At 40.8% G+C, this 57,671-nt stretch carries 56 protein-coding genes and 2 other annotated features (2 of these 58 only partly in view); of the genes, 4 read left to right on the top strand and 52 right to left on the bottom strand.

The features are described from left to right. From ruvA to nadB, 8 genes are all read right to left on the bottom strand, one after another. Positions 1 to 250: the beginning of a Holliday junction branch migration protein RuvA gene (gene ruvA, locus L1999_RS22345; protein ID WP_235740565.1), read on the bottom strand. It extends 362 nt beyond the left edge of the window; 250 of the gene's 612 nt are visible here — the first part of the coding sequence; the start codon lies at positions 248 to 250; the stop codon falls past the left edge of the window. Positions 251 to 476: 226 nt separating this feature from the next. Next, on the bottom strand, positions 477 to 1,025 hold the full coding sequence (locus L1999_RS22350) for an intercompartmental signaling factor BofC (protein WP_235740566.1): 549 nt from the start codon (positions 1,023 to 1,025) through the stop codon (positions 477 to 479). A 242-nt stretch (positions 1,026 to 1,267) separates the two neighbouring features. Next, positions 1,268 to 1,954, bottom strand: coding sequence for a YhcN/YlaJ family sporulation lipoprotein (locus L1999_RS22355; RefSeq protein WP_235740567.1), 687 nt, complete (start codon positions 1,952 to 1,954; stop codon positions 1,268 to 1,270). Between the two features lie 87 nt (positions 1,955 to 2,041). Next, positions 2,042 to 3,031 carry an aminoglycoside phosphotransferase family protein gene (locus tag L1999_RS22360; RefSeq protein ID WP_235740568.1) on the bottom strand — a complete coding sequence of 330 codons (990 nt, stop codon included), beginning with the start codon at positions 3,029 to 3,031 and terminating at the stop codon, positions 2,042 to 2,044. Continuing rightward, positions 3,018 to 4,904, bottom strand: coding sequence for a SafA/ExsA family spore coat assembly protein (gene safA, locus L1999_RS22365; protein WP_235740569.1), 1,887 nt, complete (start codon positions 4,902 to 4,904; stop codon positions 3,018 to 3,020). The genes L1999_RS22360 and safA overlap by 14 nt, the downstream gene beginning before the upstream one ends. Before the next feature lie 319 nt (positions 4,905 to 5,223). Continuing rightward, positions 5,224 to 6,321: a quinolinate synthase NadA gene (nadA, locus tag L1999_RS22370; protein ID WP_235740570.1), complete on the bottom strand. Its 1,098-nt coding sequence runs from the start codon at positions 6,319 to 6,321 to the stop codon at positions 5,224 to 5,226. A 1-nt stretch (position 6,322) separates the two neighbouring features. Next, a complete protein-coding gene (gene nadC / locus L1999_RS22375; RefSeq protein WP_235740571.1) occupies positions 6,323 to 7,171 on the bottom strand; it encodes a carboxylating nicotinate-nucleotide diphosphorylase in 849 nt (282 codons plus the stop codon). After that, positions 7,140 to 8,717 carry an L-aspartate oxidase gene (gene nadB, locus L1999_RS22380; RefSeq protein WP_235740572.1) on the bottom strand — a complete coding sequence of 526 codons (1,578 nt, stop codon included), beginning with the start codon at positions 8,715 to 8,717 and terminating at the stop codon, positions 7,140 to 7,142. Before nadB ends, nadC begins: the two co-directional genes overlap by 32 nt. A 99-nt stretch (positions 8,718 to 8,816) precedes the next feature. On the opposite strand from nadB, the gene L1999_RS22385 reads away from it, so the two are divergent. Beyond that, positions 8,817 to 9,989 carry an IscS subfamily cysteine desulfurase gene (locus L1999_RS22385; protein WP_235740573.1) on the top strand — a complete coding sequence of 391 codons (1,173 nt, stop codon included), beginning with the start codon at positions 8,817 to 8,819 and terminating at the stop codon, positions 9,987 to 9,989. A gap of 30 nt (positions 9,990 to 10,019) precedes the next feature. Then, complete coding sequence (locus tag L1999_RS22390; protein WP_235740574.1) at positions 10,020 to 10,556, top strand: transcription repressor NadR; 537 nt, start codon at positions 10,020 to 10,022, stop codon at positions 10,554 to 10,556. 38 nt (positions 10,557 to 10,594) lie between these two features. Here L1999_RS22390 and pheA read toward each other — a convergent pair whose 3' ends face one another. The 33 genes from pheA to L1999_RS22555 form a co-directional block, all read right to left on the bottom strand. Then, positions 10,595 to 11,449 carry a prephenate dehydratase gene (gene pheA, locus L1999_RS22395; RefSeq protein WP_235740575.1) on the bottom strand — a complete coding sequence of 285 codons (855 nt, stop codon included), beginning with the start codon at positions 11,447 to 11,449 and terminating at the stop codon, positions 10,595 to 10,597. 69 nt (positions 11,450 to 11,518) lie between these two features. After that, positions 11,519 to 11,968, bottom strand: coding sequence for an ACT domain-containing protein (locus L1999_RS22400; RefSeq protein ID WP_235740576.1), 450 nt, complete (start codon positions 11,966 to 11,968; stop codon positions 11,519 to 11,521). Between the two features lie 29 nt (positions 11,969 to 11,997). Beyond that, the gene (gene obgE / locus L1999_RS22405) at positions 11,998 to 13,287 is read right to left on the bottom strand and encodes a GTPase ObgE (protein WP_235740577.1); all 1,290 of its coding nucleotides are present in this window, start codon (positions 13,285 to 13,287) and stop codon (positions 11,998 to 12,000) included. Between the two features lie 36 nt (positions 13,288 to 13,323). Next, positions 13,324 to 13,869 (bottom strand): Spo0B C-terminal domain-containing protein, encoded by a 546-nt coding sequence (locus tag L1999_RS22410; RefSeq protein WP_235740578.1) that lies wholly within the window; start codon positions 13,867 to 13,869, stop codon positions 13,324 to 13,326. 192 nt (positions 13,870 to 14,061) lie between these two features. Then, on the bottom strand, positions 14,062 to 14,358 hold the full coding sequence (rpmA, locus tag L1999_RS22415; RefSeq protein WP_098529850.1) for a 50S ribosomal protein L27: 297 nt from the start codon (positions 14,356 to 14,358) through the stop codon (positions 14,062 to 14,064). 1 nt (position 14,359) lies between these two features. Next, positions 14,360 to 14,704, bottom strand: coding sequence for a ribosomal-processing cysteine protease Prp (locus L1999_RS22420; RefSeq protein WP_235740579.1), 345 nt, complete (start codon positions 14,702 to 14,704; stop codon positions 14,360 to 14,362). A gap of 15 nt (positions 14,705 to 14,719) precedes the next feature. After that, entirely contained in the window at positions 14,720 to 15,028 is a 309-nt protein-coding gene (gene rplU / locus L1999_RS22425; protein ID WP_160721963.1) for a 50S ribosomal protein L21, read from the bottom strand. Positions 15,029 to 15,041: 13 nt separating this feature from the next. After that, positions 15,042 to 15,123 (bottom strand) — a sequence feature (ribosomal protein L21 leader region). Positions 15,124 to 15,197: 74 nt separating this feature from the next. Next, positions 15,198 to 16,655, bottom strand: coding sequence for an Rne/Rng family ribonuclease (locus tag L1999_RS22430; RefSeq protein WP_235740580.1), 1,458 nt, complete (start codon positions 16,653 to 16,655; stop codon positions 15,198 to 15,200). 85 nt (positions 16,656 to 16,740) lie between these two features. Continuing rightward, positions 16,741 to 17,610 carry a M50 family metallopeptidase gene (locus L1999_RS22435; protein ID WP_235740581.1) on the bottom strand — a complete coding sequence of 290 codons (870 nt, stop codon included), beginning with the start codon at positions 17,608 to 17,610 and terminating at the stop codon, positions 16,741 to 16,743. Further along, entirely contained in the window at positions 17,603 to 18,403 is an 801-nt protein-coding gene (locus L1999_RS22440) for a M23 family metallopeptidase (protein ID WP_235740582.1), read from the bottom strand. The genes L1999_RS22435 and L1999_RS22440 overlap by 8 nt, the downstream gene beginning before the upstream one ends. A gap of 101 nt (positions 18,404 to 18,504) precedes the next feature. Continuing rightward, positions 18,505 to 19,308: a septum site-determining protein MinD gene (gene minD, locus L1999_RS22445; RefSeq protein WP_235740583.1), complete on the bottom strand. Its 804-nt coding sequence runs from the start codon at positions 19,306 to 19,308 to the stop codon at positions 18,505 to 18,507. Continuing rightward, the gene (gene minC, locus L1999_RS22450) at positions 19,309 to 19,989 is read right to left on the bottom strand and encodes a septum site-determining protein MinC (protein WP_235740584.1); all 681 of its coding nucleotides are present in this window, start codon (positions 19,987 to 19,989) and stop codon (positions 19,309 to 19,311) included. It lies immediately after the preceding gene. A gap of 142 nt (positions 19,990 to 20,131) precedes the next feature. Next, positions 20,132 to 20,650, bottom strand: a complete 519-nt coding sequence (gene mreD, locus L1999_RS22455; RefSeq protein WP_235740585.1) for a rod shape-determining protein MreD — start codon at positions 20,648 to 20,650, stop codon at positions 20,132 to 20,134. Next, complete coding sequence (gene mreC, locus L1999_RS22460; protein ID WP_235740586.1) at positions 20,647 to 21,528, bottom strand: rod shape-determining protein MreC; 882 nt, start codon at positions 21,526 to 21,528, stop codon at positions 20,647 to 20,649. Before mreC ends, mreD begins: the two co-directional genes overlap by 4 nt. Before the next feature lie 59 nt (positions 21,529 to 21,587). Next, positions 21,588 to 22,610, bottom strand: coding sequence for a rod shape-determining protein (locus L1999_RS22465; protein ID WP_215043922.1), 1,023 nt, complete (start codon positions 22,608 to 22,610; stop codon positions 21,588 to 21,590). A gap of 163 nt (positions 22,611 to 22,773) precedes the next feature. Then, the gene (gene radC, locus L1999_RS22470; protein WP_430540052.1) at positions 22,774 to 23,445 is read right to left on the bottom strand and encodes a RadC family protein; all 672 of its coding nucleotides are present in this window, start codon (positions 23,443 to 23,445) and stop codon (positions 22,774 to 22,776) included. 50 nt (positions 23,446 to 23,495) lie between these two features. Next, positions 23,496 to 24,068: a Maf family protein gene (locus tag L1999_RS22475; protein WP_235740587.1), complete on the bottom strand. Its 573-nt coding sequence runs from the start codon at positions 24,066 to 24,068 to the stop codon at positions 23,496 to 23,498. Between the two features lie 217 nt (positions 24,069 to 24,285). After that, entirely contained in the window at positions 24,286 to 25,365 is a 1,080-nt protein-coding gene (locus L1999_RS22480) for a hypothetical protein (protein ID WP_235740588.1), read from the bottom strand. A 134-nt stretch (positions 25,366 to 25,499) separates the two neighbouring features. After that, on the bottom strand, positions 25,500 to 26,294 hold the full coding sequence (gene pilO, locus L1999_RS22485) for a type 4a pilus biogenesis protein PilO (protein WP_235740589.1): 795 nt from the start codon (positions 26,292 to 26,294) through the stop codon (positions 25,500 to 25,502). Next, complete coding sequence (locus tag L1999_RS22490; protein WP_235740590.1) at positions 26,291 to 27,130, bottom strand: PilN domain-containing protein; 840 nt, start codon at positions 27,128 to 27,130, stop codon at positions 26,291 to 26,293. Before L1999_RS22490 ends, pilO begins: the two co-directional genes overlap by 4 nt. After that, positions 27,127 to 28,125 (bottom strand): type IV pilus biogenesis protein PilM, encoded by a 999-nt coding sequence (pilM, locus tag L1999_RS22495; protein ID WP_235740591.1) that lies wholly within the window; start codon positions 28,123 to 28,125, stop codon positions 27,127 to 27,129. The genes L1999_RS22490 and pilM overlap by 4 nt, the downstream gene beginning before the upstream one ends. Before the next feature lie 27 nt (positions 28,126 to 28,152). Continuing rightward, the gene (locus L1999_RS22500; protein WP_235740592.1) at positions 28,153 to 28,896 is read right to left on the bottom strand and encodes a prepilin peptidase; all 744 of its coding nucleotides are present in this window, start codon (positions 28,894 to 28,896) and stop codon (positions 28,153 to 28,155) included. After that, complete coding sequence (locus L1999_RS29710; RefSeq protein WP_275677205.1) at positions 28,896 to 29,375, bottom strand: prepilin-type N-terminal cleavage/methylation domain-containing protein; 480 nt, start codon at positions 29,373 to 29,375, stop codon at positions 28,896 to 28,898. Before L1999_RS29710 ends, L1999_RS22500 begins: the two co-directional genes overlap by 1 nt. 154 nt (positions 29,376 to 29,529) lie before the next feature. Next, positions 29,530 to 30,735: a type II secretion system F family protein gene (locus tag L1999_RS22510; protein ID WP_235740593.1), complete on the bottom strand. Its 1,206-nt coding sequence runs from the start codon at positions 30,733 to 30,735 to the stop codon at positions 29,530 to 29,532. After that, positions 30,728 to 31,777, bottom strand: coding sequence for a type IV pilus twitching motility protein PilT (locus L1999_RS22515; protein WP_235740594.1), 1,050 nt, complete (start codon positions 31,775 to 31,777; stop codon positions 30,728 to 30,730). Before L1999_RS22515 ends, L1999_RS22510 begins: the two co-directional genes overlap by 8 nt. A gap of 10 nt (positions 31,778 to 31,787) precedes the next feature. Then, positions 31,788 to 33,479 (bottom strand): GspE/PulE family protein, encoded by a 1,692-nt coding sequence (locus L1999_RS22520; RefSeq protein ID WP_235740595.1) that lies wholly within the window; start codon positions 33,477 to 33,479, stop codon positions 31,788 to 31,790. Continuing rightward, positions 33,463 to 34,779 carry a G5 domain-containing protein gene (locus L1999_RS22525; RefSeq protein ID WP_235740596.1) on the bottom strand — a complete coding sequence of 439 codons (1,317 nt, stop codon included), beginning with the start codon at positions 34,777 to 34,779 and terminating at the stop codon, positions 33,463 to 33,465. The genes L1999_RS22520 and L1999_RS22525 overlap by 17 nt, the downstream gene beginning before the upstream one ends. A 22-nt stretch (positions 34,780 to 34,801) precedes the next feature. After that, positions 34,802 to 35,929, bottom strand: coding sequence for a hypothetical protein (locus L1999_RS22530; protein ID WP_235740597.1), 1,128 nt, complete (start codon positions 35,927 to 35,929; stop codon positions 34,802 to 34,804). A 227-nt stretch (positions 35,930 to 36,156) separates the two neighbouring features. After that, a complete protein-coding gene (locus L1999_RS22535; protein ID WP_235740598.1) occupies positions 36,157 to 37,548 on the bottom strand; it encodes a PilX N-terminal domain-containing pilus assembly protein in 1,392 nt (463 codons plus the stop codon). An 8-nt stretch (positions 37,549 to 37,556) separates the two neighbouring features. Continuing rightward, a complete protein-coding gene (locus tag L1999_RS22540; protein ID WP_235740599.1) occupies positions 37,557 to 38,024 on the bottom strand; it encodes a prepilin-type N-terminal cleavage/methylation domain-containing protein in 468 nt (155 codons plus the stop codon). Beyond that, positions 38,009 to 38,491 (bottom strand): prepilin-type N-terminal cleavage/methylation domain-containing protein, encoded by a 483-nt coding sequence (locus L1999_RS22545; RefSeq protein WP_235740600.1) that lies wholly within the window; start codon positions 38,489 to 38,491, stop codon positions 38,009 to 38,011. Before L1999_RS22545 ends, L1999_RS22540 begins: the two co-directional genes overlap by 16 nt. Before the next feature lie 167 nt (positions 38,492 to 38,658). Beyond that, positions 38,659 to 39,975, bottom strand: a complete 1,317-nt coding sequence (locus L1999_RS22550; protein ID WP_235740601.1) for a bifunctional folylpolyglutamate synthase/dihydrofolate synthase — start codon at positions 39,973 to 39,975, stop codon at positions 38,659 to 38,661. A gap of 64 nt (positions 39,976 to 40,039) precedes the next feature. Beyond that, positions 40,040 to 42,682, bottom strand: coding sequence for a valine--tRNA ligase (locus tag L1999_RS22555; protein WP_235740602.1), 2,643 nt, complete (start codon positions 42,680 to 42,682; stop codon positions 40,040 to 40,042). A gap of 208 nt (positions 42,683 to 42,890) precedes the next feature. Next, positions 42,891 to 43,123: a binding site (T-box leader), on the bottom strand. A 155-nt stretch (positions 43,124 to 43,278) separates the two neighbouring features. Between L1999_RS22555 and L1999_RS22560 the strand changes: the two genes are divergently transcribed. Continuing rightward, positions 43,279 to 43,473 carry a hypothetical protein gene (locus L1999_RS22560; RefSeq protein ID WP_235740603.1) on the top strand — a complete coding sequence of 65 codons (195 nt, stop codon included), beginning with the start codon at positions 43,279 to 43,281 and terminating at the stop codon, positions 43,471 to 43,473. Positions 43,474 to 43,490: 17 nt separating this feature from the next. On the opposite strand, the gene ysxE is transcribed toward L1999_RS22560, so the two are convergent. The 8 genes from ysxE to hemA all read right to left on the bottom strand — a co-directional run bounded on the left by ysxE (position 43,491) and on the right by hemA (position 52,425). After that, positions 43,491 to 44,531, bottom strand: a complete 1,041-nt coding sequence (gene ysxE / locus L1999_RS22565; RefSeq protein WP_235740604.1) for a spore coat protein YsxE — start codon at positions 44,529 to 44,531, stop codon at positions 43,491 to 43,493. Positions 44,532 to 44,627: 96 nt separating this feature from the next. Continuing rightward, complete coding sequence (spoVID, locus tag L1999_RS22570) at positions 44,628 to 45,761, bottom strand: stage VI sporulation protein D (protein ID WP_275677208.1); 1,134 nt, start codon at positions 45,759 to 45,761, stop codon at positions 44,628 to 44,630. Positions 45,762 to 45,958: 197 nt separating this feature from the next. Further along, on the bottom strand, positions 45,959 to 47,245 hold the full coding sequence (gene hemL, locus L1999_RS22575; protein WP_235740606.1) for a glutamate-1-semialdehyde 2,1-aminomutase: 1,287 nt from the start codon (positions 47,243 to 47,245) through the stop codon (positions 45,959 to 45,961). 24 nt (positions 47,246 to 47,269) lie between these two features. Further along, the gene (gene hemB / locus L1999_RS22580) at positions 47,270 to 48,250 is read right to left on the bottom strand and encodes a porphobilinogen synthase (protein WP_235740607.1); all 981 of its coding nucleotides are present in this window, start codon (positions 48,248 to 48,250) and stop codon (positions 47,270 to 47,272) included. A gap of 251 nt (positions 48,251 to 48,501) precedes the next feature. Then, the gene (locus L1999_RS22585) at positions 48,502 to 49,290 is read right to left on the bottom strand and encodes a uroporphyrinogen-III synthase (RefSeq protein WP_235740608.1); all 789 of its coding nucleotides are present in this window, start codon (positions 49,288 to 49,290) and stop codon (positions 48,502 to 48,504) included. After that, the gene (gene hemC / locus L1999_RS22590; protein ID WP_235740609.1) at positions 49,283 to 50,221 is read right to left on the bottom strand and encodes a hydroxymethylbilane synthase; all 939 of its coding nucleotides are present in this window, start codon (positions 50,219 to 50,221) and stop codon (positions 49,283 to 49,285) included. Before hemC ends, L1999_RS22585 begins: the two co-directional genes overlap by 8 nt. Positions 50,222 to 50,235: 14 nt before the next feature. Further along, complete coding sequence (locus L1999_RS22595; protein ID WP_235740610.1) at positions 50,236 to 51,069, bottom strand: cytochrome C assembly family protein; 834 nt, start codon at positions 51,067 to 51,069, stop codon at positions 50,236 to 50,238. Positions 51,070 to 51,081: 12 nt separating this feature from the next. Then, positions 51,082 to 52,425 carry a glutamyl-tRNA reductase gene (hemA, locus tag L1999_RS22600; RefSeq protein WP_235740611.1) on the bottom strand — a complete coding sequence of 448 codons (1,344 nt, stop codon included), beginning with the start codon at positions 52,423 to 52,425 and terminating at the stop codon, positions 51,082 to 51,084. A gap of 283 nt (positions 52,426 to 52,708) precedes the next feature. Here hemA and L1999_RS22605 point away from each other — a divergent pair, with 283 nt between their 5' ends. Beyond that, the gene (locus tag L1999_RS22605) at positions 52,709 to 53,197 is read left to right on the top strand and encodes a LiaI-LiaF-like domain-containing protein (protein ID WP_235740612.1); all 489 of its coding nucleotides are present in this window, start codon (positions 52,709 to 52,711) and stop codon (positions 53,195 to 53,197) included. A 42-nt stretch (positions 53,198 to 53,239) separates the two neighbouring features. Here L1999_RS22605 and yihA read toward each other — a convergent pair whose 3' ends face one another. From yihA to lonB, 3 genes are all read right to left on the bottom strand, one after another. Continuing rightward, on the bottom strand, positions 53,240 to 53,821 hold the full coding sequence (gene yihA, locus L1999_RS22610) for a ribosome biogenesis GTP-binding protein YihA/YsxC (RefSeq protein WP_235740613.1): 582 nt from the start codon (positions 53,819 to 53,821) through the stop codon (positions 53,240 to 53,242). Next, entirely contained in the window at positions 53,818 to 56,145 is a 2,328-nt protein-coding gene (lon, locus tag L1999_RS22615; protein ID WP_235744433.1) for an endopeptidase La, read from the bottom strand. Before lon ends, yihA begins: the two co-directional genes overlap by 4 nt. Positions 56,146 to 56,358: 213 nt before the next feature. Then, a protein-coding gene (gene lonB / locus L1999_RS22620; protein ID WP_235740614.1) for an ATP-dependent protease LonB crosses the window boundary here: on the bottom strand, positions 56,359 to 57,671 show its 3' portion. 355 nt of this gene lie beyond the right edge of the window; the window shows 1,313 of its 1,668 coding nt (coding positions 356–1,668); its start codon lies off the right edge, out of view; the stop codon is at positions 56,359 to 56,361.

Here is a 57,671-nt window from a genome sequence, read left to right on the forward strand (position 1 = left end):
CCTTAGGGCCAATCCCCGAAACGTTTAATAGTTTGGTAAAAAGTCTTTTTTCTTCTCTTGTTTCAAATCCGTATAGGGCGATTACATCTTCGCGGACATAATGATAGGTATAAACCGTTACCATTGTTTCCATTTTACCGGCGAAAATAAACGGATTCGGTGTGGAGATTTGATAGCCAATCCCATTATTTTCGATGACGATGTATTCTGGGCCGACAAATTCTACCATCCCTTTGATAAATTCATACACACGTTTTCTCTCCCCAAATAAACCTAAAAGGTTTTTCTCTTGAAAAATAAGCTATCTTTCATTTTAACATAACTCCAGGATGATATTGAAGAAATTCGTATCCTATCAAAAAGTCTAATAATTCAGTCCCTTGGACCTTCTTCTAAAATTGAATTGTAACGAGAAAATACATCTAACATAAAAAAACAGGCTGATTGGAGGCAATCAGTCTGAATTTATAAAATGGCTACTGTTTTTTTACTGAATACGGTTCGAATGTTTCTAGCACTTCCACATAATGGTCCTTCGATTTAATTGGGATGCCTTGAATTAATTCCTCTTGTTTCTTGCTTTCAAGTTTCTTGATATCTATTTGAAAGAATGATTGGATAATGTGTGATTGTCCCGGCCGGCCATTAAAAATGGTCAAAACACCATCATCTGTGACACCAAAAAAACCATTTGCTTTTAATAATGGCGAGATATCGTCAACTTGTTTGCGGAATACATAGGTTGACTCGTTGATGTCGGTAAGCTGCCATTGGTCATATTTAGCCCAGAAATTCTCTATTTTCCAACATGTCTCGTGCACCAATTCCTGACTTATTTCCCCGTCAAGATAGACTCTTTCTAAGATAACCGTTAAGTTCAGCGGCTCTGTCTTCGGTATTTGGTTATCTTGTGGGGCGGCCGAGCTTGTTGGGATTAGCCCAGGAACTCTACCAATCAACATGAAGAGAATAACAGCAAATACGGCTAATGTGTACCGGTACATTGCTATCCAAATGACCCTCATGTCACTCACCTCTTAATCTTAATAATTGAACATAGTTTACAGTACTAGTTTAGCCTTTATTTCCCTTTTTATCCGACAAAATAATTGCGGTTTATTTATAAATATGGCTGTGTTAATCTTGAATGTTGATTTCCGCTCCAGGCGGCTTCGCTCCAATCAACATGCAAAAACTCAACAATCCTTTAACACAGCCATAAATAAAGAGACAAGCCCGAAAGCTTTGCCTCTTGTTATGGTGTGGATTAGCGGCCGCCCTTATTCCGCTGGGAGTCGTTATGAATATTACGGTCCCGGCCCATTGTGCCCTCGTCCGTAATCACCTGGACGTTTTTTCCTTTTGCATAGGGCTGAACCACATTCTGAATGGCTCGTTTGGTTTCAGCTGCCCGATCATTGTCGTGCAATGAGACGGAAACAATGACCGTATTTCCATATGCGACAGACCTTACATTTCTAACATTATCAATATTTTCCACTTTGTTTCTTATTTTTGCTGTAAAACGATCTTGGAACTCCGGATTCGTGACCACTCCGTTGTTACCGTTCTTAGCACTCAAGTGACCGTGATAGTTTAAATCACTTGTACTAAACCGGTTATCCCGCTGAAAGAAGTTTCGGTCTGTTTTGGCCCTAGGGACTGTTGGATTTGGGGGATTCCCGTTTTCGTCTCTAGTTTGCATCTGCCTGCTGTTTTTTTCATTAACGGCTTGATCCTCCACGCCAAGGTTATGGTCCATTATTTCTGTCAAGGCACCATCATTATCCCTTAGTATGCCATAATCATTATTGGCGTGGTTTTCATTCGAATAATAACCCATCGGCCGAGCTACGTTATTTCCAGTACCCGTACGATTATTATCATTTGCACATCCTGTAACACCTACTAATAAAGAGAAGGAAAGAGGAATCATCCACTGTCTTTTGTTCAAGCGATAAACCCCCTAGAATACATTCTGAGCATAGAATTCTGCTCATTTATAGGGTGTTATCTTCTGTAGGAATTCATTCTGATAAAATCATTTCACTTTTTCCTGTAATTGGCGGATAAATTTTTTTCTTAGGTGAAATTGATCGACAGTTAAATCCATGACCATCCTTATTTTTTCTTGGTCATTATAGGATTTTTCGCGGATCAGCCGATTCCATTCTCGAAAAATATCTGCCGGGAAGGCTAAGGCATACAAAAAAGCTTTTTCATCTAAATATTTTCCTATTGGCTTTAAACTTCCCAGTTTTCCCAATGACCAATCAAGATTGGGAAGAATTCGATTGGCATATTGTAAATAATCAAATGAGGGCGGACCGATACTAATTAAGTCAAAATCAATTAAATTCAATTGTCCCTTCTTGTCACGGAGGAAATTGTGATGGGCTACATCACCATGGAGAATCACAACCGGTTCTTTTTGAAAAAAGCGGCCGTGTTTGATCATCCCTGCTAATGACCAATTGGCCCATACAATCAGTTCAGAAATCGTGTAATCATCTAAAAAGTATTTTATAAAAGGAAGATTGCCTGAAAAAACTCGGAGCCTTTCTGTCCATTTGGCAATTAAATCACTTCTTGAAAGCAAAGTCCGGTATCGACTTTCAACGGAAGCAGTGGTTTGGTGAAATTGTTTCAACAGATCAAGACCTTCTTGACGATTTCGCTGTGTTGAATAAGAAAAGGGTGTGTTATGTGGAGGGATGTATTCGATACATCCATAATAGGTTCCCTCAAAAAAGAGCTGTTCTTTGATCGGACCGGATAAGTATTGGTATGTTTTCAAAAATCCTTCTTTTTTTAAGGTGGCGGTAAAGGCTTCTTGAAGTTTTAATCTGTTATTGGAATGATATCCCTTTAAAATATAGGTATTTTTTTCAGTTTTTAATAAGAAGACAGACTTTCGGACCATCACCAGCTGAATAATTTTCTCATAAAACCGTGATCGAAAATAAGAGAGGAGACGATTCAAGTAATCATCGTCTCCCTTTTGTTTACCAGGTTTATTAATTGCTCTCATCACGGTAACCTGGCATACCGTATGGATTTGTTCCAGCTGGTCCCACACCGTATGGGTTCATATAAGGCGGGTGGGCAACATTCATTGGCCCTGTATACGGCGCACTGTAAATTGGCGGTGTTGGCGGTACAAAGCTGGTTGGTGGCGGGCTTGTTGGAACCATTCCGGCTGGCTGCATTCCGCCGCCGCCACAGCCACAGTCATTTAGAGCTCCGGCTCCTACTGGCAGTCCTTGTGCTGGAGCTGTCGGCATATAAGGCATTTGTCCTGCTGCTCCATGTGTATGAAGATCGGATGATTCAAAGTCATGCATACCCATTACTTGAGGTCCAGGCCCGCCCATTTGCGGATATCCGTATGGTGCTGTGCCCATTCCGTAAGGATTAACCATTCCAGGGTTCCCGTACATGGTGCCAGGTCCTCCTGGAGAGGCTTGAGGCATCCCTCCTTGATATTGAGCTGGATACCCTTGGGCACCTGCCATTGGGTCGACTGTTCCGCCTGGCATTCCCTCATAGCCCATTGGCATCTGGCCATATCCGGCTGGCATTCCTCCGTAGCCCATTGGGGTTTGACCAAATCCAGCCGGCATTCCTCCGTAGCCCATTGGATTTTGTCCGTATCCGGCTGGCATCTCTCCGTAACCCATTGGATTTTGTCCGTATCCGGTCGGTGCCTCTCCGTAACCCATTGGATTTTGTCCGTAACCTGTCGGGACCTCTCCGTAACCCATTGGATTTTGCCCGTAACCTGCTTGCATTGGTGCTGCTCCTGCAGGCATTCCACCATATTCAGCTGGCATTTGAGTTGGTACAGGTGCTCCACCGCCATAGCCCATTGGCATTTGGGTTGACCCTGCTGGTACCCCTTCATAGCCCATCGGTGCGGTTCCGGATGGAAATCCACCATACCCCATTGGGGATTGACCATATGCTGCAGGGTCCATCATTGGTGTTTGGGTTCCCATTACAGCACCAGGATTATAGGCCGGATTTACACCAGGCATTTGCGGCATGAAGGATGATGACTCATCATGGAAAAATTGCCCTGGCATAACGGATGTACCCGCCACAGCTGGATTAAATCCAGGTGTCCCATGAACCATGCCTGGATGTGGCACATACCCTGCCCCTTGGACTGCCGGATAAGGCATAACAGGCGGCATCATTGGCATACCACCAAATGGAGGGCAGAAACCAGGTCCCGGCATTACAGGCGTAATTGGCACACAATAGTCTTGCGGCAGCGGTATTTCAACCGGCATTTCTTTTGCAGGTGCCGGAGGCGGAATCGGAATTTCCTTTTTTATTTCTTCTTTGACCTCAGGAAGTATGTTGGCAGGTTTAGGAGGAAGCTGTGGTGGAACGGTCATGTTGGTCATGTTGCTCGTATAATAATTGTTTATATCAATTTCTGGGATGATCTGCAGGGGCATTTTGGGAGTGTAAGGTGCTTTCGGTGCTTCTTTTATTATTGGCTGTTCTTTTACAATTGGTTTCTCTTTTACAATCGGTTGTTCCTTTATAATCGGTTTCTCTTTTACAATCGGCTGTTCCTTCACAATCGGTTTTTCTTTTACGATTGGGGCTTCTTTGATCGGCAGTGGAACGGGTTTCTCTTTGGCAAACGGATGCTCAGCAATGGGCATTTCTTTTTTCGTTCCTAAATTGATTGTCTTTTCCGGTTTCGTTCCCATCGGCGCTTCTTTTTTTATGGATCCACCTGTTGTTGGAACTTTTATTTTCATACCGGGCATAATCATATCAGGGTTGCTGAGCTGTGAATTCATCTTTTTCAGCTCTTCAAAATTCACGCCGTACTTCTTGGCGATCTTCCAAAGAGTATCCCCTTTCTGTACGATATGGATCTTCACTCTGATTTCCCTCCTATGGCATAAGTCCATATAGTGTATGTGAAGATGGGCAAAGTGCTAACATTCTTCAAAAAAATCTATGCTTCCTTTTGTAAAATTATGAATAAGTCCCCAAAGATACGGTGAGATTCGTAAAATGAAATTTTCGCCGATAAATTAGATAAAACCGCCGATATGTTGAAGTTTTTCGCTGATATATTAGTAAAAACCGCCGATAAGTTTAAAAAAACCGCCGATAAATCCTCCAAGTCTAAGAATTACTTTTACAAAAATAAGAAAAAAAGATGTAATGAGTTAAATTACATCTTTTTTTCGCTTATTATGAATTTTTCAACATCCGGTCTAGAGCTAATATTGCTTTTTCAGCTATTTCTGGACTAACTTTGATGATATTGTTTGGTTGATCCAGCGTATCCAGGCTCCAAACTAGGTGCGGCAAGTCAATACGATTCATGGTCATGCAAGGACACATATGCGGATTTAATGAGATAATCTGTTTATCCTGATGATCGTTGATGATCCGGTTTACGAGATTCATCTCGGTTCCGATTGCCCAAGCAGAACCAGGCTCTGCCTTTTCGATCGCATTAATAATATAGCTGGTGGACCCCGCCATATCCGCTAATTCAACGACTTCCCGGCGGCATTCCGGATGAACGATAATTTTCATTTCAGGATATTGAACACGTGTATCCGCCACGTTTTGAACAGTAAAATTTTCGTGGACGGAGCAATGCCCTTTCCAAAGAATCACTTTTATTTTTGACACATCGCCCTCATATTCAAGCGCATTTGTGATTGGATTCCAGATCGCCATATCATCTAAGCCAATCCCTAAATCTGCTGCCGTATTCCGGCCTAGGTGCTGATCAGGCAAAAATAAAATCCGTTCTTTCATTCCTAAGGCCCATTTCACCATCGTTTCGGCATTGGAGGAGGTAACGGTGGCACCGCCATTTTCACCCACGAATGCCTTAATCGCTGCGGTTGAATTGATATAGGTTAACGGCAGTATCGTATCTCCAAACAGTTCCTGGAGTTTTTCCCAGGCTCGTTCTGTTTGCTCGATATCCGCCATGTCGGCCATTGAGCAGCCGGCGCGCATATCAGGCAGAAATACCTTTTGATTGTCACTGGTTAAAATATCGGCCGTCTCGGCCATAAAATGGACACCGCAAAATACGATATACTCCGCTTCCTTGTTATCCGCCGATAGCTGAGCTAATTTTAACGAATCACCGGTTGCATCGGCAAACTGAATGACTTCGTCTTTTTGATAATGATGGCCGGGAATAAATAAGCGTGAGCCAAGCTGTTTTTTTACCTCTATTACACGTTTTTCAAGTTCTTCTCGTGTCATTTGCTTGTATTTTTCAGGAATCATGACATTCTTTTGTAAAGTTTCTAAGAAGCTCATTCTACTCATCTCCTTTATTCCATATCACTTTTACACTTATATCAAGGGCTTTATAGGAATGAGTTAGAAGCCCTAGAGAAATATAATCTACCCCTGTGTCACGATAGTCCGCGATGTTTGATAATTGAATGCCGCCGGAAGCCTCGGTAATGATTCCAGACGGGACGAGTTTGATAAATTCCTTAATTTCATCAGGTGTTCGGTTATCAAACATAATCACATCCGCACCAGCATCGACTGCTTCTCTCACTTGCGCTTCTGTTTCTACCTCGACCTCCACTTTTACCATATGGCCTGCTTTTTCCCGGACAGCCTCTACTGCCTTTGAAATCGAGCCAGCAAAGGAAATGTGGTTGTCTTTAATCATGACCGCATCATATAACCCAAAGCGATGATTAAAGCCTCCACCGCAGCGGACTGCATATTTTTCAAGCATTCTTAGACCTGGAGTCGTCTTTCGTGTATCACATACTCTTGTATGACCACTGTCGAGAGTTTGAACTGTCTTTTGTGTCAAGGTAGAAATACCACTCATCCGTTGAACCAGATTAAGGACCACTCGTTCTCCTTTTAGTAAATCCGCGATTTTTCCAGAGACATGCGCAAGCTCCTGTCCCTTCTTGATTGCTTGGCCATCCTTCACAAATAGCTCGACGTTAATATCTTGATTTAATAGCCGAAAACCGGTCTTGATAACTTCCTCTCCACAAAAGACACCCTCATCCTTTGAAAGAAAAACAATTTTACCTGTCGTATCATCCGTAAAAATGAGATCGGTGGTTAAATCCTGTTCCCCAATATCTTCGATAAAAAAATCCTCAAGTTGCGAGCGCAGTTTTAGTGAATTCATTGTTTTTCTCCAATCCCCGATTCTTTTTATGAGTAATTGATTGACGTAACCAATTTTGATTGTCTTCTAAAGGAAAATCACTTCGATAGTGACCTCCTCGGCTCTCTGTCCTTTGTAAGGCGGCTTCGGTAATGAGACTCGCTGTAATCACCATAAAGATTTTTGATAGATCCGATCTAGAACATGTATCTAACTGAATTTGATCGGCACGGAATTGAGCCAGCCAAGCTTGCTGCTTTTTCAAATTGGCTTCATTCCTAACAATCCCTACCCGCTCCATCATCAAATCCTTGATCCGCTGAATATCCGGTAAATTCAGCAACTTAGTAATAGCTGGTGGCAAGAAAGCTCTACTATCAAATTCTTGATACTCTGTTCGGGTGCCATTGATCCATTTTGACAATCGGTCACCTTGATAAAGCCCCTCTAATAAAGAATTGCTCGCCAAGCGGTTGGCGCCATGCAGTCCTGTACAGGCAGCCTCTCCGATCGCATATAACCCTTTAATGGAAGAACGGCCCATTAAGTCTGTTTTAATACCGCCCATTAAAAAGTGGCTGCCAGGAGCGACAGGAATTTTTCCGTCCGCTAAACAAATACCGTTTTCTTCGCAAATAGCCGTAATCGTAGGAAATCTTTTGCTAAATTCTTTAATAGTGCTAATATCTAAAAATATTTGTTTCCCTTTTTTAAGAAATTCATAGATTCTTTGTGAAACCACATGCCTTGGACCCAGGTCCTTCATGGGATGAATCCCTTCCATAATAGGAATTCCCTCTTCGGTCACAAGGATTGCCCCATCGCCTCGAACGGCTTCAGAAATTAATCCTTTTGTATCACCGTTGATATACAAAAGAGTCGGATGAAATTGAACAAATTCCATATCGACAACTTCTGCACCTGCTAAGTAAGCCATCGCGATACCATCACCACATACAGTACCAGCGTTTGAGGTGTAAGTGAACAATTGCCCGCAGCCGCCGGAGGCCATAATGATGTGGCTTCCATAAAACTTTTGTATCGTCCCATCCGATTGTTTTGCTTTAACGCCCACACAGCGAGTTTTTTCAGCGTTTAAAAGTAATTCGTAAGCAAATACATCTTCATCAATCGTTACATTATTGGGGAGCCTGCTGATTAAATGTTCCATGACGTTTTTACCAGTGGCATCACCACCGCCATGAACAATTCTCTTTTCGCTATGGGCCCCTTCCATTCCAAGGAATAATTCACCATTATGATCTTTATCGAACACATCGCCCTGCTGAGACAGATTTCGGATCAGAGAAGGGGCAGCGTTAATGATTTCCCGGACTGCATCAAGATTATTATGAAATCTTCCCGCCTCAAGTGTATCCGCGATATGTTTGGATGGGTGGTCATTTGCTCCTAAAGCGGCAGCAATGCCCCCTTGTGCTAGATAAGAATTTGCCGTCCTTAATTTCCCCTTTGTGAGTATTCTCACATTCAAATGATTATTTAATTGAACAGCCAGCTGTAACGCGGCTATTCCACTTCCAATTATTACTACATCATCATTTATCATGGATGAACCTCCTGGCATTAACAGGTGTCTTGACATATATATTTACACAGATTTAAACTAAAAACAAGTACTAAAAAAATAGATTATTGGAGAAATAGGATGATATATTTTGATTTTGCTGCGACAACTCCTTTAGATGCTGATGCAGCGGAGGCTTATGTAAAAGTAGCAACTGAATACTTTGGAAATACACAGAGCCTCCATGATATCGGCGGACAATCTCAACAATTACTCGAAAATTGCCGGGAAGAACTGGCCAATGCTTTAGCTATTAATAAAAAGGGCTTATTTTTTACAAGCGGCGGGTCGGAAGGAAACTTTTTAGCGATCGAGGCCCTTTTGTCAGCTCCACTAAAAAGCGGCAACCATATTATTGCTGGTATGGCAGAGCATTCCTCTGTCCATGGTGTGCTAAAGCGACTCAAAAAAAATGGCTATGAAGTGACCTTCATTCCGCTTACTTCAAATGGATTGATGGATATGAATCTTCTCCTGAATTCGATCAGATCCGAAACTATTTTAATGACCGTGCAACATGTTAATTCGGAAATAGGAACGATCCAGCCAATTGAGGAAATCGCGAAAATAGCGAAAGAAAACAAAATTCACTTTCACAGCGACTTTGTCCAATCCTTTGGAAAAATAAATGTAACGGCCCTTGCGCCCTTAGTCAGCAGTTTTTCTTTTTCCGGGCACAAAATTTATGGACCAAAAGGGGTCGGCGGCGTTTATATTAACCCAAGCATTGCATGGAAGCCCTTTTTCCCGGGAGGTTCACATGAAAGCGGGCTTCGGCCTGGAACAGTCAATGTCCCTGCGATCGCTGCACTAACTGTGGCTGCCCAGAAAATTATCGGACGACTTGATGAGGACCATACTAAATTTCAATTATTGCGTGAAACATTTATTGAAACGCTTGAGCCGATAAAAGATTGGGTCAAAGTTTATCAAACTGATGATCATAGACAGCTAGCCAATATAATTGGAATGCGGATTTCCGGTATCGAAGGGCAATGGATGATGCTTGAATGCAACCGGCTCGGATTTGCCATCTCCACTGGAAGCGCATGTCAAATCGGAATGCAAGCCCCGGCAAAGGTGACGGAGGCACTAGGATTAGAAAAAGACGAAGCAAAGGAATTTATCCGAATCTCGCTTGGGCATTCCTCCACAAAGGAACAGGTCATTTCACTTGGGGAAACGGTGGTCAAGATTGTTAAATCATTCAAAATGGACTCACGTGTTAGAAAGAAACAAACTGTGCTAGAATAGGAAGATAGAAAATACAATAGGAGGTCTTTTATGGCTGATCAAAAGAAGATTTTGGGAGAGGAAAGAAGGTCGTTCATTCTCCAGCAGCTGAAAGACAGCTCTGAACCGCTCACAGGCAGTGAACTTGCGGCAAAAACAAAAGTAAGCAGACAAGTAATTGTTGGGGATATTACCCTTCTTAAAGCTAAGAATGAACCGATTATTGCCACAAGCCAAGGTTATATTTATTTAAAGACAAGCTCGAGTACTCCTACATTTGAAAGAACGATAGCCTGCAAACATTCGCCGGCTGACACAGAGAAAGAATTAAATTTACTTGTTGACCATGGTGTGCTTGTTAAAGATGTAAAGATTGAACACTCCGTTTACGGTGATTTAACAGCATCCGTAATGGTGGCAAACCGCCATGAAGTTAAACGATTTATGGAAAACATTACAAGCACGAAGGCATCCTTATTATCGGAGTTAACCGGTGGTTACCACCTGCATACGATTTCTGCTTCAAGTCTCGAGGTCTTAGACCAAGCCGAACAAGCTCTGAAAAAAGAAGGATTCATAATTGAATGACAAAAAGAGACCCGCTGCAGCTGCACGGGTCTCTTCTCTTAATCTAAGTTTACCGTCACGGATGGATAGCTCCCTAACACTTTGACACCACAGCCAAGTGCTTCAAGTTCAGCAATCGCTCCAGGAATTAACACCTCGTCAAGTTTCATTTCCAAATCAATAATAAAGAAATAATTGCCAATTCCTGTTTTCATCGGTCTTGATTCAATTTTGGAAAGATTCAATTTTCTCCAGGCAAACGCTGACAGTACCTGATGAAGGGCACCTGCCTGATCAGAAGGCAGTGTCACCATTAGGGTTGTTTTATAATGCGATGACCCGCTTATTTCTGCAAAATCCAAGTCCTGCTCTGATAAAACAAAAAAGCTAGTATGGTTAAAATGAAAATCATGAATGTCCTTTTGGACGATAGTCAGACCATATTCTTTTGCCGCGAGTTCATTTGCAATTGCGGCTGCATTCAATTCAGGCTGCTCCATGATCATCTTCGCTGCCGCAGCGGTTGACGCAATACTCTCAATCGGTACACCTTTAAAATGGTTATGTAAAAACTTATGGCACTGGGCAATCGCATGGGAATGGCTAAATACTTTTGAAACTGACTGCCAATGGTCCTTATTATCAGGATGAACCATTAAATGCTGTTTAATCGGAAGCGTAATTTCTCCCACAATCGGAATATCAACTACATGCGTTAAATAATCCAGCGTAATATTTACTGAACCTTCAAGCGCATTTTCAACAGGAACGACCGCCAAATTCACTTTTTGATCCGCAATGGCATCTATACTTTCCGGTATCGTGCTAAATGGTTCCAGCTCGAATCCTTGAAAAACTTTACTCACAGCTAATTCTGTAAATGTTGCCTTTGGCCCCAAATAACCAACCTTCATGACTTTCCCCACTCCTCTATATTTTTAAAAAAGAAGGCTAAAGACCAGGCCCATAGCGGACCTTGTCCACTACGCGCCTGTTCCCAGCACTTCCACTTTTTCAACAAATTCAAGTTTTCTTAATTCCGTTAATAAATCGTCTAGCTTTGTTATAATGTTCGATGTATTTAATGACAATGTCACATTTGCTCTGCCTTGGAGCGGGATCGTTTGGTGGATAGTCAGCACATTACAGCCTGATCCAGCAACGACACTTAACAAGTTTGACAACGTGCCAGAGCGGTCTTCTAAATGAAAGAAGAGGGAAATGATCTTCTCCTTTTGAATCGTCGAAAAAGGAAAGACCGTGTCCCTGTATTTATAAAAGGCACTCCTGCTTAGGTCCACTTTAAGAACAGCATCTGCAATCGATTCAGCTTTGCCCCTATCCAACATTTCTTTCACTTCAAGGGTTTTCTTCATCGCTTCCGGCAAAACATCCTCACGGACCAGGTAAAACTTTTTATCATTATTATCCATTTAACTCTACCTCGTTCTTGTACGGAAAACTACTCAATAAACTCAAATTCGAACTCTAACAACTTCACAATATCCCCATCTTTTGCCCCTCTTTGTCTTAAGGCATCATCAACGCCATAACCACGGAGCTGGCGTGCAAAACGGCGGATCGATTCTTCTCTTGAAAAGTCCGTCATCTTAAATAAGCGTTCGAGCTTCTCACCCGAGAGAACAAATGAGCCGTCTGGATCTCTCGTAATGGTAAAGGCTTCAGGATCGGCCTCATGTTTATATAATACACGATGTACGCCCGTAACCTCTTCTTCATGCTCAAGCGGGAATTCTGGTGTCTGCTCAATTTTATCGGTAATCGCAAATAATAAATCTCTAAGACCTTTTCGTGTTAGGGCAGAAATAGGAAAAATCGGATAATCCTCTTCTAACTGCTCTTTAAACATCTTTAAGTTTTCCTCGGCATCCGGCATATCCATTTTATTTGCGACAATGATTTGCGGGCGCTCCGTTAATCTGAGGTTATATTCTTGTAATTCTTTATTAATCGTCAAATAATCCTCAAATGGATCTCTGCCTTCTGTTGCTGCCATATCAATGACGTGAACAATCACCCTTGTCCGCTCAATATGCCGCAAAAATTGATGACCGAGGCCAACACCTTCACTAGCACCTTCAATCAATCCCGGCAGGTCGGCCATAACAAAGCTTCGGCCATCTTCAGTTTCGACCATGCCAAGATTAGGAACAATCGTCGTGAAGTGATATTCCGCAATTTTTGGCTTTGCCGATGACACGACTGATAATAAGGTCGACTTACCTACACTTGGGAAACCTACTAGACCTGCATCAGCAAGGAGTTTCAACTCAAGAACAACATCCCGCTCTTGTCCTGGTTCACCATTTTCAGCAATCTCTGGTGCTGGATTTTGCGGGGTGGCAAAACGAGTATTTCCTCGTCCGCCGCGGCCGCCCTTGGCAATAACCGCCCGTTGGCCATGCTCGACTAAATCAGCGATGACCTCTTTTGTTTCAGCATCGAGGACTACTGTTCCAGGCGGCACCTTGACAATCATATCATGAGCGCCCCTGCCATGCATTCCCTTCGACATGCCGTGTTCTCCGCGTTCTGCTTTAAAATGACGCTTATATCGGAAATCCATTAGGGTGCGTAAGCCCTCATTCACTTCAAAAACGACATTGGCTCCCTTTCCGCCATCTCCACCGGCAGGACCACCATTTGGTACATATTTTTCACGGCGAAAGGCAACCATACCATTTCCGCCGTCACCGCCTTTTACATATATCTTAACTTGATCGACAAACATCTTATTCCTCCAGTCTTGCACATAAATAAATTGAAATTAAACCGAGTTATTTTTCAGCATTGGCATAAATAACTCGAGGGAGAGTTCCGTTTCTGTAAATTCCTTGATCGACAAATCAAACGATTTATCAGACAAGAAGCTCTCAATCAGTTCTCTGTTAGTTATTATCCCGCTAAAATCAAAAAAGAAACGAACACCGTCTGATTGCGGTTCTATGGTAATTGATAAATTATTTTCTTGAAATGGCTCAATGGCCTGATTCAAACTGCCAAAAAAGGTATGTGTCCATTTCGTCACAGCCAGATCATTAATTTTTGAGGCATCTGGATCAAACATCACCTCATATTCCAGCTTAAAGGAAGGATTTTCCCAGTTCGATTTTAAAAGCAGCGCTGCAAATAAAGGCATATGTAAATTTGATAGTTTGGTCTCATGCTGGGTCTCAATTACGATTTCGTCAATCACTTGTTTTGCACGGTCAATCCGATTCAAATCCAGATTTCCTTTAATCAGCTGCAGCTTATTTAGCCAATCATGTCGTGAGTGCCGCAGCACCTCCACGATATCCCATTCTTTCCCCATATGTACACTCCCACATTTAAGTGTTGACACTGTTTGCTGTTAGTATATCAAAAAAACATACATGAGTAGACTTTTTTGTATAAGAAAAGTTTTTTAGAGGCAAAAAGAGCTTTCTAAGAAGATTTTATGAGTGAGGTCTTTATTGCAAAAAGAAAACTCTAACCAATCAGGTTAGAGTTTCTGATGAATTGCTTAAGCTTCTTGAGCAGCTGCTGGATAAACACTTACTTGTTTACGGTCACGACCTAAACGTTCGAATTTTACAACGCCGTCGATTTTTGCAAAAAGAGTGTCGTCACCACCGCGGCCAACGTTTTCACCTGGGTAAATCTTTGTACCGCGTTGACGGTAAAGGATAGAACCACCAGTTACAAATTGACCGTCTGCACGCTTCGCACCAAGGCGCTTCGCGATAGAGTCACGTCCGTTCTTTGTAGAACCTACTCCCTTTTTAGATGCAAACAATTGAAGATCTAATTTTAATAACATTTCATTCCACCTCCTGCTTTTTGAAGGTTATTTTAATGTGCTCTCCGTACGTTTCTTCAATCGATCGTAATGACACAGCCATACCCTCGAGAAGAAGCTGTACTTTCTCAAATACGCTCTCCGGAAGGTCTTCCGGTACAACGCAGCGGAGAAAGCCATCTGCTCGATGTTCAAGATCGGGCGTAACACCGGTTAGTTCGTGAACCGCATTAATCGCACCAACAGATACGGCTGATACGCCTGCACAAACAATGTCTTTGCCGCGATCTGCGAACAAAGCATGACCGTTCATTTCGAATGATTGAATCGTTCCGGACTCAGTACGATAAATCGTAATGTTAATCATCTATTTTCCAACACCTTATGCGTTGATTTTTTCGATGACAACTTTAGTGTAAGGTTGACGATGACCTTGCTTCTTACGGTTGTTTTTCTTCGCTTTGTACTTGAAAACAATGATTTTCTTCGCACGGCCTTGTTTTTCAACTTTAGCTGTAACAGTAGCGCCTGCAACAACAGGACTTCCAACTTTTACAGTTTCACCGCCAACGAAAAGAACCTTGTCAAAAGTAACTGTTTCACCAGCTTCAACATCTAATTTTTCGATGTAGATAGCTTGGCCTTCTTCAACTTTTAATTGCTTACCGCCAGTTTCGATAATTGCGTACATGAACTGCACCTCCTTATAAACTCAGACTCGCCAAATACAGGCGCTTATGCATATGCAAAAGTCTTATTACCTGCATTGTGCGGTTGTAGCACGGGTGCTACAAACATAACATTAAGATACTAACATAGATTAATTGAATGTGTCAATAGCCATTTGGGCACTTCATCGGTCAGAGCTGTTCCTTTTTCGAAAGTTCTTCATCATCACCAAACTGCTTTAGCTGATAAAAATGGGGTAAATCAGGCTGAAGCGTAAAATATAGTTTCAGCTGAAGAAGTTCCTCTAACACCTTTCTGTGGGCCTCATGTGTTCCAAGCAGCGCTTCCTTTACCTCTGGGGTTGTCCCAATCAGGATGGCCTCAAAATCGGAGCTGCGGTGCTCTAACAGCTCTCGTTCAAGCCGGAAGGCAACCGTTTCTGGACTAAGGATGCGGCCAGTGCCCTCGCAGACCGGACATTTCACCTTTAGGGCTTCTGATAAGGTCACCTTTGTCTTTTTCCTTGTCAGTTGAAGGATGCCAAGTTCTGTAAACCCGATGATTTTGGTTCTTCGCTCATCTTTATTTAATTCTAATTCCACTGTATCGAGAATAGTTTGCTTGTCCTGCTCCCGAGTCATATCGATACAATCAATCAAAACAATTCCGCCAATATCACGGAGACGAAGCTGTCTGACAATTTCTTTCGCTGCAAGCTGGTTGGTTTTAAGGACCGTTTCACCGTAGTCGATCTTGCCGGAAAATTTCCCTGTGTTCACATCGATAATCGTTAACGCTTCTGTCTCATCAAATATCAGGTATGCCCCATGGTCAAGCCAAACGACCCGCTTTAACGCCTTGTCAATTTCATGCTCGACTTTACTGCTTGAAAATATATTCTCTTTGCCGTTGTAAAAGCTAAGCTTGGTATGATCGTTTACCTTTTCGAGAACATTTTTTAGAGAAAGATCGTCAACAATGATTTCACCTGATTTCATCCGGGCAGCTTGGGTGATAACCATTTCAATAAAGGTGTCCTTTTGAAAAATCATTCCGGGCTTTTTTTGGACAGACGCTTTTTGTAACAGTTCTTGGTATTGTTCTCTTAACATTTGAAGTTCAGCGGCGATTTCCTCTTCTGAACTATAGATTCCTGATGTCCGAAAGATCATCCCTTCTTCTTCTGTTTTTAACTTTGTGCCAATTTTGCGCAAGGTCGTTTTCTTAGATTCATGGGCAATTTTCTTTGATACCGCCACATACCGCCCTTGCGGCATATAGACAAGATGATTTCCCTCTATCTCTATGATTCCTTTGACTTTTGGACCTTTTGTGCCTGTCGCATCCTTCTCAACCTGGACGAGCATTTTTTCGCCTTGATGGACATAGGAGGTGACGTTCTTTTGTTGATCCTTGGATTGAACGAACGAGGGGAGAACATTGCGGTGCAAATAAGCATTTTTCTCCTCGCCGATATCAATGAAGGCAGCGTTCATACCTGGCAGCACCTTTGTAACGGTCCCTAAATAAATATTACCGACCAGCGAACGATGTTCAGGTCGGTCGATGACAATATTTTCAACACGGTTTTCCCTTAGGTAAGCAAATCTCTTTTCCCGTGAATGATAGTTTACAATTAATCGTTCCAATGAAACGTCCTCACTTTACAACTTTCTTTAATCGAAGAAGAAGCGCTCGTGAACCGGGCGCTTCTCGCTTTTTTATTATTATACCCTAATAGTATGAAAAAAGAAGGTCGCTGATTTTATCGGTTAACCGTTTTTCGGAAAAATAGGCGTGAAGGAGCTCGTTCTCATCCAGTTTTCCGGTTTCCCGTCCATCCGCCTCGACGATAATGGGATGCTTGCAGCCGCGCTGAAATTTTTCGAGAACATGAATGACCAAGTCCCCTTCATTCGCTTGGATGGGCTTCAAAATGTCAGGAGTCGCCTTTTTCCCATAATAACGCTCAAGTAAAAACCTCATAAAGATATAACGCCGCTGTTTCCATTCATGATAAAGCGAAAAAAAGAGGAAAAAGATTACTACCCAAACATTCAAATGCATGGGTGCTGTGAATAAAATCAGCACCGAAAACAAGCTTAAGCAGCATAGAGAAATCAGTAATGTCAATTGATGGGCTCGTGGAAATGAATCTTTTAAGGAGAGCAGTAAAAATACGAGCTTGCCCCCATCAAGCGGCCAAACTGGGAATAGATTAAAAACAAAGATCATCAGATTATAATTAAGAAAAAGATGAAATAAATCTTCTGGAAGCAGTTGGAGAGTAAATAAGAGATAAGCGAGCCCCACCATCCAGACATGCTGCAGCGGCCCGGCAAGCACCACAATCGTCTCTTCCTTTAAAGGACGATTACCATGCTCATCCATTTCCGCTACCCCGCCAAATGGAAGCAAGGAAATTTTTTTGATTCGCCAGGAAAAAAAAGAAGCCGCAGCAGCATGCCCCATCTCATGTATAAAAATAATTCCAAGCAGCATCGAGACTTCGAGGAAATGGGCTGTAGCAATCGATAAGGCAATCACAATCCACAATAACGGATGGATCGAAATCAGTCTTAGGAGTGTAATCATCCTAGTCAAAGCGAATCACCTGGATCGGATCGATAAAATTATCGTCTTTTTTAATGGCAAAATAATATTTTCCTTTTGTCTTATCCTCCCCTGCAGAGGTCGAAACCGTTCCAACTACGTCTCTCTTTCCGACATACTCATACAGTTTCACTTTCACTTCGTCCAAATTGCCATACCATGTTTCTGATTTGTCAGAGTGCTGGATAATGACCGTTTTGCCAATCCCTTCTTTCACCCCCGCAAACGTAACGAGACCATCATTAATCGCTTGAACCGGGGCACCCTTGCTTGTTTCAATCATGATTCCCTGGCCATTTTTTTCGAAGTTTTCAAGAATCTTCCCCATGGCCGGAACAGAAAGATTTTGATTATCTGCCACTGTTTTATTATCTGACGTTTTTTCGTCAGTAAAAGGCAGCAGGGCTAATGGTTTACCAAACTTCTCTTCGTACCAATTGGATACCACGGCAAACTTAAAGTCCTTATCCATTTGACTTGTGATGAAATCCCGAGCCGGCTCAAGTTTTCCGGTATGATTGCGAAAGAGAATGGCCACCGCTAAGAAGAGAAGTGCTGAAGCTAAGATTTTGAAAAAGAAGACCTCTTTTTTAAAGAGAGGGTGTCCGGCGTCACCGCCACCGGTGTCGGAAGGACTCGTATACTTAAAATCATCATGCTCATCATACCCTGGCCAAGTAATCTGGCGTTCAGGACTTGACGAATTTGCATTGGTACCTTGTTCCTTTTTTCTTTTGGCGATTCGCCGCCGTATTTCTTCCGGTGTAGACCGCGCCATACCCATCAACCCTTTTCCTGCTTTTTGTACAAGTTTATGTGCGAAGAAGGACGAGTATGACAAACATTAAAAAGCCTGTCCGCAATTAAAACGGACAGGCTCCAAAATTATCTAACACCAAAAAACTTTTTAAGTTTAGTAAAAACACCTTTGTTTGCTTCCTCAAGCGGCTGAAGCGGAATGGATTCCCCTAAAATTCTTCTGGCGATATTCCGGTAGGCAATCGATGCCTTGCTAGTTGGATTAAGGGCAATCGGCTCACCATGATTAGAAGCTTTGATAACCTCTTCATCGTCAGCGACAATTCCAATCAATTCGATCGATAAATGCTGGGTAATTTCATCAATGTCAAGCATATCGCCAGTCTTCATCATATGATTGCGAATCCGGTTGACGACTAATTTCGGTGCTTCCATATTCTTTTGCTTTTCTAAAAGACCGATAATCCGGTCGGCATCACGGACAGCTGATACCTCAGGCGTTGTGACCACAATCGCTTTATCAGCACCCGCGATTGCATTTTGAAAGCCCTGTTCAATCCCGGCAGGGCAATCAATAATAATATAATCATAGTCTTGCTTTAATTCGAGAATAAGTTCTTTCATTTGTTCCGGTTTTACGGCTGATTTATCAACCGTTTGTGCCGCCGGAAGTAAATATAATAAACCGTCAAATCGTTTATCTTTCACCAACGCTTGATGGACTTTACATCTTTTCTCTACCACATCCACCAGGTCATAAATAATCCTGTTTTCCAATCCCATGACAACATCCAAATTTCGAAGACCGATGTCTGTATCCACTAAGCATACCTTTTTGCCTTGAAGGGCCAAAGAAGTCCCAATATTAGCAGAAGTAGTGGTTTTACCCACTCCGCCCTTACCGGATGTAATTACGATTGCCTCTCCCACCTAAAGTCCCCCTTCGAATCTGTTTAAATTAGGCCTTACATGAACTAAAACTTGTAATCTATCAACAATGATCTTCCGGTCCTCATCTATGTATGCACATTCCATTTCTCGCGGTTCATTGTTTTCTGCATGATCTGGTGCGCTATTAATTTGATCACTAATTCGAAGCTGTGATGGTTTCATACTAGAAGCGGCAATTACAGCCTCATCGTTGCCATAGCAGCCAGCATGCGCTACACCTTTTAATGTTCCCATTATAAAAATATTTCCACCGGCGATAACGGTACCACCAGGGTTAACATCTCCAATTAATAATAAATCACCAGGGGCTTCCAGAACTTGCCCTGAACGAATAATTTTCGAAACAGTCCTAACCTCATTTTCAGTTTTTAACTGTTTAGCCTCTTCCAGCGTAATGACATTCGAAACAATCGCATCGACATCCAAGTTCCTCTTTTGAAGAATAAGCTGCTTTAACTCTTCATGCTGCTCCGAGGTTATATAGCGGTTACCTATATTAACTTTTACCGAAATTAAATTGCGCTCATCTTGCATCCGCGAGTTTGCCGAAAGTTTTTCATCCAGTTCCTTTTTTAGTTCCTGATAGGAACATGTATCATCAAGATGAAGGACAAGACCTTCCTTCGTACCTTTTATTGTAACATTTTGCCGCTTTTTCATGGAGAATTTTTCACCTCATAATAAGAAAACAGTTTAGGAATAGTTCTCTTAGGACCTATTCCCATCAAAAAATACAGACATTTAATACAAATTCGACACGAAGGCTCCATTCTCCTTTTTTAAAAGAAAACAAAGTACTAGACTATTCAGCCCGCATTGCATCCATATGTTTTTCAAACAATCTTTTTAAAGGATACCCAGCGATCATCACAAATAGCGCATTTAAGATAAGAGTTGGGTAAAAGCGCAAATGAAGATAGCTCATAAAATCCATGTCCGTCACATGGATCAGATGGTCCATTTCATAGACGCCCACTTCCAATAACGCAATCCCAACAATCGTGATTAGGATAGCGACGAAAAAATTATTTTGCAGGATATTCAGGATTTTGGAAGTTAGATACGCAATAAATGGAAAAAGGAAAAGGTATATACCAATGATTTCAATATAGACAATATCAAACAAAAGCCCAAAGATGGCTGCATAAATAATTCCTTGTTTTCTGCTTACAAATATCGTTAGAAATAATAAAGCAGCAAAAAGAAAGTGCGGCGCAATGATTTTATTTTCACCCAAAAGATCCGTTGGAACATATTGGACAAATAAGCTTTCTAAAATAAACAAAAACAGAAACAAAAGAGGAAGAAGGAATTTTTTCACGATCCCGTCTCCTTCCCTGATGTTGTATCTGTAGTTACCGACTGAGCCATTACTCTTTTCGTGACGATGACTGTTTTAATATCATAAAAATCAGCCCCTGGTTTTACCAAAGCCGTTTGGTTTAATCCATATTGATCCTGTTTTACTTCGACCACTTTTCCGATCATTAAGCCCTTTGGAAAAACATCCCCTAACCCAGAGGTGATGACGGTCTGTCCTTTATCAATTTTTGCACCAGAAGGAATGGCTTTGACCTGAAGTAATTTTTTCTCGCTGTCATAGCCTTCTACCAGTCCATATACATTCGTTTTTCCTTGCACAATGGCAGAGATCCGGTTCTTCGGATCCATGGAACTCATCAGCTGTACGGTCGAGCTAAATTGAGTCACATTCTTTACTTTTCCAATCAAGCCGTTGGCTGTGACAACTGCCATGTTTTTCTTCACACCGTTTAATTTACCTTTGTCGATTATAATCATTTCATGCCAACGATCAGGATTTCTTCCAATCACAGTAGCTGGAAGTGGTTCATAATCTCGCAGGGTCTTCTTTTCACCGAGAACATCACGCAGTTCTTTATTGTCGTTCTTCAGCTCCTGAACCTGTGCTTCAAGGCTGGCAACATTTTCAACCCGTGATTTTAATTCTTTATTCTCTTCGTAAGTGTTCGTCAGGTCCTGGAGATTTTCAAAAAAGCCTGCAACATAGTTGGTAGGCTTTGAAACCAAGGATTGAACCCAGCCGGTTGTATCTTTGACAAATTGCTCCGGCCAGGATAGTTTGCTTCTCTCCCTTAAAGAAAACCCAATCAATGCCACGAGAACAATAATGCTGACAAGTAATAGAATCAGTCGTTTATTCATAAAGAACTGTGGCATGATTATACACCTCTTTTTTCTATATAGATAAGAAAGTAGTAGTCTTAAAAAGCTCTTGCTTAACGTGAATCTCTTGCTTTGTTTTTAAACAAATGGATATGGTCGAGCGCTTTTCCAGTGCCAATCGCCACGCAATCAAGCGGGTTTTCAGCAATTAAGACAGGCATTTTCGTTTCTTCACTAATGACTTTGTCCAAATTGCGAAGAAGTGCGCCCCCTCCGGTTAAGACAATGCCGCGGTCCATTATATCAGCTGCAAGCTCAGGCGGCGTTTTTTCTAACGTATTTTTTACCGCTTCGACAATCGCATAGACGGTATCATTTAGAGCAGTCGCAATTTCTTTTGCGGTAATTTCAATCGTTTTTGGCAGACCCGTTAATAAATCGCGGCCGCGAATTTCCATATTATCGATGCCTTCAGGTATGCCCGCAGATCCAATCTCCATTTTGATTTGTTCAGCGGTCCGTTCCCCAATCATCAAATTATAGTTTTTACGGATATAAGTAATCACGGAGTCGTCCATTTCATCGCCAGCGACACGAATCGATTGGCTTGTTACGATTCCTCCTAAGGAGATAATCGCGACTTCCGTCGTACCTCCACCAATATCCACAACCATGCTGCCGGTTGGCTCCCAAACAGGCAGGTTCGCACCAATGGCTGCAGCAAATGGCTCTTCAATCGTATAAGCATCCTTTGCCCCTGCTTGTCTTGTTGCATCAATGACGGCTCTTTCTTCGACTGCGGTTATACCGGATGGTACGCAGACCATGACATATGGCTTGCCCGAAAAAAGATTATTACTTTTCTGTGCTTGGCGAATATGGTATTTCATCATGATAGCGGTCGTTTCGAAATCAGCGATGACGCCATCCTTCATCGGTCTCATGGCAACAACGTTCCCCGGTGTCCGTCCAATCATATTTTTTGCGTCGTTCCCTACAGCCACAATGCTTTTAGTGTCTGTTTGCATGGCCACAACGGAAGGCTCTCTTAAGACAATGCCTTTTCCTTTTACATAGACGAGGGTGTTGGCCGTTCCCAAGTCAATTCCAAGATCTCTAGGTCTAATTCCAAACATACTGTTGTATCTCCCTTTCTGATACGAAATGCACAAATTCTATAGGCAGGTAATCACCTTAATTATCATGTCTTTTTTCGTACTATTTAAATGATTACTTTAAAAAACAATCCTAAAAAATCATACCCAATATTATATCCTAACGTCAAATAATATCCTAGTGTTATAAATAACCTTTTTCTTTAAGACTTACAAACTTGTTTTCGCCGATGATCAAATGATCGAGGAGGTCGATGCCAATGATCTTTCCACACTCGACAAGACGCTTCGTAACATCAATGTCTTCTTTGCTTGGTGTCGGGTCGCCGCTGGGATGGTTATGCAGGGCAATTATTGATGCGGCGGAGCGCTTTAAGGCTTCGCGGAACACCTCCCGAGGGTGTACGATCGAGGCATTTAAACTGCCGATAAAAACGGTTTGTTTATGGATGACCTGATTTTTCGTGTTTAAAAACAAACAGACGAAATGTTCTTGGGTCAAGAAGCGCATATCGTTCATGACATACTTCGCTCCGTCTTCCGGTGAGCGGATTACATAGCGGTCTGTGTAATTAAGATTAGCAATCCTTCGTCCAATTTCAACCGCAGCAAGAATTTGAATCGCTTTAGCTGCACCAATCCCTTTGATTTCCGTCATTTCTTCTAAGGTTGCCCCCTTTAACATCCGCAGCCCTTCAAAATGAGTTAATAGGCGATTCGATAATTGCAGCACAGATTCATCTTTAGTGCCAGTTCTGAGAAGGATTGCAATCAGTTCATGATTCGATAAGCTTTGCGGTCCATGGGTTTTAAACCGCTCTCTTGGCCGTTCATCCTGCGGAAAATCATGGATCATCATGGTATTTGTAGACACTTATTTTCCTCCCTTTTTAGTGGGAGTCTTTTCTAATATGGCAAAGAGTAGCCGGCCTTTTTCAATTCCCTTATGGTCCTTGCGACTGGCAGACCAACAACCGCAAAATAGTCTCCATTTATTTTTTTGACAAGCATGCCTCCAAGCTGCTGGATCCCATAGGCGCCTGCTTTATCAAACGGCTCACCACTTTGCACATAGGCGTAAATGTCTTCGTCTGTTAACTCCCAAAACCATACTTCTGTTCTTTCATAAAATTGGGTGGTACCTGTTGGGGACACGATCGCAACACCCGTAAAAACCTCGTGCAGCCTTCCGGATAACCTTTTTAACGTGCTAATGGCTTCTGCTTCGTCAGCTGGCTTTCCAATGATTTGATTATCCGCAACCACAACCGTGTCCGAGCCGATCACAAAAGAGTCTTGATTCTTCTGAAAAACAACCTGGGCTTTACGCTCGGCTAACTCCATGACTACTTCCGCTGGGGAGAGTGCCGGATCAAAGCTTTCATCAACTTCACTGCTTGAGACCGCAAATGATAAGTGGAGATTTTCTAGAAGTTCTTTTCGCCGTGGAGAAGAAGAGGCTAAAATGAGGTTTTGCATTCAATCACCTTACCTTTGGCATTTATTATAGGGAGATACATGTTAATGGTATCAGAAATTGTAGAAGCAAACAATTTTATTATCATTAAATTTTGATGATTATTGACAATTTATGCAAAGAATAATACGGAAGCGCCTTCATCCTATTATAAAAAAGAAATAAGCCCCCATTTTGAATGATAGGGCTTATTTCCCGGAAAATATCATCTATTGTCGATTACAATGAATAATAGGCACTTAGAAAGTTTAAAAGATGTTGCTGGGCTTGACTGAGACTCTTTTTACTTTTGGACTTTTGATAAGAATCTAGCTTATCAACCACGGTTGTTAATTCGGTTTTTATCGCCTTTACCTTTTCATTCTTTAGGCCGCTCGTCTTTAATTGTTCCTCAATGCCTGTAATTGCCTTTGTCGATTCAGCAGACAGTTCATTATTTAATAGTGCAGTTGCGGTTGCTAGTGATAACGTTTCATAGATAGCAGGCACACGCTCTAGGAAGCTTTTGTCTTTGTTATTAAGACCGGATACTTGTTTTTCATCAAGTAATAGCGGCTTTGCAAAGACCTCCCCTACACCCTCTGCTTTATATTGATTGCCGAGTGATTTAGCTGTTTCTATGGAATCTGCTACCCCGAGAAATAGATATTGCTTCCCACTTATTTCAATTAACTTTGCCGGAACCCCTCTTGAGGTAACCTCGGTCGATGTTTCCTTTGCCCCGTCTTTCGAGGAGAACACCCCACCTTGGATCACATAGGTTGTCATTTGATCTAAGGTAACTTTGTTTGTTTTTTCTCCGGTATTTGCTACTGTCGTGTTTCCTTTTTCTTCAACGACAGTTGGGATTGTTGCGGTGCCTGTCTTGTTCGTAGGCCCAGCAATCACTAATTTCAACATTACAAACCCAATCGTCGTACCGAGCAGAATGGCGAAGGTGGCCGAAATTATTATAGATAGAATGTTTCGGTCCTTCTTCTTATTAGAATTGGTAGAGAAGGTTGTTATTTTGGGGAGGCTGGTCTTGTTTGTTTTTTTATTGCCTGCGATCGTAAATTCCTCTATCTCTTGTTCGGAGGATTCGGGAATAATCCAGTCAAAGCTCTCATCGACGGATTCCTGTGCGGCGGCTGTTTCGAAAAATACATCTGAATCTAGGTTAGTCGAATCTATTTTTATCACTCTTGTAGCTGATTCGAGGCTAGTTTCCGGTTCGGTATGTGTTGGTTCTTCTTGGTAGGCTTTAGTCTCACCATTTAATTTGATCGTGATTGTATTGCCTTTTTTAGGCTTGTCCACTGTTTGTACTCCTCTCTCTTCCGAAGGGTCATTGGTTTCATCCTAACATAGAGGTAAAAAAAAATAACAAGACTTTTGTCGTCTTGTTATGGTAGTCTTTCGCCAAATTATTTGTTAGTTCGGCATGGTATTAACTATGGCTGTGTGGTTGCTGTTGCAGGATATTGACTTAATGGGTTTTCCTTTCCGGCCGGTGCTGGAGAGTCCATTTTTGGGAGATCTGCCTGCAAATCTGTCAGACTAGGCATATAAAAGGTCGAAACCGTAAGTGAATAGGTTAACGGCTGAGTCTCCGTTTCTAGGCTCGTAACCTCTTTTTCACCTGTATAATTAATCGCTTCAACAGACACAATCCTTGGAAGAGATTCAATTGTTTGAATGAATTTCTCCAAGTTCTGATAGGTTGATGACTCTACTGACAGCTGAACCGTTAATTTTTTTAACCCGCTGTAAGGAGTAGCAGCTTGTTGCTGGGTTCCTGATTGGTCCGTTGTTGTTGTACTGGTTGTACTCTGAGTAGTCGCGGTAGTCGCAGCGTCAGATTGATTGGTTGTTGTCGTTTGTGTAGTTGTTTGATCGGTGGCAACCGTAACAGCAACATCTTTAGAAAAACTCATCGTTTTTATCTTACTATTAGACACCGTTTCAGCCTTTTCTAAATCAAGAATAAACTGTTCTTGAAGAGGCTCTACAGGAACCCTTTTTTGGAGTTCTACTGTATTTTCCGGTTTAGATTTGTTCGTATCCGATTTTTTCTGGCTAACAACTTCTAATAGTTTTTGTTCAGATTTCAGTGCCTGCTCTTTGATGCTTAAGTCAGACTTTAAGGGACTAAGCGAAAAAAACTGAGAATAAACGAAGACAATGACAATTAAAACCGCTCCAGAACCGACAATAATCTTATCTATTTTTGAAAGGTTGAACTTCACGGAGCTGTCACCCCTTCCTCATCCCTCTTCTCCTTCGTTGACTCTTTTATCGCATCTTTATTAAACTTTATTTCAAATTGACCAACGTAACGAGGCAGAATATTTTGATCAGGTTTCGTTGTGGCAGCGGCAGTTCCACTGGCACCAACGCCTGTATTAGTCGAGTTTGTATTGTTTTGATTAATTGTAGTTCCAGCTGTATTGATTTGAGAAGTCTGCCCCACAGTAGTTGTAGCTTGGTTAGAGACAGTGCCCTGCGACGCTGTGTTAGTTGTACTAGCTGTCGTTTGTTCAGTTGCAGCACTTGTAGCTGTTTGTCCGGTTGACTGTGCTGAAGTGTTAGCAGCTGATTGTTCAGTTTCAGTTGCAGATAGTGAGTTAAGGCTTGCGTCTTCAATCCAATCAGATTCTTTTAAGCTTTCTAAAAAATAAGCAGCTTCACGCGTACTATCAAATTGCACACTAATTGTTACCGTTCCAGCCTCAGTATAGGCAAAAGATTGGATAAATCCACGTTCTGGCAATAATGAATTAAGGTGTCTCATTACTGGGATTGTTTGTATCGGATAATCAGTTGCCCAATCTACTGATGTTTTTAATAAACTAGCTGATGAAGCAACTTCAGTTGTTTGGGTACTTTTTTCTTCCTTTTCAGCTATTTTTTTAGTCATAGCAATTTGTTTATCTGCAGAATCCACTTCGCTTTTTATAGATTGAATTTGCCAAAAGTATAAACCGCTAATCAGGGCTAGTACCGCGACAATAGTGGATAAATAAATAATATTAAATTTCTTAGGCTCTTTTTGAGGAAGCAGGTTAATTTCTACTAGCATCATTGCACCTCTTTTAAAGCAAGACCTAAAGGTAGTAAAAGATTGGTCGGTATGCTTAGTTGTTTACTCTTCGGTTCGCTGTCAATCGTGATGAAATCAACAGGTATATCGTATCTTTCTTTCATTTCATCATAAATCGCCATCAACATCGGATGGTCGCCATTTAAGAGAAACTTTGAAACATCCTGCTTTTCATTATTATTGTGTGAATATCGGTAAAAATCTAATAACTTATTCACTTCTTTAAAGATTTCTTCAAACTGGATCACCAATTCTTCTGGGTCTCCGTTAAACTTACATACCATTAACCCTAGTGGACCTCGTGATATTTCCCATTGGTCGATATCATATGGCAAGGAGAACTGGCGCATCACTACCGGAACCGTTTCATCAAAGATACATAAATTAACACTTGTTAAATCAAACTGAACAGTGAATAAAATCTCATCAGCTATTGCCCTGTCTAATTTATGATATAAACGGTATAACGACAGCGGAGAAATATCTGCTGCAACAGGATTTAATTTTATCCGGTTTAGCATGTCTACATATTCCATAACGCTCTGTTCAGGGGCTGCAAATAATAATAAATCCTTTGTCTTGCCATTATCCGGAAGTGTGTAATAATCAAATACCGGTTCTTCAAAAGGTAAATGGATACTCGAGCCAAGCTCTAAATAGAGATATCCTTTTATTTCATCATCGCGAACATCTGCAGGTATAGTGACCTTTCGAATAATGACAAGTGGATCTGGAACAATAAAACGAATCGACCTTCGCTTAATCTTCCATTCATCAATACATTCCTCAAGGATGCTCGATAGTGAATCAAAATCAACAATTTTTCCATCCGTAATAATTCCGGGAGGTAAAAAACGCTCTAACCATCTTTGTGGTGTAGGCGGGTCCTCTTGTTTTAATTCCAAAAACCGAATGGAATGGTCATTTATTACCAGATTAATTATTCTGTTTTTGGTAGAAAAGAGGGAAAAAGCCATATTTATGAACCCCTTAGTAAAGTATCCTTAGTAAAGTATTTGAAAGTATAGGTTAATAAGTTTGGTACCCCAAAAATAGGCTGTCAATGATCCAGCCGCAATAAATGGACCGAATGGGATAGGCTGTCGTTTTTTCACAACTCTTAACAAGAGAGCTAAACCGCCGATTACAGCACCGAATAATGTTGATAAAAAGAATGATAATAGTACAAGTTTAAATCCTAACACGAAGCCGATTAGAGCATAAAGCTTTACATCACCAAAGCCCATTCCACCCTTACTGACAACAGCGATGATGAGGAGCAAAAGAAACCCTGTCACGGAACCTAGAATGCTATCCCACCAAGGGTAAAGCGGCCAAATAATTCGTTCCAATAAAAAAATCCCTGCAAACCAAACTAAAATTTTATCAGGGATGATCATATAATGGATATCGGACACGGTGATAATAATAAACATTGAGATAAACGTCAAGGCAACGACTAATTCTCCAGACCATCCAAACACGTATGGTGCTAGTGCAAATAAGATTCCGGTTAATAGTTCAAAAAAAGGATAGATAGGAGAAATCCGCGACTGACAGCCGCGGCATTTCCCTTTTTGGAACATATATGATAAAACCGGAATTAGTTCAAATGGTGTTAACTGATGCCCGCAATTTGGACATGCAGATCTTGGTGTGATGATTGATTTGTTAACCGGAACTCTTAAACCGATGACGTTAAAAAAGGAGCCCAGTACTACTCCATAGATAATAAATACTAAATTCATTAGTTAGTGTAATCTATCAATTCTTTTTCTGTTGCTACTCCGTCCTTAGTAGCACCTACACCCGCACCTGGTTTATCAACTAAATCTACAGATTTATGCCCAGATAGTGTATAAGTGTACTTTCCAGTAGCCGGAGTAAACGTAACATTAACTACAAAGCTATCATCTTTTACATGATCTAAGTAGTCTTTTAATGGAATATTAGTGCCAGTTCCAGCAGTAGCATCCAATGTACCAGACCCATCCATATTCAATGTTAGAGTAGTAGCATTAGAATGGTCAGCGACATACATTTTAGCTGCATTTATTATTTGCAATCCTTCCTGTACTGTTGCTTTATTATCTGACTTTTTAATTACATTCCCAATCGTCGGAATCGCAATAGCAGCAATAATCCCCAAAATAACAATTACTGCTAATAATTCAATTAACGTAAAACCTTTTTGTTCTTTCATTTTTGCTTTTAAAGCTTGTACCATCTTCCCACTCCTCATGGTTCTATGAACCTAGTATATTTTCTCTATGAGTATACAATAATTGACAAGAATGTAAAAGATGTTTTTTATCACTTTTTGTCACATTTTTTGAATAATTGTAATGTTTGATAAAAAATTGTAATAAATGTAGAATTTTTTAACTCATTTGGTCGTACATGGAGAACATTGGCATCATAATCGACATGACAATTACGCCTACAACTCCTGCTAAAAAAACAATCATGATCGGCTCAATTAACGACTTTAGACGATCTGTCCCTGCTTCTACTTCTTTTTCATAGAATTCCGCAATCTTCGACAGCATTGCATCTAGTGCCCCTGTTCCTTCACCAATGATGATCATTTGTGTCACAAGTGGTGGAAAAGCCCAGTGGGCAAGCATAGGCTCTGTCATTGATCTTCCTTTTTCGAGCGAATCACGAGATTCACGAATCACTTTAGAAATAACTTCATTTTCCACAACCTTTTCGACAATCGACATCGCTTGCAGGATCGGCACAGAACTAGAGAATAAAGTACTAAGCGTACGCATCATCCGGGCTAACTGTGCTTTTTGTACCATTCTCCCAAATATCGGCATCTTTAATGTTACCAAATCCAAGTAGTATTTAGCCTGCTTGTTTCTTTTCATGAACATAAAAGATAGGTAGATAGCTACAAAAAACAGACCTATTAACCACCAAAAGGCTTTCATAAATTCACTAGCCGTTAGAACAAATTTTGTAATAGCAGGAAGCTTGAGATTCATATCGCTAAACATCGTGACAAATTTAGGAACAACCCCAACCAGTAAAAAGACTACAGCCAAAATAGCAATAATTCCAATTACGGCTGGATACGTAAGCGCTGATTTAACTTTTTCCCTCGTATGGTGCTGCTTTTCAAAGTCCTCAGCTAACCGTTCGAGCGTTCCATCCATATTCCCACTGACTTCTCCGGCCTTTACCATGTTAACAAACATCGAATTAAAGATTTTCGGATGTTTAGAAACTGCGTCAGAAAAAGGATTTCCTTCACGAAGTTCCTGTTCGACATCTAGTAGAGCACGCTTAAGTCCTTTACTTTCTGTTTGAGCAGCAAGAACCGCGGTTGCCTCTACAATGGTTACGCCAGCCTTCAATAGGGTCGCAAATTGTCTGAGATAAATAACAAAATCCTGCATTTTGACGGGATTGCCAAACGATAATTCCATAGTCATTAATGTCTCAGGGACTTCCATCATTTCTACTACCCTAACGCCATCATCTTTCAGTTTTACCATCGCTTCACGACGGGAAGCTGCCGTAATCACGCCTTGCTTCTTGCCGCGTTTATCTCGTCCGGAATACTTAAATCTAGGCATCCATCATCATCTTTTCTTGGAGATATTTAGTTGCTGATTCTTTCTGAATCAAATTACGATCAAGCATGTCTCTAATACTCATCTCCAGCGTATGCATTCCTTGGGCGCGTGAAGTTTGCATCGTACTTTGAATTTGGTGAATCTTTTCACTTCTAATTAAGTTAGCGATCGCAGGATTATTCACTAATATCTCCGTTGCAGCTTTTCGTCCTTGTTTATCCACTGTGGGAAATAGACGCTGTGAAATAACCCCCACCAATACTGAAGCTAACTGGACACGTATTTGTGGCTGCTGTGCTGGTGGAAATACATCAATAATACGGTTAATGGTTGCCGGTGCACTTGAGGTATGAAGGGTACCAAAAACTAAGTGACCCGTTTCGGCTGCTGTGATTGCAATACCAATCGTCTCTAAGTCACGCATCTCCCCTACAAGAATAACATCGGGATCTTGACGAAGGGCTGCTCTTAGACCACTCGCATAGTTCTTAGTATCAAATCCCACCTCGCGCTGATCAATAATGGAATTTCCATGTTTATGAAGATACTCAATTGGATCTTCTAGGGTAATGATATGCTTCCTCATTGTGCGATTCATATAATCTACCATCGAGGCAAGTGTTGTCGACTTACCACTTCCTGTAGGCCCTGTCACAAGGATTAATCCTTGCGGCTTTTCAACAAGCTTTGGAATGATTTCCGGTAAATCCAAATCTTCAAGTGTCGGAGTTTTTGACGCAACTACCCTTAAAGCAAGAGAAACACTTTTACGTTGATGATAGGCATTGACACGAAACCGGGATACTCCAGGGATCCCATATGAGAAATCAAGTTCCCCTCGTTCTTTAAATTGTTCATATAAGTTTTCGGGGATAATTTGTTTGGCAATTGCCTCCGTGTCTGCTGGTAACAATATCTCTTTCCCATAGCGTTTAATATCTCCATTAATACGAAAAATGGGTTGTACTCCAACGGTTAAATGGATATCTGATGCTCTGAATTCCATTGCGGCCCGTAGAATGTTATCAATTCTTTCATTCATAGTCTCGCTCCTACTCTAGAATGGCAACACGTAAGACTTCTTCTGTTGTTGTCAAACCTTGTTTCACTTTTAATAGACCATCATCAATTAGAAAAATAGTCTTATTTTTAATTGCATGTTCTTTTAACTTTTGAAATGAGTTATCATTCATGATAATTCTTCGCATGTTATCGTCTAGAACCAGTACCTCATGGAGGGCAATTCTTCCCTTATAGCCTGTCATATTGCAGGAAGGACATCCTTTGCCTCTGACAATCTTGTCAATCTTCAAACCACGTCTTGCAAAGATTTCCTTTTCTCTAAGTGAAGGCTCTTGTGATTCTGCACAATCCCGGCACACCTTTCTGACAAGTCGTTGTGCGACAATCCCACTAACAGAGGAGGCAATCATAAACGGTTCTACACCCATATCATTGAGACGGGTTATGGTTCCTAGTGAATCATTTGTATGCAGAGTACTTAATACTAAATGCCCTGTTAAAGATGCACGAATTGCTATCTCTGCCGTCTCTTTATCTCGAATCTCTCCGACCATGATTATATTTGGATCCTGACGAAGGATTGAACGCAGACCTGCAGCAAAGGTCATCCCGACATTTGGATTTACTTGTATTTGATTAATTCCTTCCAATTGATATTCAACCGGGTCCTCAATTGTAATGATATTGACCTCTTCACTGTTTAATTTATTTAAAGCCGCATAAAGGGTGGAGGATTTCCCTGACCCCGTAGGGCCAGTAATCAGCACAATCCCTGTTGGCTGCTCAATTAATTGATTAAACCTCTTAAAATTTAGGGCATTAAAGCCTATTTTATTTAAATCATTTAAGGCTGCTCCCATGTCCAATAATCGCATAACTATTTTTTCGCCATAGACAGTTGGCAGGGTAGAGACACGGAGATCAATGGGATAAAAATCGAGGTGCAATTTGATTCGTCCGTCTTGTGGAATCCGATGCTCGGTAATATCCAAATTAGACATTATTTTGATTCTTGCTGTTAAAACGCTTTGCATATGACGGGGTAAAGTACGCTCCACCCTAAGCACACCATCAACACGATAGCGAATGACGATTTTTGTTTCTTGTGGGTCTATATGAATATCACTGGCCTTTTGAATAACGGCATTGGTAAGAAGCTGATTAACAAGGCGCACAATCGGTGAATCCTGGTTTGTAACGTCTTCCTCCCTGCCCCTATCATTCGAAGTCAAGTCATCAAAAAGCTCCTCAAACCCATCATCATCTTCATAATACTTATTGATCGTTCGGAGGATATCCTCCTTTGTCGCAATCCCCGCTTCAATTTGGAAGCCAGTAGAAAGGCGTAAATCATCGATGATGATAAAGTCCATTGGATCGACCATTGCCACAAACAGCTTATTTCCCTCTTTTTTAAGCGGTACAATCAAATTCCTTTTCGCAATATCCTTTGAAATTAAGGAAAATAAGCTTGTATCAAATGGAAATTGTACTAGATTCACATGGGGGATACCCAGCTGATTCTCTAATACCTCTGCCAATTGCTGGTCTGTTATATATCCTTTTTGGAGCAAGGCTTCACCAAGCTTTTGGCTGGACCCTTTTTCTTCTATGGTAGCAGCAAGCTGCTCTTGTGTAACAAGACCTTGTTCAATTAATAATTCACCTAATCGTTTTCTTGTTTGCTTTCTATTGTTATCAACTTTATTTTGGTTGTTCATTCGGCTTCCCCCAAAGGTCATCAACATTGGAATCTTGTTGTGTCGTACCAGATGTTGAAGTAGTTTGACTTCCATCAGGACTAGTTTCAGTTGAAGGAGTAGTTGTTGTTGTTGTTTGATTTACGGTTGTCGCTGTTCCCTGTGTTGTACCCGTTAGGGCATGAATCTCCACTCGATAGGAAGGAGAATAATAATCTTCAGAAATAAATTCTGTCTTTAAAAGCTGTTCTCCTTGATAGATATCACGGTAAATTTTTACGTATCTGCCATCGTTACCTGCCGATTTGACGATTGTATTCCCTGATTTTAATTGTGGGCTATATTGAACAATTGTTTTCGGTTTTATTAACTGTTCGTCTTTCTTATTGATTTTATAGGAATAAAGGAGCTTTTCACCCTTTAAACTCACAGTTAATTGATTATTTTTTAAACCAAGCACAAGAGTATAGCTTGTTTTATTTGGATTGGTGATAATGAAGTCCATGTTATTCTCAGGACTCACGCGAGCTTCCATTCCCAATCCTGCATAGTAGGGAAGTGTAGTGCTAATATTTCGATCCACGATAGTGAAATTTGTTGGTAATACCGCTTGATAAATCCCTGTTCCAAGCAAACTTAGTATGTTGGCATTGGTAATCTTCAAAATCTTGGCATAGTCAAGAACGGAAAATGTTTCTCCCTCTGCAATTTTAATCTCTGGGTTTTTTTCGATGAATTCAGGAAGTTCAATAGGTATATCGTTTAATTTAAGAACAGCCTCATTGATAACAAAATCCTTTTTAACTGCGTTTGCCAGCATGTAATCATTTGTTAAGTTAAAGATTTGTTGACTTTTTTGAAGTGTAGAGGCATTTGATTCTAAACTTGATTTCAGTTTTGTAAAATCAACATCCTTACTAGTAAGCTCTGGGAACAGAATACTAACTTGGTCCTCTAGCTGTGTTAAATCAATCGTTACGTAGACAGGATTGGCCTGTCCATCCTTAATGGAATTAATTGTTGTTACCTTGTCGAGGTTGAAAAGATGCAAATCAAACGGAACTGTCTTTTCACTATATTGAAAGGTAAATTTAGCCTTTTTCAGCCAATCTAGGTATTGTTTTTCAAGTAAACTGGCTGCTTCTACAGCTGTTTTTCCCGAAATATCTATCTGACCAATTTGGGTTCCATCGGAATATTTCCCATCAAGAGTAGACAATTTTTCGTAGGCTTTTGCTCCAAAGTGAGAGGTACTAAAGATAAATGCTGTACTAAGGACTAGTACGATAAATAATTTTATAAACTGAGTGTTTTTCTTCATATCCCTGCCCCAATCTATCAAACTACTTTTGTAATTTGAATTCCCTCTCCGGATCGCTTTCCTTTTTGCTTTCTGCATTTTTTGCTGCAGCAGCTTCCTCAATTGCAAGGAAAAGTTCGTTAAGTGAATTATTATCCTCTTCACTAATAACCGAGTCCGTAACTTTGTTTTCCGTTTCAAAAACATTGATATCCTGAAGGTGGCTCTCATCATTAGAATCAGTCACTTCCAACTCTTCAAATAGCAAACCTTCTATATCTGATAAATAGCCTTCCCCCGTTTCCTCTACGATATCTTCATCTTTGTTATCAGGTTCAATCGTATCATCAAGAAATAACAAATCGTCATTGTCTATTTCCTTATTTCCTATCTCTACTTCATTTTGGGATTGTTCGGGAAATGGCATTATCTGAGTTTCTTCTAAATGTAATATAGGTAATACTTCTGATTCTTGTTCGTCTTGATTAAGCAATTCCATTTCTAAATGCTTTTCAGTGCTTTGATTAAAAACATCATATTCAAGGTCTTCCATAACCTGAAGGCGGCCCTCATAATTAGAATTAGTCAGTTCCAACTCTTCAAATAGCAAACTTTCTATATCTGATAGATAGCCTTCTCCAGTTTCATTTTCCTTTACTATATCTTCATCCCTGTCATCAGGTTCAATCGTATCATCAAGAAATAATAGATCGTCATTGTCTATTTCCTTATTTTCCACTTCATTTTGGGATTCTTCGGAGAATGGCATCATCTGAGTTTCTTCTAAATGTAATGTAGGTAATACTTCTGGTTCTGGTTCGGCTTCTAGGTCAAGCAATTCCATTTCTAAATGCTTTTCAGTGCTTTGATTAAACACATCATATTCAAAGTTTTCCTCTACTTGTAATTCAAGTAAATCGGATTCTGAAATATATATTAACGACCCAAACCGAGTATCCATTATATAAGCTGAAATCAATACTAGTAATAGTATTATTAACCCTGTCTGCCATAACGGGATTGAAGTATCAACAACTAGTCCTGCAAGGGCCAACACAAAACCAATCAAAGCAACAGAAAGCTTTCCTTTGAAGGTAAGACCAATCGGTATGAAATTTAAAACTAATAGTAACAGTAAACCTGAACCAATGGCCCATATAAACGACTGCATTTTGACACTTCCCTTCTCCAACTAGACTATTATCCTATAAAAAAATAAATTATAGGAACTTTTTTATACAAAATTAGACAAAATCTGCCTACTAAATATTGTATTATATTTTTTTATAGTAAGAAAGAATCTTGATAATTTTTTTACAAGAAAAAAACCCAATCCTTGCTAAGGATGAAAGTTAGAATACCTAAAAGCAAGGATCGAGTATAAAAAATAATGCTTCATTAATTACTCTCTCTAGTTGGTTCGGTAGTTATACTGTCTTTAACAGGCGAAAGTCCGGTCCCATTATCAACAAAGAGAGGGGAATTATCATAATTTATTTGAACAAATTTAAATATAAAGTTATCATCATTACCACTAGAAGTTAGTGATCGGGCTATGATCGAACCTGAAAAGGAAGTATTTATTGAAACACTTGCATTAGGGGCATAAATCATTTTTGGTACGGTATTATCATTACTCAAATAACTAACGCCAATAGTAGTACCAGTATTAATACCTGCATCAATAATATGCCCAAGCACACCTTTCCCCTTTGCAGGGTCAATCACTATTATCTCGTTTAACGGATTTTTTGCGTAAATGGACCCATAGATTTTTCCATTTATTTTTGTCGGAGTTCCTTCTAGAAATACATAGATTTTCTCTATATTAGAATCTGTCCCTAAAATATTTCCCTCAGTGCCAATAATACTGCCTGACCCCATATCAAGATTTTTCAGATAAAATGAGAGCTTGCCAGTACCGACTACTTTAATTTTTCCGTAAACATTTAAATTGTTTAACACTAAATTTTTATTATAATTTCCAACATCAATTGTTAACGTTTGCCCACTATTGACTGTTAGGGTATTAAAAGCCATATCTGTGTTCATTGTTAATGTTTGGGTTGTTGATGTAAATGAATAATTATTTGAAGTTGTTATTGAGAAAGCAGGGAACTCGGGTATATTTAATGGAGTGCTCACATTTGTATATATATTTCCTGTTACTATTGCTTTACTACCATTTAGTGTTACCTCACTCATAGTTGCTGATGTTCCCACCGATCCATCTACTGGTACGTTTTTTAATACTAAACTATCTTTTACAAACAATACAGTATCTGCCGGTATTGTTACACTTGTCCGCGGTTTCCATGATAAATGGAATATTTTCACTACTTTTCTTGTCCGATTATTAATTTTTCCAAGTGAAGTAATTTTGTAATCATAACTGTAAGATATTGATGTACTGCTGGGAATCTGTTCAATTGTTGTCGATGCAACAGGCTTGTTCCCAGAAGTTGTGTCAAAACCCGTATAATCTTTTACCACTCCTAGCTCCATTGCATTATTCATTCTTGTAAAAAAGTCGGAACTAGTTACTGCGAGGCTATAAGATTCTTTAAGCTTTGATTCTATTATATTCATTCGATAAGTAATTCCCGACTCAGCAACATAATAGGCAGATTGAGTATCCCGGTCACCGCTGCTCATCTTTACATTGGTTGAAGCAAGACCAAGAAGACTAATACCCAAAATAGAAATGACAACTAGAACCATAAGAACAACAATGAGAGCTACACCTTTCTCATTATTTAATGAATTAATATGAGAAAAAAGTTTTTTCATCTTTTCACCTATTTCCTAATATAAATAGTGCTTGTTAGTGTTGTTTGTGGAAGATTATTAGAGGGGATATTGGCAATAGTTATGGTATACATGTCGTCTTTAATTTTTTTTAAGGTAAAGGTTTGAATATTATTGATTAAAGGATCAGCATTTTTCATAATATTTTTATTCGCCAGCTTATAAACATCGACCCCATTAATCTTTAATTGGTCATTCGTAATATCTGAATCATCAATATTCACAAAGCTTACAGTTGAAGCTTTTCGAATCTCACGAGTAATAATATTCATTGCCAGCCTTACATTTGATTGGTTATTGATTTCAGCAGTTTGGCTGCTTGACTGCTTAATCCCAAGCATATGAACGGAGCCTGCTAATAGTAAAATGATTGATAAGAGAGAGAGTGCGGCTAAAAGTTCAATGAGAGTTACACCTTTTTCGTTGTTTTGCATATTTAAGCCTACACTTTTTTCCATGATAGCAGCATCTCCATTTGAGCTTCTATTTTTGCCGTTGTCTTATTCTTTTTAACCCTTACGATTACATTTACTAACCTGTTTCCAGTCGTAGTGTTTACTTTAGTAATGGGTGGGGGAGAAGTTAATTCAATATAAACATAATATCCAGGTACAGTTGTTTCAAAGCTCTTACAAATAGTCTGACAATCAGGGTTTACGATAAGAGTGTATTTAGGATTACCATCAGATTTGGTTAGTTTGTTTAATTCTATAGGAAAGGTCGTCGTTAAATCTGTGGATTGAGCAACTGTACCATTTAACTCTTCCATCGCAGATTCAGCAACATAAGTGGCACTCATAATCTTTTTGGAAATCGTATTAGATTGGGACGATTGAACTATCATAGTTAACATTGACACTATAATTATAGAAAGAATAACGATTGAGGCAAGTATTTCAATTAGAGTCATTCCTTTTTCATTCATAGCTAACGTCCTTTATTCTAGTATATTGATACTATCAATCTTGAAAAAATTGTAATTTTTTGCATGTTTTTGAAGATTAATATCATTTTCAGTTTAACAGCAAGATATTTACTTTTCAATAGATTGTAAAAATAGGTGACCAATTTATCGGTCACCTTTTTTTTACATCATATAGCATTGTGAGTTTTTAAAGATTTTATAATGAATGGTTTGGCCTCTGAAATAAAATAGAGTGAACCAGTAACAACTAACATCTCATTTTTATGCTGATTTTTTACTTTATCCAAGAGATGGGGCTGCCAATCATCCACTGCCTGTTTGCTAGTTGAACGGCTGATTTGGTGTAATTCCTCGGCCTTCGCTGCCCGAGGAAAATCAAAGCTGACAAACGAAATTTGATCTGCAATCCCATCTAGCATTCCAATCATCTCATCCAATTTCTTATCCCTTAACGCAGCAAATACAATGTGAATGTTTCGGTCTTTGTATCTGCTAGATAGTTCATGGACTAAAGCCGTAATTCCTTCTTGATTATGCGCTCCATCAATAATAACCAATGGATTTTCTGACAGAACTTCGAATCTTCCTGGCCAGTAAGCTTCTATTAACCCTTTTCGAATAGATTGTTCCGTTACTTTAAAACCTGCTTGTTTTAAATAGTCTGCCGCAAGAACAGCTAATGCCGCATTTTCCGTTTGATGCTGGCCGATCATACTGATTTCAAGTTCTTCATAAGATAGCGATTTTGATTTTAGGGCAAAAACTTCTCCCTTAGCAATCGATTCATGTCCAGAAATCTGAAATTCTTGATTTAATCGATAGATTGGAGCAGACCTCTTTTCTGCCATTTCCTCAATCACCTTTAACGCACCTGGATGTTTAACCGCTGTAAAAATGGGAGTATTCTCCTTAATAATCCCTGCTTTTTCAAAGGCAATTTCTTCATAAGTGTTACCGAGGATAGCTGTATGGTCTAATCCAATGTTTGTAATAATCGACGCTAACGGCTGGATGATATTGGTTGAATCGAACCGTCCGCCTAACCCCACTTCAAAAATAACGATGTCGATATTACTTGTATTGGCAAAATAATAAAAGGCCATCGCCGTAATCACTTCGAACTCAGTGGGACCACCTAATTCCGTATCTTCCAATTCATCTGCGAGCGGCTTAATGACATTGGTCAGCTCTAATATTTCCACATCACTAATTGGCTTTCCATTCACACTAATTCGTTCATTAAATTGTTCAATGTATGGCGAAGTAAAGGTACCAACTGTGTATCCTCCGGCTTGGAGAATCGATCGTAAAAAAGTAACGGTAGATCCCTTTCCATTCGTACCGCCCACATGAACTGCTTTGATTTTCTTTTCGGGAGATCCAAGCTTGTCCATCATCCATTCCATCCGTGTTAAACCAGGTTTAATTCCCAGTCTCAGTCTCCCATGGATCCAGTCGAGGGCTTCTTGATAAGTAGTAAACAATTTTGATACACCCCTTTTATGTAAGCGAGACGAACCCAGAATTGAATTCGTCTCGCACAACTTGTTATCCTCTTAATTCTTTAATACGAGCTTCAACAATGTCTCTCTTCTCCAAATAATCCTTCTCTTTGGCACGTTCCTCGGCCACAACACTCTCAGGTGCTTTTTTCATAAAGCCTTCGTTGCTTAATTTCTTCTGAACACGATCGACTTCTTTATTTAAGCGGTCTAATTCTTTATTTAGACGAGCAATTTCTTCGTCAATGTTAATTAAACCTTCAAGCGGCAGGATGATTTCTAAACCAGTCACAACAGCCGTCATCGCTTTTTCAGGTACTTCGATGTCTACACCCATTTGCAATTCTTCTGGATTACAGAAACGCTCAATGTAGCTGCGGTTGCTTTCCACTGCTTTTAGAACAGATTCATCTTTTGCTTTCACGAGCATTTTAATCTTTTTACTTAATGGCGTATTTACCTCAGCACGAATATTACGTACAGAACGAATCATTTCAACAAGCAGTTTCATTTCTTGCGCCGCTTGATCATCCGTTAGCTCAGGTTTAACAACTGGCCATGCTGCCGTTGTGATCGATTCACCAGCATGCGGTAGGTTTTGCCAAATTTCTTCGGTGATAAATGGCATGAATGGATGCAACAAACGCATGGTGTTATCTAGGACATAAGCAAGAATCGAACGGGTTGTTTTCTTAGCTGCTTCATCTTCGCCATATAATGGAAGCTTCGCCATTTCGATATACCAATCACAGAAGTCATCCCAGATAAAGTTATATAAAGCACGGCCGACTTCACCGAACTCATAACGTTCAGATAGTCTTGTCACATGCTCAATGGTTTCATTTAAGCGTGTTAAAATCCACTTATCGGCAACTGACTTTTCACCGCTGAAATCAATTTCCTCATATGTTAGGCCATCCATGTTCATTAACGCAAAACGGGAGGCATTCCAAATTTTATTCGCAAAGTTCCAAGTCGATTCAACCTTTTCAAAGCTAAAACGTAAATCCTGACCTGGTGAACTTCCAGTAGATAAGAAGTAACGTAAGGCATCGGCACCATATTTTTCGATAACATCCATTGGATCAACACCGTTACCAAGTGACTTACTCATCTTACGTCCTTGCTCGTCACGAACGAGACCATGAATAAGTACGTCGTTAAATGGACGGTCACCAGTGAACTCGATGCTTTGGAAAATCATTCGGGATACCCAGAAGAAGATGATGTCGTACCCAGTTACTAGAGCAGCCGTTGGAAAATAACGCTTATAATCTGCCGCTTCAGTATTTGGCCAGCCCATTGTCGAGAACGGCCATAATGCAGAGCTGAACCAAGTATCCAATACGTCTTTATCCTGTTCCCAGTTTTCAGCGTCTGCAGGTGCTTCCGTTCCTACGTAAACTTCACCTGTTTCCTTATGGTACCATGCAGGAATACGATGGCCCCACCACAGCTGTCTAGAAATACACCAGTCCCGGATATTTTCCATCCATCGAAGGTATGTTTTTTCAAAACGGTCTGGAACGAAGTTTACTTTGTTTTCCTTTTCCTGGAGAGCAATGGCTTCGTTTGCGAGTGGCTGCATTTTTACGAACCATTGGGTTGAAAGATATGGTTCAACAACCGCGCCGCTTCGCTCAGAGTGACCAACGGAATGCATATGCTCCTCGATTTTGAAAAGAACGCCTTGTTCTTGTAAGTCTTTAACAATTTGTTTACGGCATTCGAAACGGTCTAGTCCTTGATATTTGCCTGCTTTTTCATTCATCGAGCCATCTTCATTCATAACAAGAATACGCTCTAAGTTATGGCGGTTACCAAGTTCAAAGTCATTTGGATCGTGCGCAGGTGTGATTTTTACGGCCCCTGAACCGAATTCCATATCGACATAATCATCCGCAACAATCGGAATTTCACGGCCAACGATTGGGAGGACAACTGTTTTGCCAATTAAATGCTTGTAACGTTCATCTTCTGGATGTACGGCAACAGCGGTATCACCAAGCATCGTCTCTGGACGGGTAGTGGCGACTTCAATTTGGCCGGAACCATCTGCAAGCGGATAGTTCATATGATAGAAGGCACCTTGGATATCCTTATAAATGACTTCGATATCAGATAATGCTGTTTTCGTGGATGGATCCCAGTTAATGATGTACTCACCACGGTAGATTAAATCTTTCTTATAAAGAGTTACAAACACTTCTTTAACCGCATCAGATAAGCCCTCATCAAGCGTGAAACGCTCACGGCTGTAATCAAGACCTAAGCCTAACTTCGCCCACTGCTGGCGGATATGAGATGCATATTCTTCTTTCCACTTCCATGTTTCTTCGACGAATTTTTCTCGGCCTAAATCATAGCGGCTTTTTCCTTCGTTACGAAGTTTTTCTTCTACTTTTGCTTGGGTCGCAATTCCTGCATGGTCCATACCAGGCAGCCAGAGAACATCATATCCCTGCATCCGCTTCATTCTTGTCAAAATATCTTGTAATGTCGTATCCCATGCATGACCTAAATGAAGTTTTCCGGTAACGTTTGGCGGGGGGATCACGATGGTATATGGCTGTTTGCCTTCATCGTTTTTTGCCTCAAAAAACTTTCCGTTCAGCCACCAGTCATAGCGACCTTTTTCAATCGTTTGCGGGTCGTACTTAGTAGGCATTGATAATTCTTTTGTTTCCATTTTAGTTCCTCCTTCAAAAAATAAACTAATAAAACAACTGTCCCTAAATATTACAAAGGTGCACTAATTCAATGCAAGGCGGTGTGAGCAGAGCTATACGAGCACTCTTTTAAATAAAGGTCGTATATGTTGCTTAGATTAGTTAAACTTGCATAACTACTGCGGCGCTCCGCCCCTTTTCAAACACATCAAAAAACCCCATTCGTCATAAAAGGACGAATGGAGTTTGCTTCGCGGTACCACCTTTTTTCCAATCAAAAAACACGATTGGCTCTTAACTTAGATAACGGATTTTATCCGTCTTCCACTAGTAGGATTGCTCCGTTCGCAGAAGAAGCTCATGGGTGACTTTCCAATGTTCCGCTTAGAAAATCTTTCAGCTAATGATTTCCCTCTCTTAAAGCCGGAGTGCATTGTACTCTTCCCTGTCGTAGCTTTCATTTTAAATTATATTGTTATACTACCCAAAAAAGGGGAGTGACGTCAACAGGATGAACAATTTTTTTATATTTTATACGTTATGTAATTATAAGAGAACTTATCTAGGCTTTTGGAATATATATAAATAAAAATTTATTATTAGGGGGATTCGGTCCGTGAAACGTAACAATTTCCACAAATACAAATACCGTCCCTGGTTTATTACTTCGCGCAGAATTGCCGGACAATTCATTGTTCCCTTTACCATCTTTCAGTTTATCCGCACTTTGTTTTTGCCAACCATCCTAGATGTTTTGCTGTTAATCATTTTTCTTGCGATTGCTGTTTCCATCTATTTTGACATCATTTAAGGAGCCCATCAGGCAGATTAAGACTGCTGCTGGGCTCCTTCTTTTGCTTGTTTTCGTTGATTTTCGATTTCCGTCATCCGCATCACAACATACTCGGAATTTTTTAAATGCCAGTATTGCTCCTGCAGCTTACGGACAAATTTTATTTCATTTTTCCGGCCCTCTTTTTTATAATACCGATCGACCACTTGCATAATCGGCACGGGCAAGGCTAAATAGCTGTTAAATAATAATTTCTCATCCTCTTTATAAGGGAAATATTTAAAGTAATGATACACCCAATCGATCGCGGTATCACTCCGCTTCGGTCTAGTATTTAACGCCCTTGATAAATAGGGGAGAAGATCATGGATCGGAGACCCGTAACGGGCATTTTCAAAATTGATAAAATAGCCGTAGCCGCGGTCATCATAAAGAAAATGTTCGGAAGATAATTTCCCATGGGTAATGACCATGCGCGCTTTCTCGGTGTCCTTCGTATTCTCATACCATTCCTCGAATTTGCCTTTTGAAAACCGAAGTGCCTGACTGATTTCGTTATAGTATAAGCAATACAACAATTGGAACGGTGACATATAAGTCTTCTTTTCACATTCATCAATAAAACCGTCGAGAAATTCCTGATGCTTTTCCAGCTGCTGAATTGTGGTTTCATAATGCTCCGTCCGCTCCTCTTTACTAACGGTCACTTCCTTAGCAGACAGAGTATGAAGTCTAGCTAACTCGCGGAATAGCTCAAGATTTATTTGGTCACGGTTTTCTTTTTGATGATTGGGCATCCAAGGCATTAAATAATAAAGATTATTCTCATGTAAAACGGCATATCTGCCGTCCATTGTCGGGTAGATGGGGACAATACGGTTAAAGCCTTTTTGGTATAGCAGGTGAACATGACGGATGAAATCTGTACCGGTTGTAGGTGGGATTTTTTTTAACGCAAAGGTGCCTTTATTGGAATAAACCTTTTGAACAATCCCGAAGTCTTCTACAAAATAAGGCTCGATAAGGTAATGATTTAATATTGGTGCTGCTGATTCTAATCGATTTGTATCGCTCATGGGATGTCATCTCTCTTTCAAAGAAAGGCGAAGATTCGTTAAGTTCTTTTAAAAATAAGCTGAGCAGGTTAAAAAAAACCCGCTCATCCTTTTTGTTTACCTGTTATTTTTTGCAAGTGTACCAGGGATATAAAGGACCTGGCCTTCATATACATCTTGATTTAGTTCAAGATTGTTCTCCCGAAGAAGGTTTGGCACGGAAACATCATAGCGGTCTGCTACACTAGCAACCGTATCCCCTTTTTGAACAATGCAAACCTTTAATTTCGTTTGGGCTGTTCGTTCATCTTTACGGCCAAAAAACTCGGTTAACGTCATGCTTTTCTTTTTAGCAGGTTTCTTCTTTTTCTGTGCTTTCGGCGGCGCCTCTTCTGATGAGGAAGATGAGCTTTCAACTTCAACTTCTGCAATTATCACTTCTTCATGGTGCTGCGGCGTATGTTCTTCCACCACGATAACCTCTGCCGTCGTTTCAACTGCTTCAGGCTGGCTGGCTTCATTTCTAGCCTCCTGAAGATTCCATGCAGGTGAATAATCTTCTTCCTCTTGTTCCTCGACTTGTGGCTGGTAGTTGAAGGTCGGGAATGTGGGTAAGATTTCCACAGGATCTTCTTCTTCCTGTGGTTTTCTTGCCTCTGCTTCAAACAAGAAGTTGTTTTCAAAGCTGCTATGAACCGCAGGTTGTTCTACTTCAACATCTGCTTCTTCCACTTCATAACGGTGAAGAACCTCATACTGCTGCTCTTCTTCTTGCTGTTGTTCTACAGGCTCATTTCCATATAACCCACTAATCGTCAATTCGGCGGAAAGCTTTAAGCAGCTGCGCTCAGGGATGGAATAATCAAATGATTCAACAAGGACATCGATATCATAAATACTTTGGATCCGGTTATTCGGAATGGTGATATCTACTGGGAAACGGTGTGAAAACTCACAAGATCCCGGCTCCTCCAGTTCAGCAACTCTCTCGACAAATTTTTGAGAGGTCACTGCCTCCTCTTCACTCACATCGCTTGCTTCGTAACTTTTATATTCGCCAGATAGTTCGAGCGAACCACGTATGGTTACGTACTGATCGTTTTCCTGGATGGTGATGTCCGGGTCTAGGGAAATGGACACGAGTTCCTCGACTTCCTGTCCTTTTCTAAACCACAATGACTCCTCCAAGGAAAATCGCAGGCACGATTGATTCTCTTGGGACAAAGCGACTCCTCCTTTCGTATCTTTCACGCAAAATCACTATGTCACTTACAACTTATGAGGAAGGTCTGTTTTTTATGATAAAAATGGAATTCTGACTTGAAAAAGAATTGTTTTGGATGGGGTTTTTATTCTGTTTGGCTGATTTTCCGGAGGGATTGGCTCTTTTCAGTTGATGAAGCAAAAAAATACACCCACTCCTAAAAAAGTGGGTGCAAAAAAAGCAATTATTTAAGTTTCGAGAAAGCAACCTCAGCTGCTTGAATGGTTTTTTCAATATCCTCATCAGAGTGCTCTGTTGATAGGAATAAGCCTTCAAACTGAGAAGGCGGTAAGAATACCCCTTGATTAGCCATTTCACGGTAATAGGCCGCAAAGAAGTCCAAATTAGACGTCTTAGCTTTTTCATAGTTAATGACCGCTTCATTCGTAAAGAAGAAACCAATCATCGAACCGGCACGGTTAAAGGTAATTGGAATATCATACTTTTCGGCCGCTGCTTCAAAGCCTTTCTGAAGCAGATCACCTTTACGGATAAATTCTTGATAGTGCTCTGGTGTAAGTTGGCTTAACGTTTCAAGTCCTGCTGTCATGGCAAGCGGGTTACCTGAAAGTGTCCCTGCTTGATAAATCGGACCGCTTGGGGCGATTTGCTGCATGATTTCAGCTTTTCCGCCGTAAGCACCAACAGGAAGTCCGCCGCCGATCACTTTTCCAAGGCATGTAATGTCAGGCGTTACATTAAAATAGCCCTGTGCACAGTTGAAACCGACACGGAAACCGGTCATGACTTCATCAAAAATGAGCAGAGAACCGTTAGCTGTTGTTAGTTCACGGAGACCTTCTAAGAAGCCTGGAAGCGGCGGTACAAGTCCCATGTTACCAGCAACAGGCTCGACGATAATACAAGCAATATCATCGCCAAATTGCTCAAACGCATATTGAACACTTTCAAGGTCATTATAAGGAACCGTAATGGTATTTTTGGCAATCCCCTCAGGAACACCTGGGCTGTCAGGCAGACCTAGTGTGGCTACTCCAGAACCTGCTTTAATCAACAATGAATCACCATGGCCATGATAGCAGCCTTCGAATTTTAGGATTTTATTACGGCCTGTATAGCCGCGTGCCAAACGAAGTGCACTCATGGTCGCCTCAGTTCCTGAGTTAACCATTCTGACTACTTCAATCGATGGGACACGCTCAATGACAAGCTTTGCTAGTTTCGTTTCTAACTCAGTTGGGGCTCCAAAACTTGTCCCTAATTCAGCTGTTTTTTTCAACGCCTCGACGACACGATCATTGGAGTGCCCTAAGATTAGCGGCCCCCATGAGAGAACATAATCAATATATTCATTGCCATCTATATCATAAATTTTTGACCCTTTGCCTCTTTCCATAAATATTGGGCTCATATTAACGGATTTAAAGGCACGAACCGGGCTGTTTACACCGCCAGGCATTAGGTTTTGGGCTTCTTTAAATGCTTCAATCGATTTTGTATACGAACGCATTCTATTCCCTCATTTCAGAAATTGTTAATTCTCTTCTTTTAACCAACGGCAGGCATCTTTTGCATGATAGGTAATAATTAAATCTGCACCTGCTCGCTTCATGCCTACTAACATTTCCATTACGGTATTTCTCTCGTCAATCCAGCCATTTTGCGCTGCCGCTTTAATCATCGCATACTCACCGCTCACGTTATAAATAACGACAGGCAGATTAAAGTTGTTTTTCACATCACGAACGATGTCAAGATATGGCATCCCAGGTTTCACAATTAAGAAATCAGCGCCTTCTGCGACATCGGACTCTGCTTCTCTAAATGCTTCCATGCGATTCGCAGGATCCATTTGATACGTCTTCCGATCTCCGAATTGCGGTGCGCCCTCAGCAGCTTCACGGAATGGTCCGTAGAAGGCAGACGCATATTTAACAGCGTATGACATGATCGGAATCTCGGTAAAACCAGCCTCATCTAATCCTGCACGAATCGCCGCTACGAAACCATCCATCATGTTAGAAGGAGCAATAATATCGGCACCTGCTTTCGCTTGGGCTACTGCAGTTTTTACGAGTAGATCAAGTGATTGGTCGTTAAGGATTTTGTCCCCTTCCACCATTCCGCAGTGACCATGGTCGGTATATTCACATAGGCATGTATCTGCCACGATGATGATATCTGGGAAGTTTTCCTTTATGTAACGGGTTGCGACTTGAACGATTCCATGGTCATGGAAAGCTTGCGTGCCGCATGCGTCCTTTGTGGTTGGAATTCCGAACAAAAGTACGGACTTGATTCCGTGTGCGACGATATCTTCCATTTCAGCCTGAAGGTTGTCCATTGATACTTGAAAGACACCAGGCATGGAGGAGACTTCTTTACGGATATTTTCGCCTTCATAAATAAACAACGGATAAATGAAGTCATCGGGTCTTAAATGATTTTCTCTCACAAGTGCGCGCATATTCGCACTTGTCCGTAGTCGGCGGTGACGTTGAAATTGAAGTTCCATTCTATTTATACCTCCAAAAGTTTAAAATTAAATTTAAATTTGTTACTGGCGGATCACGTTGGGTTTGTGGCGGATAGACACAGCTCTCTGGCGTATCGCCGCCGGTTACTGGCGGATAAAAAAAATTACTGGCGAAGGTCCCGGTTATTGGCGGATAACATCTCGTTTGTGGCGGATTACGCAGCTCTCTGGCGCATCGCCGCCGGTTACTGGCGGATAGCCCACGTCTACTGGCGCACAGCCCCTGTTACTCACCCGCCAGTCAACCCTCTACCCTCAAGATAAGCAATCGTGCTCTCAATCATATCCTTTACGGTATAGTGATCCGGTGAAGCATGAACCGTTAGCCCATATTCAAGCAGTTTTTTTTCCGAAACAGGTCCGATACAACCGATTATACATTTTTTCAACTGCTCCTCCAAACCATACTCCTTCACGACCTCCATGAGGTGATCCACAGTCGAAGGACTTGTAAACAAGAGAATATTTAATTCATTCTTTGCCAGCATCTGGGCCAGCTTCAAGCGGCTTTCCTCTGGCATATACGTCTCATAAATAACCACTTCATCGACCTGTGCCCCTGCCGTGGTTAAAGAAGTTGCGATATACTCCCGAGCCAAGTTCCCTTTTGGGAGCAGAACCTTAGTATGTGCATCGACATGTGGCAGAAACTCCTCGACAAACACCTCCGCCACATAAGCTGAAGGGACAAATGCCGGGTGAATCCCCCTCTCCTGAAGGACCTCGGCCGTTTTCTTTCCGATTACCGCCGTTTTAGGCAGTTCAGCCGCATCCCGGTCGCAAAACGAAAAAAAGGTCTCAACCGTGACGTTACTCGTAAAAATGATCCAATCGTATGTATGAAGGGCCTCCAAACAATCTTCAAGGCGTTGATTTTTTTCAATCGGCCGAAAAGCAAGTAGAGGGATTTCAACCGGAATCCCTCCATACCTCTCGACTAGCCGAGAAAATGATTTTGCTTGATTCTTTCCTCTAGGAACTAGAACAGTTTTATCAAGCAAAGCGTGAGGTTTACTCACGGCCTTCAAGCTCCCGTTTTACTTTTTCAATCAGGTCCTTGGCTCCTTTTTTAATTAATAAATCCGCAGCCTGATCTCCGAGTTTTTCTGGATTTTGTCCGCGAAGCTCTTCTCGGTAAATCACTTGACCTTCTGGTGAGCCGACTAACACATTTAAAACTACTTCATCATTTTCATCTACTTGAGCAAATCCAGCAATCGGCACCTGGCAGCCGCCCTCCATTTTTTGAAGGAACGCCCGTTCAGCACGAACCGCTTTTTCTGTTTTTTTACAAGTGAATTTCTCAAAAAGGTCTAGCAGTTCTTGGTCGTCCTCACGGCATTCAATCGATAGTGCGCCTTGCCCCACTGCAGGTACACAGATATCGGCATCAATAAATTCCGTTACAACTTCCTTAGCCCAGCCTAGGCGGGATAAACCTGCCGCCGCTAGAATAATTGCATCGTATTCACCTGATTCTAACTTTTCTAGTCTCGTATCGACATTACCACGAATCCATTTAATTTCTAAATCAGGTCGAGCCGCTAGCAGCTGGGCACTGCGGCGCAGACTGCTTGTTCCGATGATTGCGCCCGGCTTTAAATCATTTAATTTCACATGGTCCTTTGAAATCAAGGCGTCACGATGATCCTCACGGAATGGAATGCAGCCGATTGTTAACCCTTCTGGCAGAACAGCAGGCATATCTTTCATACTATGAACGGCCATATCAATCTCTTTATCAAGCATAGCTTGTTCGATTTCTTTTACAAATAACCCTTTACCGCCAACCTTCGAAAGGGTAACGTCTTGGATTTTATCACCTTTTGTGACGATTTCTTTTACTTCAAATTCGAATTTGGGGTTTAATTGCTTAAGCTGGTCGATAACCCAATTTGTTTGTGTTAATGCCAGTTTACTTCGTCTAGAACCAACAATAATTTTTCTCATGATTGCCTCCTAAGTTATGCATACCATAAATGAAATGACGATAATCTTCCAAATAGAAAAAAGTTTATAAAAACGATTAAAAAGGACGCTGTATTCCAAATCGCCAATTTTCTCCCGGAGAGATTTTTTACGATTCGCAGGTATAAATAAATGCTATAGGCTGAAAGTAACAGGAATGAACCAATAATCTTCATATCGTACCACGGCATTCCTGGAACCTTTAAAAATGCCCACTGGAGGCCTAAAATCAGACTGAGAAGCAGCATCGGAACGCCTATGACAGCAAGTATGTAGGATAATCTTTCGAGTTTTTCTAAATCTGCCAGCCTGATCAAACGCGCTCCCCATTTTTTTCGTTTCAACAAATCATATTGAAGTAAATATAAAGATGAAAAAACAAAGGATAGGGAAAATGCCCCGTATGAAAGAATGGCCATTGTAATGTGAATTAACAGCAGTTCCGACACAAGCCTGGTTGCCAGAGTATGAGAATGGTATTGCATTGGGACAAATGTATGAATGGCCATAACAGTAAATCCGAGTATATTGGTGAAAAAGACGATGAAATCGACACGTAATAAGTGATTGATAACTATCGACAATGTGACTAATACCCAGGCATAAAAATAGAGTCCCTCGAAAATCGTTAGTACAGGGAACCTGCCTGTTTTGGTCATATATAAAAAGAGAAAGACCGTTTGCAATATCCAAACAACTGCAAGTAACCAGAAAGCAATTCGGTTTGCCTTCCGGTTATGGTGAATGAAGTCGAAAAAATATAACAACACACTGAAGGCATATAGAACAACTGTAAATTCGTGAAGCCTTGTCAAAAGAGTGTTAAACATAGCAACGACTCCTTATGACTGAAAAGAAGCCTGAACTTCTCCAACCGGCAATTTAATCGTTTTGGCTTCTTTCCTATGCTGCTCCTGAACAAGCCCTTCAATATTAAAGATCTTCATAAACAAATCCATTGCTTGATCTGCATCCGGTCTTGCCGCCAATTCTTTTGCTTGTAAAATTGGATCCTTTAAGAGCTGATTAATAATACTCTTTGTATGTTTATTTAGGACTTTAAGATCATGTTCGCTTAGGCTTGGCAGTTTCCGTTCAAGACTACCCATCGTTTCTGCTTGAATCGCTAGTGCTTTTTCCCGCAGTGCAGAGATAACAGGAACTACTCCAAGCGTGCCGAGCCACTGTTTAAACTCAACAATTTCCTTTTCGATCATGAGCATGATTTTCGCTGCAGCTTTTTGACGCTCCTGCAAGTTTGCTTCGACAATGCCTTCTAAATCGTCAATATCATATAAAAAGACATTTTCAAGTTCAGCTATTCTTGGGTCTAAGTCACGAGGTACCGCAATATCGACCATAAATAACGGTTTCCCTTTGCGCTTTTTCTCGACTTTTGCGATTAATTCTTTTGAAATTACTAACTCCTTGGCACCTGTTGAACTAATTAGGATATCAGCCTCTGTTAGTGATTTCTCTAATTCACTCACATTTCGTGCCTGACCGTCAAAACGGCTTGCAAGCATCTGGGCTTTTTCGAACGTACGATTAATCACGGTTACCTGTTTTACCCCATTGCCGTGTAAGTTCTGGGCAGCTAGTTCACCCATTTTTCCAGCACCAAAGATTAAAACATGCTTATTCTCAAGTGATCCGAAAATTTTCTTTGCAAGTTCAACCGCTGCATAGCTGACAGAAACGGCATTAGCACCAATATCAGTATCAGAATGTGCACGTTTTGCCAAGGTAATCGCTTGTTTAAACAGGTGTTTAAACACGGAACCGATCGTTTCCTCCTGTTGTGCTAATAAGAAGCTTGTTCGTACCTGTCCGAGAATTTGTGTTTCTCCTAGAACCATGGAGTTTAGTCCACATGTTACATTGAATAAGTGATCTACTGCCCCATCATCCTCATTGACAAAGAGAAACGGCGAAAATTCTGCCTGCTCCACTCCGAACCATTCGGACAGAAATTCCTTAATATAATAACGGCCTGTATGAAGCTGATCCACAACCGCATAAATTTCTGTACGATTACATGTCGACAAGATGATATTTTCTAGGATGCTCTTTTTGGCATTTAATTGTTTAATCGCATCCACAAGATCGGTTTCGTTGAATGTCAACCGCTCACGGATTTCAACAGGGGCAGTTTTATAGTTAAGACCGATGACTACTATATGCATTTGTAAATTACACCCCCAAAGAGTTTACAGTATTAACTAGTAAAATTATATCACGAGCAATTTCGACTTTTGCTCGAAAAATGTGAACATAAAATGAAACAATATGCTAATATATAATAAACTCGCGTATGAATACCGAGCCGATATAGTAACTTTACCATCGTTTCCTTTACATATTCTTAACGTGATGAATAAATAAGATTTCTAACATACTTCCTTATGTACAGTACCAAAAAAATAGAATAGATTCAAGTGAACCTTACTGGAAGTGGTGGTGTTTTTAATGAAAAGTCAACGAATTTTCCCTGGGATTATCTTAATTGGCTTCGGGGCTTATTTTTTACTACAGCAGACAGGCATTACTCTTTTTCAACAATTTTATACATGGCCGACATTACTGATTATTGTCGGGGTTGCTTTTTTGGGTCAAGGGTATTCTGCAAGGGAATATGATGCGATTCTCCCTGGGATCATCATGAGTGGATTTGGCCTGCATTTTCACCTATCAGGACATCTTGCCTTTTGGCCTACAAATACGATTGGAATGCTGATTTTAATTATTTCAGTAGGCTTTTTCCTTCGTTTTCAAAAAACCAACTCGGGTCTGTTTCAAGCCTTTCTTTTTCTCATTATAGCGGTACTGTTGCTGTTTTATGATAAAATTGCCAGCTATTTTGGCCTGCTGCAAAACGGAATGAATTTCGTTTGGAAATTTTGGCCTGCCCTTTTAATTGTTATTGGTATCTATTTTTTACTAAAAAAGAAAAAATAACCGCCTTGAGCAGAGAAACTGCCTAGGCGGTTATTTTTTTACTTACATATAACTATGCAAAATCGACCAGGCTTGATCTTTGCCTTCGCCTGTTTCTGATGAAAAAACAACAATTTGGTCGTTTTTATCTAGTTCTAATGTCTCGCGGGTTACTTTTAAATGTTTCTGCCATTTCCCCTTAGGGATTTTATCCGCTTTTGTCGCAATGATGACACAGGGAATGCCATAATGTTTTAGGAAATCATACATCATCACATCGTCAGTGGTTGGCGGATGGCGCAAATCAACGATTAAAACAGCTGCCTTAAGCTGTTCCCTCGTCGTGAAGTAAGTTTCAATCATCCTTCCCCACGCCGCCCGTTCAGACTTTGAAACTTTTGCATACCCATAACCTGGTACATCGACAAAATGTAAAATTTCATTAATCAAGTAAAAGTTCAATGTCTGCGTTTTACCTGGCTTAGAGGAAATCCGAGCTAAGCCCTTACGGTTCAGCATTTTATTAATAAAGGAAGACTTCCCAACATTCGAGCGGCCGGCAAGTGCAAACTCCGGCAGCTCGGTTTCCGGATATTGTTCCGGCTTTACCGCACTAATCACAATCTCAGAACTTACAACCTTCATCGGACGCCACCTTCTAGAAGGGCACGCTTCAATACTTCATCCACATGGGCAACAGGGACAAATTCCAACTCGTTCCGAACACTTTCAGGAATATCATCAATATCTTTGACATTATCTTTAGGCATAATGATTGTTTTCAAACCGGCACGATGGGCACTAAGCGATTTTTCCTTCAAGCCGCCAATTGGAAGAACTCGGCCTCTCAACGTGATTTCACCTGTCATTCCCACTTCACGACGGATTGGTTTGCCGGTTAAGGCCGAAACTAGTGCGGTTGCCATCGTAATTCCTGCAGATGGACCATCTTTAGGGACCGCACCTTCTGGAACATGGATATGAATATCATTTTTTTCATGGAAGTCTTCGGCAATCCCAAGCTCGCCTGCTTTTGAACGAACATAACTAAAAGCTGCTTGAGCCGATTCTTTCATAACATCACCAAGTTTACCCGTTAAAACTAGTTTTCCTTTACCAGGAGATAAAGAAACTTCAATTTGCAGGGTATCGCCGCCAACAGTTGTATAAGCTAATCCAGTTGCTACGCCGACTTGATCCTCGGATTCTGCCATGCCGTAATGGAACCTTGGTTTTCCTAGGAACTCTTCCACATTCTTCTCGGTAATAACGACACGCTTTTTCTCGCCGGCAACAATAATTTTGGCCGTTTTGCGGCAAATCGTTGCCATTTGACGTTCAAGACTACGAACACCCGCTTCACGGGTATAGTATCGAACGACTTTCAAAATCGCATCATCACGAACTTGCAGTATTCCTTTTGAAAGGCCATTTTCTTTTATTTGCTTCGGAAGCAAATGATCACGGCAAATATGAACTTTTTCAATTTCCGTATAGCCTTCAATTGTAATGATCTCCATTCGATCTAGAAGCGGACCTGGCACGGTTGACAAGTTATTCGCTGTCGCGATAAACATAACCTTCGATAAATCATAGGTTTCTTCAATATAATGATCGCTGAAATTATGGTTTTGTTCAGGGTCTAATACTTCCAGCATGGCACTTGATGGGTCACCTCGGAAGTCACTCGACATTTTATCAATTTCATCTAGTAAGAAAACAGGATTGATCGTCCCTGCTTTTTTCATTCCTTGGATAATCCGGCCTGGCATTGCTCCGACATACGTTCTGCGATGACCGCGGATTTCGGATTCATCACGAACACCGCCAAGCGAAACTCGGACAAAATTCCGATTCAGCGAGGTCGCAATCGAACGGGCCAAACTAGTTTTCCCCACACCAGGAGGTCCTGCCAGACAAAGGATTGGGCCCTTGATTGAATTAGTCAGTTTTTGCACCGCTAAGTATTCAAGCACACGTTCCTTCACCTTTTCAAGTCCATAATGGTCCTCATTTAAAATCCTTTCAGCACGAAGAATATCGATATCATCCTCCGTCTTATTTGTCCATGGAAGGGCAATCAGCCAGTCAATATAATTACGAATGACTGCACTTTCAGCAGAACTTGCTGGGACCTTCTCATAACGGTCTAGTTCTTTCAATGCGGCTTTTTTAGTATGCTCTGGCATGCCTGCCTCTTCAATTTTTTTCGTAAGGTCTGCGATTTCACCGGTTTTTCCTTCTTTATCGCCTAATTCCTTTTGAATCGCCTTCATTTGCTCACGAAGGTAGTATTCTTTTTGCGTCCTCTCCATCGAGCGTTTCACCCGTTGACCAATCTTTTTCTCAAGATTCAGGACTTCTTTTTCATTATGAATGGTATCAATAACGCGGTTAACACGCTGTTTAATATCAATCATTTCGAGAATTTCTTGTTTTTCTTTTAACTTGATTGGCAAATGTGAGGCAATCAAATCGGCCATCCGCCCTGGTTCTTCAATATCGGCAACGGTTGCATAGGTTTCGGCTGATATCTTTTTCGATAATTTTATGTATTGCTCAAAATAATCCAGCATCGTTCTCATCAAGGCTTGATCTTCTACATCTTTCGTATCTGGGTCCTCGTAGGTAACGATACTAACGGAGTAATAATCATCTTCATCATAAAAAGAAACCACTTCTGCCCTATTTAATCCTTCTACTAATACGCGAATGGTACCATTAGGAAGCTTTAACATTTGCTTCACCTTTGTCAATGTACCTAATTTGTATAAATCCTCTTCCGCGGGTTCATCAATGGAAACATCCTTTTGTGTGGTTAAAAATATCAAATGGTCATCTACCATTGCTTTTTCGAGTGCCTGAACCGATCTCTCACGGCCTACATCCAAATGAAGAACCATTGTCGGATAGACCAGCAAGCCTCTAAGCGGCAGGAGGGGGACGAGCAATTCATTCTGTTTCGCCATCATACTGCACCTCCACATGCAAAATCCTTATTTTTCTACTGCTGAGCAGAATAGTCTTTGTTGTACAATTCTATCTCATTTGGTTTTTCGTGTCTATTTTTAGAGAGTGTACGCTGTTTCTTTTTCAATATAATTATTTTCCCCAATCAAGACATTTTCTTTCTCATAAAAAAAACTTCGGTTTGATTATATTGCCAAACCGAAGTTTTTATACTAGATGGACTCTTTTTTTGTTAATTCAATGGAAGCAGGTATAGCCTCATTTTGTTGAAAGGAGTTTACCAAGGCAATATCAAAAACTTGTTGAAGGTGGGTAACCGTAACAATGTTGATCCCTTTTATTTCATTTAAGATCGTTTGCATATTTTCTTCTGGTATAATAACGGTTTTAGCCCCAGCTTTTAGCGCAGCCTTTACCTTTGGATAGACACCGCCGATTGGCTTTACATTACCGTGAATACTAATTTCTCCTGTCATGGCCACTGTGTTGTCAATTGGAATCTTGTAAATGGCGGAATAAATGCCTGTCGCCATCGCAATCCCTGCCGAAGGACCATCGATCGGCACACCGCCTGGAAAATTGACATGAATATCATAATCGTTAGCTGGCACTCCCATCGACCGCAAGACGGTAATAACGTTTTCAATTGAACCGCGCGCCATACTCTTGCGCCGGATCGATTTGCCTTGACCGCCGATACTTTCTTCTTCCACAATACCTGTAATATTAATCGAGCCCTTTTCTTTTGCTGGAATGACCGTTACCTCAATTTCAAGCAAAGCACCTGAGTTTGGTCCATAAACAGCTAAGCCGTTAACCAACCCAATGTGTGATATGTCATTAATTTTTCTTTCCATTCTTGGTGTCATCTGACTGGAATGAATGACCCACTCGATATCTTCATCTTTTAGATAGCTCCGGTCTTCGGTAATGGCAAGACCAGCAGCAATTTGGATCATATTGACCGTTTCCCGGCCATTTCTTGCATATGTAGAAAGTGTGTTAACAGCATTTTCGCTTATTTCCATATTCACTTTATCAGCCGCTTTTTTTGCCACGGTTATAATCTCTTCTTGATTTAAATCGCGAAAGAATACTTCCATACAGCGTGAGCGTATCGCCGGGGGTATTTCACTTGGTGTTCTGGTTGTGGCCCCGATTAGCCGAAAGTCTGCCGGAAGGCCGTTTTTAAAAATATCATGAATGTGTGTTGGAATCTGTGTATTTTCTTCATGATAATAAGCACTTTCAAGAAAAACTTTCCGATCTTCTAACACCTTCAACAGCTTGTTCATTTGAATCGGATGTAATTCACCAATTTCATCAATAAACAGGACCCCTCCATGTGCATTGGTGACTGCTCCCTGCTTTGGCTGGGGAATCCCTGCTTGTCCCATTGCCCCGGCACCCTGATAAATCGGGTCATGAACGGAGCCTATTAGCGGATCGGCGATTCCTCTTTCATCAAATCGAGCGGTTGTTGCATCTAACTCAATAAAGACAGATTTTGGTTTAAATGGTGATT

This window comes from Neobacillus drentensis (genome assembly GCF_021560175.1).
Lineage (GTDB): Bacteria > Bacillota > Bacilli > Bacillales > Cytobacillaceae > Neobacillus > Neobacillus drentensis_A.

Excerpts from the sequence above, each read along its gene's own strand:
- rplU (WP_160721963.1), bottom strand. The coding sequence starts at position 15,028 with ATGTACGCAATTATCGAAACTGGCGGTAAGCAATTAAAAGTTGAAGAA.
- L1999_RS22410 (WP_235740578.1), bottom strand. The coding sequence starts at position 13,869 with ATGGGGAAAGAATGGGATATCGTGGAGGTGCTGCGGCACTCACGACAT.
- L1999_RS22595 (WP_235740610.1), bottom strand. The coding sequence starts at position 51,069 with ATGTTTAACACTCTTTTGACAAGGCTTCACGAATTTACAGTTGTTCTA.
- L1999_RS22545 (WP_235740600.1), bottom strand. The coding sequence starts at position 38,491 with ATGAATGAAAAAGGAATGACTCTAATTGAAATACTTGCCTCAATCGTT.
- L1999_RS22535 (WP_235740598.1), bottom strand. The coding sequence starts at position 37,548 with ATGAAAAAACTTTTTTCTCATATTAATTCATTAAATAATGAGAAAGGT.
- L1999_RS22390 (WP_235740574.1), top strand. The coding sequence starts at position 10,020 with ATGGCTGATCAAAAGAAGATTTTGGGAGAGGAAAGAAGGTCGTTCATT.
- hemB (WP_235740607.1), bottom strand. The coding sequence starts at position 48,250 with ATGGAACTTCAATTTCAACGTCACCGCCGACTACGGACAAGTGCGAAT.
- mreC (WP_235740586.1), bottom strand. The coding sequence starts at position 21,528 with ATGCCACAGTTCTTTATGAATAAACGACTGATTCTATTACTTGTCAGC.
- nadB (WP_235740572.1), bottom strand. The coding sequence starts at position 8,717 with ATGATAAATGATGATGTAGTAATAATTGGAAGTGGAATAGCCGCGTTA.
- hemL (WP_235740606.1), bottom strand. The coding sequence starts at position 47,245 with ATGCGTTCGTATACAAAATCGATTGAAGCATTTAAAGAAGCCCAAAAC.
- L1999_RS22475 (WP_235740587.1), bottom strand. The coding sequence starts at position 24,068 with ATGCAAAACCTCATTTTAGCCTCTTCTTCTCCACGGCGAAAAGAACTT.
- hemA (WP_235740611.1), bottom strand. The coding sequence starts at position 52,425 with ATGCATATAGTAGTCATCGGTCTTAACTATAAAACTGCCCCTGTTGAA.
- L1999_RS22440 (WP_235740582.1), bottom strand. The coding sequence starts at position 18,403 with ATGGGTATGGCGCGGTCTACACCGGAAGAAATACGGCGGCGAATCGCC.
- radC (WP_430540052.1), bottom strand. The coding sequence starts at position 23,445 with ATGATCCATGATTTTCCGCAGGATGAACGGCCAAGAGAGCGGTTTAAA.
- L1999_RS22510 (WP_235740593.1), bottom strand. The coding sequence starts at position 30,735 with ATGCCTAGATTTAAGTATTCCGGACGAGATAAACGCGGCAAGAAGCAA.
- L1999_RS22540 (WP_235740599.1), bottom strand. The coding sequence starts at position 38,024 with ATGGAAAAAAGTGTAGGCTTAAATATGCAAAACAACGAAAAAGGTGTA.
- L1999_RS22515 (WP_235740594.1), bottom strand. The coding sequence starts at position 31,777 with ATGAATGAAAGAATTGATAACATTCTACGGGCCGCAATGGAATTCAGA.
- nadA (WP_235740570.1), bottom strand. The coding sequence starts at position 6,321 with ATGAGCTTCTTAGAAACTTTACAAAAGAATGTCATGATTCCTGAAAAA.
- L1999_RS22525 (WP_235740596.1), bottom strand. The coding sequence starts at position 34,779 with ATGAAGAAAAACACTCAGTTTATAAAATTATTTATCGTACTAGTCCTT.
- L1999_RS22555 (WP_235740602.1), bottom strand. The coding sequence starts at position 42,682 with ATGGAAACAAAAGAATTATCAATGCCTACTAAGTACGACCCGCAAACG.
- minC (WP_235740584.1), bottom strand. The coding sequence starts at position 19,989 with ATGAAAAAGCGGCAAAATGTTACAATAAAAGGTACGAAGGAAGGTCTT.
- L1999_RS22400 (WP_235740576.1), bottom strand. The coding sequence starts at position 11,968 with ATGGATAATAATGATAAAAAGTTTTACCTGGTCCGTGAGGATGTTTTG.
- L1999_RS22385 (WP_235740573.1), top strand. The coding sequence starts at position 8,817 with ATGATATATTTTGATTTTGCTGCGACAACTCCTTTAGATGCTGATGCA.
- lon (WP_235744433.1), bottom strand. The coding sequence starts at position 56,145 with ATGGCGAAACAGAATGAATTGCTCGTCCCCCTCCTGCCGCTTAGAGGC.
- L1999_RS29710 (WP_275677205.1), bottom strand. The coding sequence starts at position 29,375 with ATGGTACAAGCTTTAAAAGCAAAAATGAAAGAACAAAAAGGTTTTACG.
- rpmA (WP_098529850.1), bottom strand. The coding sequence starts at position 14,358 with ATGTTATTAAAATTAGATCTTCAATTGTTTGCATCTAAAAAGGGAGTA.
- obgE (WP_235740577.1), bottom strand. The coding sequence starts at position 13,287 with ATGTTTGTCGATCAAGTTAAGATATATGTAAAAGGCGGTGACGGCGGA.
- yihA (WP_235740613.1), bottom strand. The coding sequence starts at position 53,821 with ATGAAGGTTGTAAGTTCTGAGATTGTGATTAGTGCGGTAAAGCCGGAA.
- L1999_RS22465 (WP_215043922.1), bottom strand. The coding sequence starts at position 22,610 with ATGTTTGGAATTAGACCTAGAGATCTTGGAATTGACTTGGGAACGGCC.
- nadC (WP_235740571.1), bottom strand. The coding sequence starts at position 7,171 with ATGAATTCACTAAAACTGCGCTCGCAACTTGAGGATTTTTTTATCGAA.
- pheA (WP_235740575.1), bottom strand. The coding sequence starts at position 11,449 with ATGAAGGTTGGTTATTTGGGGCCAAAGGCAACATTTACAGAATTAGCT.
- L1999_RS22520 (WP_235740595.1), bottom strand. The coding sequence starts at position 33,479 with ATGAACAACCAAAATAAAGTTGATAACAATAGAAAGCAAACAAGAAAA.
- L1999_RS22605 (WP_235740612.1), top strand. The coding sequence starts at position 52,709 with ATGAAAAGTCAACGAATTTTCCCTGGGATTATCTTAATTGGCTTCGGG.
- L1999_RS22350 (WP_235740566.1), bottom strand. The coding sequence starts at position 1,025 with ATGAGGGTCATTTGGATAGCAATGTACCGGTACACATTAGCCGTATTT.
- L1999_RS22360 (WP_235740568.1), bottom strand. The coding sequence starts at position 3,031 with ATGAGAGCAATTAATAAACCTGGTAAACAAAAGGGAGACGATGATTAC.
- L1999_RS22500 (WP_235740592.1), bottom strand. The coding sequence starts at position 28,896 with ATGAATTTAGTATTTATTATCTATGGAGTAGTACTGGGCTCCTTTTTT.
- L1999_RS22530 (WP_235740597.1), bottom strand. The coding sequence starts at position 35,929 with ATGCAGTCGTTTATATGGGCCATTGGTTCAGGTTTACTGTTACTATTA.
- ysxE (WP_235740604.1), bottom strand. The coding sequence starts at position 44,531 with ATGAGCGATACAAATCGATTAGAATCAGCAGCACCAATATTAAATCAT.
- pilM (WP_235740591.1), bottom strand. The coding sequence starts at position 28,125 with ATGGCTTTTTCCCTCTTTTCTACCAAAAACAGAATAATTAATCTGGTA.
- hemC (WP_235740609.1), bottom strand. The coding sequence starts at position 50,221 with ATGAGAAAAATTATTGTTGGTTCTAGACGAAGTAAACTGGCATTAACA.
- L1999_RS22420 (WP_235740579.1), bottom strand. The coding sequence starts at position 14,704 with ATGATTAACATTACGATTTATCGTACTGAGTCCGGAACGATTCAATCA.
- L1999_RS22490 (WP_235740590.1), bottom strand. The coding sequence starts at position 27,130 with ATGATGCTAGTAGAAATTAACCTGCTTCCTCAAAAAGAGCCTAAGAAA.